General features: G+C 45.0%; 40 protein-coding genes (2 of these 40 cut by a window edge). 23 read left to right on the forward strand and 17 right to left on the reverse strand.

What is annotated here, in order from left to right; genetic code table 11:
- From ABIO93_RS15265 to ABIO93_RS15280, 4 genes are all read left to right on the forward strand, one after another.
- On the forward strand, positions 1-220 hold the end of the coding sequence (locus ABIO93_RS15265) for a DUF898 family protein (RefSeq protein WP_348069128.1). The gene continues 740 nt to the left of window position 1, outside the view; the window shows 220 of its 960 coding nt (coding positions 741-960); its start codon lies beyond the left edge, outside the window; its stop codon occupies positions 218-220.
- A gap of 18 nt (positions 221-238) precedes the next feature.
- The gene (locus ABIO93_RS15270) at positions 239-1,318 is read left to right on the forward strand and encodes a M48 family metallopeptidase (protein WP_348069130.1); all 1,080 of its coding nucleotides are present in this window, start codon (positions 239-241) and stop codon (positions 1,316-1,318) included.
- Positions 1,319-1,355: 37 nt separating this feature from the next.
- Positions 1,356-2,207 carry an SHOCT domain-containing protein gene (locus ABIO93_RS15275; protein WP_348069132.1) on the forward strand — a complete coding sequence of 284 codons (852 nt, stop codon included), beginning with the start codon at positions 1,356-1,358 and terminating at the stop codon, positions 2,205-2,207.
- A gap of 180 nt (positions 2,208-2,387) precedes the next feature.
- Positions 2,388-3,251 carry a mechanosensitive ion channel family protein gene (locus ABIO93_RS15280; RefSeq protein ID WP_348069134.1) on the forward strand — a complete coding sequence of 288 codons (864 nt, stop codon included), beginning with the start codon at positions 2,388-2,390 and terminating at the stop codon, positions 3,249-3,251.
- Positions 3,252-3,297: 46 nt separating this feature from the next.
- Here the strand turns inward: ABIO93_RS15280 and ABIO93_RS15285 are convergent, their stop codons facing one another.
- From ABIO93_RS15285 to ahcY, 4 genes are all read right to left on the reverse strand, one after another.
- Positions 3,298-7,344: a M4 family metallopeptidase gene (locus ABIO93_RS15285; RefSeq protein ID WP_348069136.1), complete on the reverse strand. Its 4,047-nt coding sequence runs from the start codon at positions 7,342-7,344 to the stop codon at positions 3,298-3,300.
- A 32-nt stretch (positions 7,345-7,376) separates the two neighbouring features.
- A complete protein-coding gene (locus ABIO93_RS15290; RefSeq protein ID WP_348069138.1) occupies positions 7,377-7,553 on the reverse strand; it encodes a hypothetical protein in 177 nt (58 codons plus the stop codon).
- 189 nt (positions 7,554-7,742) lie between these two features.
- Positions 7,743-11,984 carry a M4 family metallopeptidase gene (locus ABIO93_RS15295; RefSeq protein WP_348069140.1) on the reverse strand — a complete coding sequence of 1,414 codons (4,242 nt, stop codon included), beginning with the start codon at positions 11,982-11,984 and terminating at the stop codon, positions 7,743-7,745.
- A 201-nt stretch (positions 11,985-12,185) separates the two neighbouring features.
- Positions 12,186-13,502: an adenosylhomocysteinase gene (gene ahcY, locus ABIO93_RS15300; protein ID WP_348069142.1), complete on the reverse strand. Its 1,317-nt coding sequence runs from the start codon at positions 13,500-13,502 to the stop codon at positions 12,186-12,188.
- 299 nt (positions 13,503-13,801) lie between these two features.
- Between ahcY and ABIO93_RS15305 the strand changes: the two genes are divergently transcribed.
- From ABIO93_RS15305 to ABIO93_RS15335, 7 genes are all read left to right on the forward strand, one after another.
- Positions 13,802-14,902: a histidine kinase gene (locus tag ABIO93_RS15305; protein WP_348069144.1), complete on the forward strand. Its 1,101-nt coding sequence runs from the start codon at positions 13,802-13,804 to the stop codon at positions 14,900-14,902.
- 6 nt (positions 14,903-14,908) lie between these two features.
- Positions 14,909-15,631, forward strand: coding sequence for a response regulator transcription factor (locus ABIO93_RS15310; RefSeq protein ID WP_348069146.1), 723 nt, complete (start codon positions 14,909-14,911; stop codon positions 15,629-15,631).
- A 148-nt stretch (positions 15,632-15,779) separates the two neighbouring features.
- The gene (locus ABIO93_RS15315; RefSeq protein WP_348069148.1) at positions 15,780-17,249 is read left to right on the forward strand and encodes a right-handed parallel beta-helix repeat-containing protein; all 1,470 of its coding nucleotides are present in this window, start codon (positions 15,780-15,782) and stop codon (positions 17,247-17,249) included.
- A 35-nt stretch (positions 17,250-17,284) separates the two neighbouring features.
- A complete protein-coding gene (locus ABIO93_RS15320) occupies positions 17,285-17,605 on the forward strand; it encodes a hypothetical protein (RefSeq protein ID WP_348069150.1) in 321 nt (106 codons plus the stop codon).
- The gene (locus tag ABIO93_RS15325; protein WP_348069152.1) at positions 17,592-18,071 is read left to right on the forward strand and encodes a hypothetical protein; all 480 of its coding nucleotides are present in this window, start codon (positions 17,592-17,594) and stop codon (positions 18,069-18,071) included. The genes ABIO93_RS15320 and ABIO93_RS15325 overlap by 14 nt, the downstream gene beginning before the upstream one ends.
- A 44-nt stretch (positions 18,072-18,115) precedes the next feature.
- Positions 18,116-18,931: a hypothetical protein gene (locus tag ABIO93_RS15330; protein ID WP_348069154.1), complete on the forward strand. Its 816-nt coding sequence runs from the start codon at positions 18,116-18,118 to the stop codon at positions 18,929-18,931.
- A gap of 3 nt (positions 18,932-18,934) precedes the next feature.
- Positions 18,935-19,693, forward strand: a complete 759-nt coding sequence (locus ABIO93_RS15335) for a carboxypeptidase-like regulatory domain-containing protein (RefSeq protein WP_348069155.1) — start codon at positions 18,935-18,937, stop codon at positions 19,691-19,693.
- Between the two features lie 139 nt (positions 19,694-19,832).
- On the opposite strand, the gene ABIO93_RS15340 is transcribed toward ABIO93_RS15335, so the two are convergent.
- The 3 genes from ABIO93_RS15340 to murF form a co-directional block, all read right to left on the reverse strand.
- A complete protein-coding gene (locus tag ABIO93_RS15340) occupies positions 19,833-20,423 on the reverse strand; it encodes a carboxymuconolactone decarboxylase family protein (RefSeq protein WP_348069157.1) in 591 nt (196 codons plus the stop codon).
- 23 nt (positions 20,424-20,446) lie between these two features.
- Entirely contained in the window at positions 20,447-20,998 is a 552-nt protein-coding gene (locus ABIO93_RS15345) for a peroxiredoxin (RefSeq protein ID WP_138366086.1), read from the reverse strand.
- 219 nt (positions 20,999-21,217) lie between these two features.
- A complete protein-coding gene (gene murF / locus ABIO93_RS15350; RefSeq protein WP_348069159.1) occupies positions 21,218-22,522 on the reverse strand; it encodes a UDP-N-acetylmuramoyl-tripeptide--D-alanyl-D-alanine ligase in 1,305 nt (434 codons plus the stop codon).
- A gap of 105 nt (positions 22,523-22,627) precedes the next feature.
- Between murF and ABIO93_RS15355 the strand changes: the two genes are divergently transcribed.
- From ABIO93_RS15355 to ABIO93_RS15395, 9 genes are all read left to right on the forward strand, one after another.
- The gene (locus ABIO93_RS15355; protein WP_348069161.1) at positions 22,628-24,877 is read left to right on the forward strand and encodes a T9SS type A sorting domain-containing protein; all 2,250 of its coding nucleotides are present in this window, start codon (positions 22,628-22,630) and stop codon (positions 24,875-24,877) included.
- Positions 24,878-24,959: 82 nt separating this feature from the next.
- Positions 24,960-26,042: an L-rhamnose/proton symporter RhaT gene (rhaT, locus tag ABIO93_RS15360; protein WP_348069163.1), complete on the forward strand. Its 1,083-nt coding sequence runs from the start codon at positions 24,960-24,962 to the stop codon at positions 26,040-26,042.
- Positions 26,043-26,057: 15 nt separating this feature from the next.
- A complete protein-coding gene (locus tag ABIO93_RS15365; protein WP_348069164.1) occupies positions 26,058-27,299 on the forward strand; it encodes a DUF6786 family protein in 1,242 nt (413 codons plus the stop codon).
- A gap of 261 nt (positions 27,300-27,560) precedes the next feature.
- Positions 27,561-28,622 carry a hypothetical protein gene (locus ABIO93_RS15370; protein WP_348069166.1) on the forward strand — a complete coding sequence of 354 codons (1,062 nt, stop codon included), beginning with the start codon at positions 27,561-27,563 and terminating at the stop codon, positions 28,620-28,622.
- 68 nt (positions 28,623-28,690) lie between these two features.
- The gene (locus ABIO93_RS15375; RefSeq protein ID WP_348069168.1) at positions 28,691-32,260 is read left to right on the forward strand and encodes a PVC-type heme-binding CxxCH protein; all 3,570 of its coding nucleotides are present in this window, start codon (positions 28,691-28,693) and stop codon (positions 32,258-32,260) included.
- A 58-nt stretch (positions 32,261-32,318) separates the two neighbouring features.
- Complete coding sequence (locus tag ABIO93_RS15380) at positions 32,319-33,530, forward strand: VCBS repeat-containing protein (protein WP_348069169.1); 1,212 nt, start codon at positions 32,319-32,321, stop codon at positions 33,528-33,530.
- Between the two features lie 3 nt (positions 33,531-33,533).
- The gene (locus ABIO93_RS15385; RefSeq protein WP_348069171.1) at positions 33,534-34,379 is read left to right on the forward strand and encodes a sugar phosphate isomerase/epimerase; all 846 of its coding nucleotides are present in this window, start codon (positions 33,534-33,536) and stop codon (positions 34,377-34,379) included.
- Between the two features lie 50 nt (positions 34,380-34,429).
- Positions 34,430-35,023 carry a Uma2 family endonuclease gene (locus ABIO93_RS15390; RefSeq protein WP_348069173.1) on the forward strand — a complete coding sequence of 198 codons (594 nt, stop codon included), beginning with the start codon at positions 34,430-34,432 and terminating at the stop codon, positions 35,021-35,023.
- 112 nt (positions 35,024-35,135) lie between these two features.
- Entirely contained in the window at positions 35,136-37,250 is a 2,115-nt protein-coding gene (locus tag ABIO93_RS15395) for an acylase (RefSeq protein ID WP_348069174.1), read from the forward strand.
- A gap of 82 nt (positions 37,251-37,332) precedes the next feature.
- On the opposite strand, the gene ABIO93_RS15400 is transcribed toward ABIO93_RS15395, so the two are convergent.
- Both ABIO93_RS15400 and ABIO93_RS15405 read right to left on the reverse strand, forming a co-directional pair.
- A complete protein-coding gene (locus ABIO93_RS15400; RefSeq protein ID WP_348069224.1) occupies positions 37,333-38,877 on the reverse strand; it encodes a malate:quinone oxidoreductase in 1,545 nt (514 codons plus the stop codon).
- A gap of 230 nt (positions 38,878-39,107) precedes the next feature.
- Complete coding sequence (locus ABIO93_RS15405) at positions 39,108-39,704, reverse strand: hypothetical protein (protein WP_348069176.1); 597 nt, start codon at positions 39,702-39,704, stop codon at positions 39,108-39,110.
- A gap of 301 nt (positions 39,705-40,005) precedes the next feature.
- Between ABIO93_RS15405 and ABIO93_RS15410 the strand changes: the two genes are divergently transcribed.
- Positions 40,006-43,026, forward strand: coding sequence for a C25 family cysteine peptidase (locus tag ABIO93_RS15410; RefSeq protein ID WP_348069178.1), 3,021 nt, complete (start codon positions 40,006-40,008; stop codon positions 43,024-43,026).
- Between the two features lie 26 nt (positions 43,027-43,052).
- Positions 43,053-46,388, forward strand: coding sequence for a C25 family cysteine peptidase (locus ABIO93_RS15415; RefSeq protein WP_348069179.1), 3,336 nt, complete (start codon positions 43,053-43,055; stop codon positions 46,386-46,388).
- A 25-nt stretch (positions 46,389-46,413) separates the two neighbouring features.
- Here ABIO93_RS15415 and ABIO93_RS15420 read toward each other — a convergent pair whose 3' ends face one another.
- The 7 genes from ABIO93_RS15420 to gcvT form a co-directional block, all read right to left on the reverse strand.
- On the reverse strand, positions 46,414-48,354 hold the full coding sequence (locus ABIO93_RS15420; RefSeq protein ID WP_348069181.1) for an asparagine synthase-related protein: 1,941 nt from the start codon (positions 48,352-48,354) through the stop codon (positions 46,414-46,416).
- Positions 48,355-48,683: 329 nt separating this feature from the next.
- Positions 48,684-49,415: a hypothetical protein gene (locus tag ABIO93_RS15425; protein ID WP_348069183.1), complete on the reverse strand. Its 732-nt coding sequence runs from the start codon at positions 49,413-49,415 to the stop codon at positions 48,684-48,686.
- Positions 49,416-49,484: 69 nt separating this feature from the next.
- Positions 49,485-50,123, reverse strand: coding sequence for a uridine kinase (locus tag ABIO93_RS15430; protein ID WP_348069184.1), 639 nt, complete (start codon positions 50,121-50,123; stop codon positions 49,485-49,487).
- 55 nt (positions 50,124-50,178) lie between these two features.
- Positions 50,179-51,999 carry a two-component regulator propeller domain-containing protein gene (locus ABIO93_RS15435; RefSeq protein ID WP_348069186.1) on the reverse strand — a complete coding sequence of 607 codons (1,821 nt, stop codon included), beginning with the start codon at positions 51,997-51,999 and terminating at the stop codon, positions 50,179-50,181.
- A 39-nt stretch (positions 52,000-52,038) separates the two neighbouring features.
- Positions 52,039-54,051 (reverse strand): hypothetical protein, encoded by a 2,013-nt coding sequence (locus tag ABIO93_RS15440; protein ID WP_348069188.1) that lies wholly within the window; start codon positions 54,049-54,051, stop codon positions 52,039-52,041.
- Between the two features lie 22 nt (positions 54,052-54,073).
- Positions 54,074-54,784 carry a 2-phosphosulfolactate phosphatase gene (locus tag ABIO93_RS15445; RefSeq protein WP_348069189.1) on the reverse strand — a complete coding sequence of 237 codons (711 nt, stop codon included), beginning with the start codon at positions 54,782-54,784 and terminating at the stop codon, positions 54,074-54,076.
- Positions 54,785-54,820: 36 nt separating this feature from the next.
- Entirely contained in the window at positions 54,821-55,903 is a 1,083-nt protein-coding gene (gene gcvT, locus ABIO93_RS15450) for a glycine cleavage system aminomethyltransferase GcvT (RefSeq protein WP_348069191.1), read from the reverse strand.
- Positions 55,904-56,030: 127 nt separating this feature from the next.
- Here gcvT and ABIO93_RS15455 point away from each other — a divergent pair, with 127 nt between their 5' ends.
- Entirely contained in the window at positions 56,031-57,200 is a 1,170-nt protein-coding gene (locus ABIO93_RS15455; protein ID WP_348069193.1) for a VCBS repeat-containing protein, read from the forward strand.
- A gap of 67 nt (positions 57,201-57,267) precedes the next feature.
- On the opposite strand, the gene ABIO93_RS15460 is transcribed toward ABIO93_RS15455, so the two are convergent.
- Positions 57,268-57,671, reverse strand: partial view of a zinc metallopeptidase gene (locus ABIO93_RS15460; protein WP_348069194.1) — the 3' portion only. It continues 277 nt past the right edge of the window; 404 of the gene's 681 nt are visible here — the last part of the coding sequence; its start codon lies off the right edge, out of view — the gene reads right to left on this strand; its stop codon occupies positions 57,268-57,270.

Genomic DNA, 57,671 nt, shown 5'->3' on the forward strand with positions numbered 1-57,671 from the left:
GGGAGGTTATTTCAAACTGATTGTCGGAAATCTTCTGATCATTTTGTTTACATTGGGGTTAGGGACTCCCTGGGCGATAGTGCGGGCCCTACATTTTGTCTTCTCCAACATTGTCATCGAAGGCGCACTGGATGTCAACGCGATCAGGCAGACTGAAGAGAATTATCAGGATGCGACAGGCGAAGATCTGGCAGATATGATCGACATAGGTCTGGTTTAAAGGATTCAAACAATATTTATGCAACATTTCAGTATCAGCTATTACGACGGCAAGCTCTCTGTTTCTCACGACGCAACCCTGACGTTAATGTCTGATCACTGGCTGATTCATTATGTCGACGAATTGGAGGAATTGCAGTCGGTAAAATGGAAGCTGGAAAACATCACTACTGATCAGAATTTTACGACGCTGTTAATTTTCAGGTACGGTGATTTTCCACAACAAACCATTGAATGTAAGGATGAAGTTCTACTGCCTGCATTAAATGAAAAATACCCGGCGAAAGTATTTTTGGAGAAAAAGCTTACGCATATTTTCAGAAAAAATAATGCGATTCTGGTGAGTATGGTGCTTTTCTTGCTGGCACTACTGGCTGTGGCGTATTTGTATATAATGCCATTCGTTGCTGAAAAGATAGCGTCGAATATCCCGGAAAGTGTAGAGAAGCGTCTTGGAGATTCTATATACGACGGTATGATTGCCGGGTACACCGTGGATGATTCCCTGACCCGGGCAGTCAATGACTTTGCCAAATCCATTAATTTCAAAACAGCCTACCCGATCACAGTGACGGTTGTCAAAGAAAACGAAGTCAATGCATTTGCCCTTCCAGGCGGTCATATTGTGGTTTTTGACCAGATACTTTTGAAAATGAAATCGAAAGAAGAGCTGGCGGCACTGCTGGGGCATGAGGTAGCACATGTACATTACCGGCACTCATTAAAAAGCATGTTCAGAACGCTGGCGGGCTACTTATTCATTTCATTGCTTCTAAATGACATCAATGGCATCGCTGCTGTACTGGCGGATAATTCCAATATGCTGGTTAACCTTACTTATTCGCGGGAGTTAGAAGCAGACGCTGATAAAAAGGCAATGACGGTGATCCAAAGCAATGGTATCAGTCTCAAAGGTTTTGTCGATTTATTCCAGCTTTTAAAAAACAATGCAGATGCCGCAGGTCAGTATGAGATCCTGAGCAGCCATCCACTAACGGATGAAAGGATCACTTATGCCAAAGCGATGGCCAGGGAGCAGACCGGCATCAGGGACCAGTCGGAGTTGCAGCGTAAGTGGGTCAGCATTGGAATAAAGTAGCGGATTAAATGCTATGGCACTGTTTTTGTGACGTATAATGAAAAGAACTTATCAGAATATGAAAGCATTGACAAAGGAAGGTCAGCAAAATATTAATGACATTGCGGCCAAATATAACCTCAAAACAGAATCGGTCGAGTCGTTACTGAAAGCCGTCATCAGCGGTAACGGTAATATGGCTCAATTTAATATTCCTGAACTCGGAGGTGCCGGGCAATGGATGAAAGGCGGGATGACAATGGTGGGCGATATGTTCAACAATTCATTGAAAAGCACTGTGGATAAGCTTTGTATGGAGTTATCCGAGCTGGTTACTACCAAAGTGCTTTTCGAAGAAACATCAGATCTTTCCAATGGAAAAGATCCTGGAAATGGTCACTTTTCGGGTAATCAAAGCAATTCATGGCCATCGGTTTTTGGAAGTCCAACATCCAGTGGTTCGCAGAACAATTTGCGTTACGCCTACTTTGCTCCTGTCCGAAGGCTTGTGATTGAGGAAAATGGAAAAAAGACGATCTACGACACCAAGCATCACCACATTACCGGGATCTCGCAGCAACAAGGCTCGGGCAATTCTTACAAGTTCACGAGTCAAGATGGAAACGTCGATCTGAGTAGCTTATCAGTGATTTCGGAACCGTCGGAACCATCTCAACCCACTCCCGGGATTGCGTACGATGTGACCTCAACTGCGGATTTAAGAACCGACCATAAGGCGACTGACCGCAGCCCGGCTGACCGCAGTGCGACTGACCGCAGCCCGACTGACCGCAGCCCGGAAGACATTATCATTGCCACGATTGAAAAGGTCAATATGCTTTTTGAGAAAGGGCAGATTACCGAGGAGGAATTCAAAGCTAAGAAGCAAGAGTTGCTGGCGCGGTTGTAAATAAAACTTGCCAGGTTTTAGAGACGCGGTCGCCCAGACCTGGCAAGTTTAGGATAATAAGCAGAGCAACCTGGAATTTCCGGGCCGCTCTGCTTATTTTTGTTAAAAACATACAACATTTGCACGGGTGCCCAGTTTAATGCTGACCCGGCGACGCCCGGAAGGAGTTAAATGACAACAATGATATTTGCACAGATTTCCAAAATAATTGATCCGATCGCAATCAAGCTGGATAGGTGGACGCTTGAAGGATACCGGCTGCTGCCCAACGTGATCATGGCCGTACTGATCCTGGTTGTTTTCAGGACATTGTCCAGGTACGGGAGCAGGTTTATGGAAAGGATACTGGGGCGGGCTTCGCAGAATATCGCACTCGTAGGTTTGATCTCTGCTTTAACCCGGATTGCTATTTTTACTGCCGGACTGTTTTTTTCACTGGGCGTGTTAGGTCTGGACAAAACAGTTACTTCGCTACTGGCAGGTGCAGGTGTATTGGCTTTGGCGCTGGGTTTTGCATTTCAGGATCTGACGACCAACTTCATTTCCGGCGCGTTCATAGCGATCCAGCGTCCGATCAAGGTTGGTGATGTTATTGAGACCAATGGATTTACGGGAAAGGTACTTTCCATTGGACTGCGTTCGGTTAAGCTGGACAATTTTGCGGGACAGATCGTAGAACTGCCTAGCAAGGACATTTTCCAGAAACCGATCGTGAATTTCACAAATTCGGGCGAACGGAGAGTGCAGCTGGAATGCAGCATTGGCTATAAGGACGATCTGGGCATTGTAGAGAACCTGGCATTATCTGCCATGAAAGACCTCAATTTCCTGAACCGGCTGAAACCGATTGAGCTCAACTTTATGAAGTTCAGTGAAAAAAGCATTGATTTTGAAATCCTTTTCTGGATCGATCAAGACAAAATAGGGCCGGGTCCGGCGAAAAGCGCGGTTATGAAAGCAGTTAAAAGGGTTTTTGATGAAAATAATATTGCATTTCCCACGCCGGTGAGAGCGGTGGAGCAGGTACCTGGTAGGGTTGAATAAAAACGACTTGCCAGGTTTCCAAAACCTGGCAAGTCTGGCCTGATCATTATGGAATCTTCACCACTGAAAAGTTGTGAGTATTACTTTCGTCTAACACTACAACCTGATAAACACCCGCGTTCAGTTTGGAAAGATCCAACGACATTTTTCCTTTGTCGAACCTTACTTTTTCTTTGGTCAACACGCATTGTCCGGCCGAATTGAAGATTTTAACATTGCATTGTTGCATTGCATTGTCTGGTAATTCAATGTTTAGCAAAGACTGAACCGGGTTGGGGAAATATTTCAATTCTTTTGCTTCAAGAGATTCGATTGCGATCATTTTGCTGTACGCAAAGGAGCCATCATTATCCACCTGTTTCAATCGGTAATAATTAAGTCCCTTGTCATAGTTGACATCGGTAAAAGAATATGCATTGTGAACCACGGAGGTGCCAACTCCGGCTATCCTTACAATTTCATCGAACTTTCTTGCGTCGCGTGATCGCTCAATTACAAAATGATTATTGTTTACTTCTGCCGAGGTTTCCCAAGCCAGGACATTACCTTCTGCTGTATTTTTCCCTTCGAACCTAACCAATGTCACAGGTAATGCGCCACCAGCGGCAGCGTCAGATAATCCAAACCCGCTGAAACCGGTGGTGAAAGTAGCGGTATAAGCATGGTCGGCATTAAACGCAGCATGTGTCACAGCCGCGGTCGAGCTTGTAGCAGCCGTTGCGCTACTGATACCTCCTTCACTTTTGCCCATCGATTTGATATCCGTCCCATTGAAGTTGGGTAGCTCCGAGGCTTTGTAGTAAAGGGTTATTTCGTAGTTCCCGGCCGGATTGTTATTGGTGGGAGTTACCTGGAATGTCTTATTAGTGATCTTATTTGCACCAATCCAAGCCGTCTCATCCACACCGGCCCGGTCTACCTGCACAGAGGTACAGCCGTAATCATGAGCGGAGAGGTTTTTGATTTTAGCCAGAAGGTCGCCGGAGGTTGGGTCTTTGAAGTAGACTGTGGCGTTGGGGCCTAGGTATTGGCTGTCGGGGGATTGGGAGAGGGTGGTTTTTATGTTCGTAACGTATGTTGCTGAAACTTTGAAATCATCGATCGCCCACAAACCATTCCCATCGGCGATGTATCTCAACCGGATTTTCATTGCTGCATTACGATATGTTATTGGTATAATGATGTTCCTATTGGCGGGAGACTCCCAGTCTCCTGATTCGCCAGTCTGTTCATTTTGCGTTAGGACGTTATGCCAAATAGTACCATCCCACACATCGACCATTGCTTGTTCTGGAAAATCGTTTAACCCTGATATTGGTAAAAAGAATTCCAAAAAAGTGATATTCAATGATTTTGCATTGAGCGAGTTAAATGAGGGGGTCTCTATTGTCCTTTCTAATTGACCAGGGGCCTGGAAGTTCCATCCGCTGTTCGTATATAAGTACGGGGTGCCAGATGGATCCAGTTTTTGCAAACTCTTATAGTCCACGACACCCCAGGTTTCAGGGAAATCTCCTCCGCCAACAGTTTTCCAGCCAGTGGGAAGACCATCATTGAAATTAGCATCAATAAGATTTAACGAGTTAATTTCTGGTAGTAATTCATCGTCTATGAATGTCACCATATATTGCTGATTAAATAGTTCAGGGCTTGCGTCGCCTCCATTCGGAAGTGAGAGTGAATAGCTTAGTAGCGCAGTTTCATCACCTTCAAAATTTGCATCATTGTAAACTCGTAGCATGATGTCTTTTGATAAAGTCCCGACCTGCAACGTGAAGCTATTTGGAATTAGAGTATAATCGGCGTTACTAGCCTTTTGCGCGGTTCCGGTTGAAGGGTTTAACGTAACAAGTACTGGCTGAGAGGGAGCTTTATTTATTTTTATTGTAATTTTTTTTTCAATGTATGGTAAACATGGATTAGGGAATTCCCCAGGTGAATTTGCTTCTCCTTCATTAACATTTGTTGCTGTGGTTGTAAATTGAACTGTTGGTAACGAGCATGAGTATACTATGATATCATCAATATACCAACCATCCCAGCCGCCACAACCATCACTCCCCAGATCCCAGCGAAACTGAATAGTTTGGCCTGCACCCAGTCCAAGTGCACTAAGATTTATTCGGCTTTGTCCCCACTTAGAAGTAAGGGAGCCGCCGTCACCTCCAGAAAACACATCTTGACTAAGAAGGGGATTGTCACAGTCATTCATACAATTAAGTAGCGCCGAATTATATGCATTGTCAGTAAAAGCAGATTTAGGAATCAGCGTCCATGCACCGTTGCCGATCTTATATCTAATATTTCCACCATCCGATTCATTTTGTAAAGAAACAAAATGGTCAAAAGCTAAGTTGAAAGGACCTGTTGCATCCAAAGGAATAGTTACTAACGGACTTGTGACACTCATCAAGCCACTTTGCAAATTATTGACACAATCTCCGCCATTAAAATTGTTAGCAAATAGCACCCTCCCATTTCTACTTCCCGGAGGTGTATCATCTATTACCCAGTTACGTGGAGTCCACGATGGAAATAATCCTGTGTTGCTTGTGATCCAAGCACCGGAACCGTTTTCGAAATCTTCATAAAAGAACGCATTGCCAGGAAGAGCACCTTTGCACAAAGGTGTGAGTGTTTTAAATAGCGGTTTCGAGTTGGGAACGAGAAGGCAGCCATTCGCTCTCATTTCAACCGCGGTAATAACTTTTTTTAATTGAATTAGATCAGCAGCAGTGATCTTGATACCTGATAAACCAGCCTGCAGGGCGGACGTAGAAAGTTTTGGTAAATCAATACCTATTAATTCATTCAAGACCGCCTCTAAAATATCAGCTTGTGCTGCAAAGTCAGTGGTGGAAGTAATGTAAGTTGATTGCGCCCGCCAGAAAATGTGAGCTGCTTTTGTGAGGCCGATAGCCGAAATGTTCTGTCCATTATAATTTCCGCCATCGACTAACAGCGCAAACGCGTGGTTAATTACCCCAGAATTTGCATGCACGCCGCCATCGTCACCCGGAAAGCAGGAATATTGTGGATCGGAAACTTTTCCAGGGTGATTTTTGCAAGTCGGATCCCACATATCCCTAATCCCACCACCCAATGCGCTAGCCTGTTCGCCAATTCTCCACTTCGCCGAACTGGCGCAGCCATTCCTGAGTGCATTACTTTCTCCGGTATCGAAATATCCATTTAGCTGATCAACCGTTTCACCCCAAATATCTGAATAAGCTTCATTCAACGCCCCGGCCTGCCACGCGTATATTAATCCGCTGGTATATTCCGTATACGCATGTCCCCATTCATGTGCCACCACATCGTCAGAAGCTACTCCGGTACAATAACTAGCCGTCACTCCATTCCATTTTGCATTCGGGCACCCGACATTTGGATCATTATTAATGGTAACCATAGTCGCCCCGGCATTGTCGTACGAATTAAAGCCAAATGCATTCTTCATCAAATTATAAATATGCCCTGCAGACTCAATCTCAGACTTTTGCCACTGATCCAAAGCGGCGAACTTTGCACTGCCAATTCCGTCTGCTTCCTGCCATTTCAAATTGGGCGCTGAAATAGACGTTTCATAAAGTTTCCTATCAATGCCGTGCATCCCTGTAAATTGCTCTACCAATTCCTTGGTATGCGCATCGATATAAAGAAATTCCCTTACATCCGCATCATTGCGCACTTCCACCTCATATACCAAATGCAGCGCACCTCGGTATCCTTGCGCAAGGCCTTTTTGAAATACGAGCAATGTGTTTTTGTTAATTTTTAATGGTGCTGAGAATTTGCCCATTTTTCGCCCGGTCACCAGTTTGATAGCTTGCTGCCCGGCATCTTCGCTTGAAATGGATGGTGTTGCATTCAACTTGTCAGCGACAATGAAATTTCCATTCAAAGAGGTTAGCCCGCCTTGTTTATTAAAATGGAATTTGAAAACGCCGTCGAAAACGGGCACGCGGTCGTAGTATTGCTGTAAGGTGACGTGATCCATGCCGTAATTGTCCCTTTTACTTTCTTTGACTTGATAGGAATCTTTGTTCGTTTTCTTTTCGAAAATTCCCGGATAGCTAGCCAGAAAAGACATTGCTTTTTGTTCCGGCCGGGCGCCTTTCAGGTTTAATGCCTGCCCGATTGGAAACCGAGAAAATTGAGTGAATTGGTCGCTTTGTCCGTCGTTGCAACTGCTCCGGTTTGAGCAATGAATGCATCGATGTCCCGCTGGCGGGTATTCTGGGCAAATGCGACAAAACTGTAAAAAACAAAAGCAACTGAAAGAGGTAGGGTTTTTCTCATGGTAGGTCTGATGTAGGTTCACAGATTGATTTACCGGAGAAATATGGGGAATCTAACGTGCTTAAAAGAAAGCGATTACCAGACGGTGGAGGGGAATGACCAGGAGGTTTTATTTGGTTTTTTGTAGTCAAATTAAAAAGATTGGCAGGTCTAGGAGATCGAGTCTCCCAGACCTGCCAATCTTTTTCATCACGGAATCTTCACTACGGAAAAATTGTGAGAACTAATATCATCAGACACAACAATCTGATACACACCAGCCGGTAATTTCGCCATGTCCAAAGACATCTTACCCTTACTAGTCTTGATCCTGTCTTTATCCAGGACACATTGCCCGGCCGAATTGAAAACCTTGACATTACATTGTAGCATGTTATGATCCGGCAATTCAATGCTAAGCAAAGACTGGACCGGGTTAGGAAAATACTTGACTTCGTTCATTCCACCAGACTCGATCACTATCATTCTGCTGTACGCAAAGGAGCCATCCGTATCCACTTGTTTCAACCGGTAGTAGTTGATCCCTTTGTCATAGTGGGAATCAATAAAAGAATATGCATTACGAACCGCGGAAGTTCCAACTCCGGCTACTCTGGCAATCTCATCAAACTTTGCGGCGTCACGCGATCTCTCAACAATAAAATGGTCGTTATTGACTTCCGATGAAGTTTCCCAGCCCAATACATTGCCTTCCGAAGTATGCTTGCCCTCAAAGCTAACCAATGTAACAGGCAGGGCGCCACCAGCGGCAGCATCGGATAATCCAAACCCGCTGAAACCGGAATTGAAAGTGGCGGTATAGGCATAATCGTTATTGAACATAGCCATTTGCACCGGGGCGGTCAGACTATTTGCCGGAGTAGCCTGCTGGATGCCACCTTCACTCTTGCCCATGGATTTTATATCCGTTCCATTGAAGTTCGGCAGCTCGGACGCTTTGTAGTAAAGCGTGATTTCGTAGTTGCCATTGGGATTATCATTGGTAGGAGTGACTTTGAATGTCTTTTTAGTAATGTTTTTCGCCCCTACCCATGCGGTTTCATCTGTACCAGCGCGGTCAACTTGGACAGACGTACAGCCGTAGTCGTGTGCTGTGAGGTTTTTGATTTTGGCGATGAGATCGCCGGAAGTTGGGTCGTGGAAGTAGACGGTTGCGTTTGGGCCTAAGTATTGTGAGCTTGAGGTTGGTGAAGTGGTATTTTGGATATTAGTGCTATAATTTCCATAAATCTTTACATTGTCAATTAACCACCAGTAATCGTAGTCAGCAACATATCGGAATCGTACTTTCATTGCGGGGTTGATGTAAATCAATGGAATTACAATGTTCCTTTGAACCGGATTATCCCAAGCTCCCGACGAACCACTTGCTTCGTCTTGGGTTAGTAAATTATGCCATGACGATCCATCCCACACGTCCACGAATGCTTGTTCGAAGAAATCAGCGGGTACGCTATTATCGTAGTCATAAACTTGAAAATATTCTAAAAAGGAAAGGTTAAGTGAAGTCATCGCGGTGGAATTGAAAACGGGTGTCTCGATGACTTTGTCCATTAAACCAGGGCCTTTGTCAAAACTAGAAATGAACAAAAGAGGGCGGCCAGTTGGATCCAAGGCAGCTTCTTCAATTTCACGAATCGTCCATGTATCTGGATAGCCGCCACCATCTACCACATTCCAGCCAAAAGGCAAACCATTGTTGAAGTCAGCAGATACAAGGTCTACGGATCCGATGCCAGGTATTATGTCATTATCAACGATTGTGACTTTATGCTGTTGATTAAAAGACTCGGCAGTAGCATCGCCCCCTGCTGGCTGGGATAGTGTATATGTCAACGTCGCTGTTTCACTATCTTCCACATAAGCGTCATTGTATACCCGTAGTAGGATATCTTTTGACAAACTTCCAGCTTGTAGAATAAAGGAATTCGGGCTTATTGTATAGTCGAATGCTGAGCCTTGCGTAGCATTTCCAACAGGTACATTGAAGGTTACCGTCACTGGCTTGGAAGGTGCCTTGTTAATCTTGACAGTAATTAGCTTCTCAACATATGGTAAACATGTACTTGGTTGAAGATCTCCTATATTCGCTTCCCCTTCATTTAAGATTGAAGCGGTGGAAACAAACTGAACTGTTGGAATAGTGCAAGAATAAACTCTGACATCATCAATGTACCATCCATCCCAGCCGCCGCATTCGTCACTGCCTAGGTCCCACCGAAAACGAATACTCTGTCCTGCGGTAATTCCAAGACTGCTCAAATCTATTCTGCTCTGGCCCCACTTAGAGGTGAACGATCCAACATCGCTTCCTGAAAACACGCGTTGCCCATTTAAAGGGTTTCCAGGAGCGTCATTCAAAGTTATGTTATAGGGATTGTCAACAAATGCGGACTTCGGTATCAATACCCACCCACCGGTGCCAATTTTATAGCTGAGGTTACCCCCATCGTAATTGGGCTCCAGAGATACGTAATGATCAAAAGCCATCAGCAGTGTGCCTGTTGCGCTCGCCGGGATTGTTATCAGCGGACTGACGAAACTCATTAAGCCATTTTGCAAATTGGTCGAGCAGTCACCACCTATAAAATCTTCGGCATACGCTACCTTGCCTGGCCTCCCTGCTGGTGGCGATGTACTGATAATCCAATTACGTGGCGTCCAGGTTGGGGAACTTCCGGCATTTGTTGCCGTCCAGGACCCTATTCCGTTTTCAAAGCTGTCATAAAAAAAAGCATTGGCGGGCATTGCTCCCTGGCAAAGTGGCGAAACGGGTTTGAAAAACGAGTCAAAGCTGCATCCGCTTTCAAGTCGTAGTTCAACAGCCAAGAGTGCTTTTTTCAATTGATCTAAATCGGCAACTGTTATTTTGATGCCGGATAAACCGCCATTTACTGCGGCGGTCGAAATTTTTGGCAGGTCTACCCCAATGAGCTCGGTCAAGGATGCTTCTAGGATATCTGCCTGGGCTGCAAAATCTGTTGTATTGGTCATGTGCGAAGCTTGCGCATGCCAGAATAAGTGTGTGGCTTTCGTTAGTCCAAGCCCTGTTATTACCTCCCCGTTATAAGTTCCGCCATCAACGAGTAACGCAAATGCGTGGTTCAAAATGCCGGAGTTGGTATGTACACCACCAGCATCCGAAGTATTGCACCAGTATTGCGGATCAGAAACTTTGCCCGGATTGTTATTACAAGTCGGATCCCACATGTCTCTGATAGCCCCTCCAAAAGCACTTGCCTGCTCACCTATTCTCCATCGTGCGGAACTCGCACAGCCATTTCTCAGCGCGTTGCTTTCGCTGTTATCAAAGTAACCGTTCAACTGATCCACGGTTTCGCCCCAAATATCAGAATAGGCTTCATTCATAGCCCCTGCCTGCCAAGCATAGATTAAATTACTCGTGTGTTCGGTGTAAGCATGCCCCCACTCATGCGCAACCACATCATCAGAAGCTACTCCGGTACAATAGTTTGCAGATACGCCATTCCAATTGGCATTGGGACAACCAACATTCGGATCGTTATTAATAGTAACCATCGCAGCCCCCGCATTGTCATACGAGTTATGCCCAAATGCATTCTTCATCAAATTATAAATATGCCCGGCCGATTCAATCTCCGACTTTTGCCATTGGTCCAGTGCTGAGAACTTTGCACTGGGTATGCCATCTGCTTCCTGCCATTTAAGGTTCGGCGCCGAAATAGAAGTCTCGTACAGCTTCCGATCAATGCCGTGCATGCCCGTAAATTGCTCTACCAGCTCTTTGCTATGCGCATCGATATACAAGAATTCCCTCACATCGGCATCATTACGCACCTCTACCTCGTACACCAAATGCAGAGCGCCTCGATAGCCTTGTGCGAGGCCTTTTTGGAAAACCAGCAATGTATTTTTATTGATTTTCAATGGTGCTGAAAACTTGCCCATCTTCTGCCCGGTCACCAGTTTGATGGCCAGTTGGCTGGCATCTTCCCTTGAAATGGAAGGTGTAGCATTCAATTTTTCGGCGATGATGAAGTTTCCATTCAGGGATGTTAGCCCGCCATTTGCATTGAAATGGAATTTTAAAACCCCGTCAAAAATCGGTACTCGCTCGTAGTATTGTTGCATTGTGACGTGATCCAGACCGTAGTTGTCTCTTTTATTTTCCTTGACCAGATACGAATCTTTACCCGTTCTTTTTTCAAACAAGTTTGAATAGATGCTGATAAAAGAAAGCGCTTTCTCCTGGGGCGAAGAGCCAGGCAGCTGTAATGGGCTTTCAATAGGGAAACGGAGAAAATTGAGGGAGTTAGTCGCTTTGTCCGTCGTGGCGACTGCGCCTGTTTGAGCGATGAAAGCATCAATGTCGCGCTGTCGGGTATTCTGGGCAAATGCGACAAAACTGTAAAAAATAAAAACAACTGAAAGAGGTAGGGTTTTTCTCATGGTAGGTCTGATGTAGGTTCACAGATTGATTTACCGGAGAAATATGGGGAATCTAACGTGCTTAAAAGAAAGCGATTACCAGACGGTGGAGAGGAATGACCAGGCGGTTTATTTGGTTTTTTGGAGACATGTAACCAAATAAAAAGACTCGCCATGTTTTAAAAACCTGGCGAGTCTGGCAATTTTGAACCTTAACTTATATCAATATCTGTAAGTCTCTGCTTTGAAGGGTCCGGAAGTTGAAACGCCGATGTAGGCAGCTTGCTCTTCTGAAAGTGTTTCCAGTTTCGCGCCTACGTGTGATAGGTGTAGCGCTGCTACTTTTTCGTCCAATGCTTTTGGAAGTACATATACTTTCTTCTCGTAAGCCGCTGTGTTTGTCCAAAGTTCTAGCTGTGCCAGAGTCTGGTTTGAGAATGAGCATGACATGACGAATGATGGGTGACCCATTGCACATCCAAGGTTTACCAAACGGCCTTCTGCAAGAACGATGACATCTTTGCCTTCAACTGAATAGATATCAACCTGTGGTTTGATCTGCACTTTAGAACCGCCGAATGTTGTGTTCAACCAAGCCATGTCGATTTCGTTATCGAAGTGACCGATGTTACAAACTACAGCTTTGTCACGCATTGCAAGGAAGTGACGGTCAGTGATAATTTTGTAGTTACCAGTTGCTGTTACGAAAATGTTTGCACGTGTAGCGGCTTCGTCCATTGTTACTACTTCAAAACCGTCCATTGCAGCTTGTAATGCACAAATCGGGTCGATTTCAGTAACCAATACACGGCAACCTGCACCACGAAGCGACTCAGCTGAACCTTTACCTACATCACCATAACCTGCTACTGCTGCTACTTTACCAGCAAGCATTAAGTCAGTTGCGCGACGAATTGAATCTACAAGCGATTCGCGGCAGCCGTATTTGTTATCAAACTTAGATTTTGTAACTGAATCGTTTACATTGATCGCTGGCAAATGCAATGTGCCGTTTTTCAAACGATCATACAAGCGAAGTACACCAGTCGTAGTTTCTTCTGAAAGCCCTTTGATACCTTCGATCAACTCCGGATATTCGTCGAAAACCATGTTGGTAAGGTCACCACCGTCATCCAGGATCATATTCAATGGCTTGCGATCTTCACCAAAGAACAGTGTTTGCTCAATACACCAGTTGAATTCTTCTTCATTCATTCCTTTCCATGCATACACAGGGATACCTGCTGCTGCGATCGCCGCTGCTGCGTGATCTTGTGTCGAGAAAATGTTGCAAGATGACCAGGTAACTTCTGCACCCAAAGCTGTCAATGTTTCGATCAAAACAGCAGTTTGGATTGTCATGTGCAGACAGCCAGCTACACGTGCACCTGCAAGGGGCTGCGATGGACCGTATTCAGCGCGAATTGCCATTAAACCCGGCATTTCAGCTTCTGCTAGTGTAATTTCTTTACGGCCCCATTCGGCCAGCGTAATGTCTTTTACCTTGTAAGGAATGTACGTGTCTGTTGACGTTGCCATTATTTTACAGTTTAGTTAATGTCTATATTCTTTTGCAAAACTAAGTAGAAAAACCACGGAGGGGAAGAAAAATAGATACAAATTGTGATTTTGAAACATAATTCAGATATTTTATCTAACACGGCCTTATTATAGAGCCTATCTGAGTGACAGGCTTGTTTATAAGAGTTTCTGGCAGATATTTTGTCTTGCCTCATACCATTAAGCCGCTTCTATGTAGTTTGTCGACTATTTCAATGTATATGTCGACAGTACCTGAACGGTCATTTTTTCGGTCATGAATTAATTATATTTGCTTCATGCGCCCTAATACGTCGATTGTTTTTAATCAGGCCCCTAGAAGAATCTTACTCCATGCATTGTTCTGGCTAGCCGTCCTCATTGTACTGACGGTTATTTACGGAGCTGGTATGCCCGACTACCGGCTGGCGATCGGCGTTGTCGCGATGTTCCTGCCGATCCATATCTTTTACTTTTATTCCATTGCATATATCCTGATCCCCAGGTTTTTCAATAGAAAAAGATATGCTGAATCGCTGCTTTTTTTGCTGTTATGCGTGGTACTCTCGACGTTGGCGTTCCGGTTACTCGAAATCCTGGTTGCAGACCCGGTCATTTATAACTCGGTCAAGAAATCGGATCCGACCTTCGTCTGGAGAAAACTGCAAGGAAGCTTTCAGGAGCAGCTTGCTAAGCCGGTGTACCTGATCAGCGCATTTGAGCAAACCAACATTTTTGTATGGATCGCATTGTCGGTAAAATTTTTCAAAATGTGGTTTGAAAGAAGGCAAGCGGCCATTGAAGCTGAACTGAATTTTCTGAAAGGGCAGCTGCACCCTCATTTTTTGTTCAATACCCTTAATAATTTATATGCATTGACATTGAACCAGTCGCCCCGGTCACCTGCTGTGGTGATGGGCCTGGCGGAGATTCTCAGGTATATGCTGTATGAGGCCAATACGGAAGTGGTGGATCTTGAAAAGGACATCAGGATCGTGGAAAGTTACATTGCTCTGGAAAAGATCCGGTATGAGGAGCGACTTGACATTAATTTCAGTATCAATGGGTTATTGCCGGAGTACAAAATCGCCCCGCTGCTCATTCTTCCGCTGGTTGAAAATGCATTCAAACATGGCGCCAGTGAGCAGGTAGGGCAGGCTTGGATCAATATTGACCTTCGGCTTAAAAACAATTTACTTAAATTTAAAATATCGAACAGCAAGCCGGAAAACGGGACTGAGGATGATAACAAAAGACATCATGTAAGTATTGGATTGACAAATGTCCATAAAAGACTGGACATTCTGTATCCTTCCGCGCATCAACTACGGATACTGGAAGAGGACGATATGTTTGCAGTGATTCTGGAAATTGAGTTGGACAAAAGGGTTGAAATTTAGCAGATTATGAAATTAAGGGCAATTTTGGTCGACGACGAACCCCACGCCATTGAAGTGCTGGATAATTATCTCGGTAATTTCAGTGAGGTGGAAATTGTGGCCCGCTGCCAGGATGCGATCCAGGCGTTTCAGATACTGCAGCAGGAAAAGATCGATGTGATGTTTCTGGATGTGAAAATGTCCGGACTGAAAGGTACCGATCTGCTCAGAAGCCTCAAAAATCCTCCCAAAGTTATTTTTACTACCGCCTACCAGGATTATGCCGTGGAAGGTTTTGATCTGAATGCTGTTGATTATTTGCTGAAACCTATTCCTTTCGAACGCTTTTTACGGGCAATGGACAAAGTTTTCACCGGGCTCAACATCAGTAACCCGCCGGTATCCATCGCACAAAAGAACACTGTTAGCAACAAAGATATTTTCCTTTACCTGAAAGTAGACCGCAAAATGGTGAAAGTTAATGTAGATGAAATTCTCTGGATTGAGAGCCTCAGGGATTACATTAAGGTGGTTTTGAAGGATAAATCATTGATTTCAAAACAAAAGATCAGCCTGCTGGAAGAACTGCTGCCAGAAGACGGTTTCATCCGCGTTCACCGCTCATTTATCGTCTCCGTCGATAAGGTGGAAAGCTACCATTCCCACAAGATCGAGATCGCCGGAAAGGAGCTTCCCATTGGCCGGAATTTCCGCAATGACTGCCAGCGGAGGTTTAAACTCACGTTTTAGCATCGCTACGGATGCCGTTTGTCGATAAAAAAAGCTGTTAATCGACAGTAGGCACCTCCAAGATTTTATCATCATCATTTCGACTTAAAATTGCACCGCCATCAGAAAATGGTAGTGAATTAGTATTTAAGCAAATGATTAATTAGCCATGTTAAAAAGTAAAAAAATCCTACTGACCGCACTTTCCCTTACATTATTCTTGGGAAGTTGTAAAGAAGATGAGGAGGTAAAACCTACCAACACCCTCACAGCGCGCGCAGGCGCCGACCAGAATGTACATACAGGTGACGTGGTGTCCCTGGACGGAAGCGGATCCACGGACAGCGAAAGCAAGCCGTTCGATTATCGCTGGGCATTTGCCAAAAAACCCGCAGGTAGTACCGCTGCACTTAATTCAACGACAAATACCAAGCCCAAATTTACAGCAGACCTTCCCGGTGAATACGAGCTGGAACTAACGACGAGCAATGCGAATGGAGAAAGCAAGGACAAGGTACTCATAACCGCAACCGTCATAGAGCCGATCGTTCTCGAAGCTAATATTAAAGCAAAAACGACATTGGAAGATCGTATAGCCAACCCCGCCATCCCGGACTACATCGTGAATGCGAGTGTGACGGTGAATGCAGAGTTGACGCTGAAACCGGGTGTTGTGATCGCATTTGCAAGGGATACCAGGCTGGAAGTGAATGACAATGGCGGTATTCTGCTTGCCAAAGGTGATTCGCTGAACCCGATCCGTTTGATCGGAAAAGAAACCACCAAAGGATTCTGGGCGGGAGTAGTGTTCCGGTCGTCGAGCAGTGCGAACACATTGGAATATGTACAGGTGCTGCACGCAGGAAGCAAGGCGCTTTATAGCGGGAAAAAAGCAGGTATGGCCATCGCAGGTGCATCAAAAGCTCAGATTACGATCAAGAATTGCCTTTTTGAGAAAAACGACGGATATGGTTTGTGGCTTGAAAGAGGAATTATCCTGACATCTTTTTCTTCCAACGTTTTCAAGGATAATAGCGAGGCGGGTATTTTGCTGGATGCTGATAATGTGGCTAATCTGGACGCAAATTCTGTTTTTACCAATGGAAATGGTCGGAATGTGGTTGAGATACCGGCATCGCAGCTTTCTAAAAATATTACCGCAGAAGTGGTCTGGAAAGCTTTCAAGGATAAAACGCCCTACCGCGTGCTGGAAAGCCTTACTGTGGATGCAAACTGGAAAATTATGCCAGGCGTGGTCATCGAAATGTCAGCAGGCGCGAGAATGTCGATCGACGAGGGTTATATCAATGCGATCGGAACAGAAGCTTCCAAAATCGTGATCAGAGGAGCGGAGAATACACCCGCATTTTGGCGCGGATTGATCTGCTACACGACAAGCCAAAAGAATGTGTTTGAATATGTCGACATATCAGGCGGTGGCAGCATTCCGCAGGTTTCGGGCAAAAAAACGAACATTGCCGTCTACGGAAGCCAGGCCAGGTTTCAGATCAAAAAATCGAAAATATCCGGCAGTGGAGGTTATGGGATTTATGTCAACTACCAGGCAAGTGTGAATGAAGACATTGAAACCGTAAACACATTTGAGGATAATGTTCAGGGCAAAATCCTGAAAGAGTAGAAGACACGCACGATTCCAATCCATTTAAATTAGCCATGCAACATATAAAAGTTTTTACCCTTGCAGCCTTGATTTTGGCTGCAAGCCTACAACATACTGCCCTGAAACCGCACAAATCGGCCAGGCATCCATATCCGCAAACAGGATTCTGGACCACAGAATCCAATCCCGGGGAGCAGTCAACCACCGTGAGATACTATGCAAACAGTAACTACCTGGTTTCTGAAACTGTGGAACCTTCAAGGCTGGATATTTCCAGGCTTTCCGTGCGAAAGTACCTGAACGGCAGGCTCAAAGCTGAATTGGAAAAAGATACAACCCTGAAATCAGCGACGAAGCTCTATGAAATCAATTGATCTTGTTTCGCTGGTGAGTATCGTCGGTATACTGCTCTATTTTATAATCGCGGCACAGGGGGCGTTCTATCATTTCGGATTTGGAAAGGCACTCTACAACATTTCGTCAGAAAATTTCATCGAGCTGCGCAAAGCCGTTGATCCAATCGTGAGAGGCAAATTCAAAGTGGTTTACCTTTCTGCCCTGGCGGTGATGTTCCTGTGGTTCGTGCTCATCGACAAATCCGGCGGTTTCTGGTCTTATGCCCCCATAGTGATCGCTTTACTGCTGCTGATCACTGATCTGTTTCTGATCGTGAAGTTCAGCGAGCCGATCAATGAGCTGGTCAACAGTAATCTCCTTAATACTAAAGAAAGCTTCGTGGAGGCACGGGACCAGTGGCTGAAATTCATTTTGATCAGAGGCTATCTCTCCATTTCGGGGTTTGTCCTGCTGCTGTTGCACCTGGTGCTGAAAGTGCGCTGACCCATTTTTTAAACTATCTAAATCAAAAAGCCATGTTGAATAGAATGTCAAGTTCATTACTGCCGGCAAGGCGGTTCAAATCCCTGTTGTTTTTCGCAGCAGTTGCCGTGTTCTCTTTTACTTCCTGCAAAGACGATGACGAAAAAGTAGTCCCCGACGATGTAGTGAAGGTAAAAAAGGCCATTATCCCGGAAAACGGAAAACAGTATTCATACAAAATCGTCGATTCGGACGGTACCGTTGAAACATCAGTTACCCAGGTGAAAAGTGTTAAAGACTCTGCGGGATTATCCATTTTTAACGTTCAGAACGTGGTAAAAGTAGCAGATGGCCAGTATGCTGTCGATTACAAGGCTTACAGTAAGGATGGAGCAACTACTTATGAATTGAAATTGCCGTCTGTGTTTGCAGCATTGGTCAAAGAACTGCGGCCGATCGCGTACATTGAAGATTTCGATCTGACCGGTTTTCCGCAGTACCAGATTTTCGATAACAAGGGGACCGTGGATAGTCCGGTGACTTTCAAGGGAGATCCGATCAGCATGAGGATCAAAATGCAGATTATCGTTGAAGGCGGCGACAACATTGATGCGGAGATCAGTTCCAAAATTACCTACAAATCAGGCAAAGTGGTGAAGGAAGAGGCGATTACGACGCCAGCCGGGACATTCAATTGCAGCAAATGGCAATACAGCTACGTGACCGTAACCAAATTCCAGGCGGATGGCGAGCCGGCAGAGGAAGCTACTGAAACAGTTAATGTTTCACTTTGGACAGCACCTGAAATTGGTATTGTGAAGTCCGTGGAGGAAGCATCAGAAGGTGAAACATCAACGACCGAATTACAAAAAATCCAGTAAACCATGAGACGTATTTCGAGCTTATTTCAATGGGCCTGCATCCTGTTGATGGCGGTGGCATGTACCGAGACGGACGGGCCTTCGCCAGATGAACCAGGCGGGGAGAAGGGATACACGACCGGGAAAGTGACCGGTACCGACGGAAGTCCGATGTCAGGAGTAAAAGTGGTAGTGGACAACACCATGTTCTACGCATCTTACTCGATCGGGAGTTCCGACGAAAAGGGAAATTACAAGATCCAGCTTCCCAAGGTCGGGACATTCATGGCTTCTGCGCACATTCTTAAACGGTATAATGGCAAGGAGTATGAATTTGACCTGCATCCGGATGTGTATGAGGAGTTCAGCATTGACGGCGCGGTACGGAATTTCCAATGGAAGCTGACGGGCAAAAGACCGACGGACGCGCAGGGTTACTACGGTGTGACCATCGAAGTGAATAAGGCGTTAACGAGTGGGATTTATGATTCCGAAAACATAGAATTCACATTGGTTCCGGTAGGTAATCTCATTGACGGATCAAAGGGGAAAACGCTCAAAATGAAGCATGGAAAGCCTTATACCGACGACTATGGAAAACTGGTAGACATTCCGCTGGGCCGGTACAGAATGACTGCTTACTATAACGGTGAAGCGGGAAAAATGCCATTAAAGCTCCGGAAGCACTTTTCAGACGACGAATACGACAGCGAACTGACCATTGATTTTGAGCCGGAAACCATGTGGGGCAATAACATAGCCTTCATCAGCTACACCGAGTAGGGAGAAATTAGCAGCGCATCAGCTGCGAAGTTAAGACAAGCAACGAGAGGAGTGAGTTTTCTTGGCTAGAACCGAGAAGTAGGATGAGTAGTGCAGACTTGGCAAGCCTTTAAGGCTTACCAAGTCTTTTTTATTTGGATTACACCAGAACAGTAAGGCTCTTGAAAATAGCACCAACTCTAACCGCATCGAATATACGTGCCTGAGTTCCGCCATGGTTCAACACCGATTGCTCGTGAGAAGTAACACACATTTCACAACCATTCAGCGCCGAAACGACCAGGCTCAGCAGCTCAAAGAACTCTTTACCCAATACAGGATTCACCATAATGCTCATTTTGATACCAGCAGGAGCATTGTCATAAAACTCCTTGTGCATAAAATGCCTGAAACGATAGAATACATTGTTCGCATTCATCAAAGAAACGCAAGCAGTTACTTCTGCAATTTCCTTATCCTCAGCACCTTCCTGGATCGCCAATTCTTCGATAGCGGAAATAACAGCTGCATTCTTCTCGTTCACTGCCACCGCCAGTGCAATTAAAAGCGCCTCTTTGCGGTTCAATGTCTGTGATTTCAAAACGTTACCAATGTTGATTTTGAGATCTTTCAGGTAACGATGATCAAGCGCAGCCAGCTTGTTGATCAGCACGCTTTCAAATTCAGCGGGCAGATTCAATTCTTTATACAGGGAATCCTTCGTACTTCCCGTGGTTGCAAATGGATACATTTCTTTAATTTATTTGATGAAGATTAAGCCAATGTAGCTTCTCCTTTTACCCAGTTGCAAGGGCAAAGTTCGTCAGTTTGCAATGCGTCCAACACGCGGATCACCTCGTTTACATTACGTCCAACCGAAAGGTCATTTACACTTACCCAGCGAATAATTCCTTGTGGATCAACGATGTAAGTTACACGGTAAGCGATTTTTTCGTTTGCTTCCAGGATACCCAATTCTTCTGCAAGCGATTTTGAAGTATCGGCAAGCATTGGGAAACGCAGGTCACGAAGATCGTCGTGATTTTTGCGCCATGCAAGGTGAACAAATTCGCTGTCCGTAGAAGCACCGATCAGGATGGTATCACGGTCTGCGAAGTCGTCAACATGCTTTCCGAACTCAGCAATTTCGGTAGGACAAACGAATGTGAAATCCTTTGGCCACCAGAACATGACCATCCATTTCTCAGCGTTTTTATGATCTTCTGAGGTAATATCGTAGAATTCGTTTCCTTTTTCAAGAGACACAACTGATGTTTTTTTGAATTCAGGGAAAGTTGATCCCACGGATAACAGTCTATTTGCCATGATTGCTCGTTGTTTGATAAATTGTATTTTTAAGTGTTACAAAACTACAAACGACGGGTACGTCAGGCAACTTTTCACCTGGTACTATGCCAGGAAAGACTTGTTTTAATCAAATGGATTTAGTTTTATTGATCGAAACTGAGATGTTATAAATTCTATCGATAATGTCATCAATTTGGACAATATCATTATGCAAATAATAACTGTAATTATAAAAACTCAATCTGGCAGCATTCCCAGTACCGTTTCCAGCGCCATTCCCCGCGAGCCTTTAATGAGAACGTATGTATTTTCTTGCGGGTTGTCCATGACCCAATTATGCAGCGAAAACTTGTCGGGAAAGTAGTAGGCTTTGGGAAGTGCAGGTAATGCGTGCTGCATCAGCTTACCCGATAAAATCACAATGTCGAATTTTTCCGCAGCGATCAGTTTGCCTAATGCCAGATGTTCGTCCTCAGCTGCATCCCCCAGCTCGAACATATCGCCCAGGATCAGCATTTTTTTTGGAACGTCCAGTTTTGCAAAGTTCGCGACCGCCGCCGCCATAGAGGAAGGATTCGCATTATATGCATCCATGATAACTGTGTTGCTGCCTTTTTTTACAATCTGCGAGCGGTTGTTGTCAGGCAGGTAAGTGCTTACTGCCTCGTTCGCATCCTCGTCGGCGACTTCAAAATGCTTTCCTACTGCAAGCGCAGCGCAAATGTTGTCGAAGTTATAGCTACCTGGCAGGTGCGTGGAGACTTTTTTGCCATAATTTTCAAAAATCACAAAAGGGCTTTCCTGCAACAGAATGGGATTAACAGGGCTGCTTTCGGAACAATAAAAAACGATTTCTCCAAACGAGCGACGCTTGCTCACCATGTCCATAATGGTATCGTGGGTGGTATTTGCGAAAACCGTTCCCTTCTTTTTGGAGAGAAAATCAAATAATTCCCCTTTGCCTTTTTTAATGCCTTCCACCCCGCCGAATCCTTCCAAATGTGCTTTGCCAATATTCGTGATCAGGCCGTGAGTGGGCTGAGCAATGGTACTCAGCAATGCGATTTCTGCCTGGTGATTAGCGCCCATTTCAATGACGGCCATTTCATGTTTGGCCGGATCGACGGATAGAATCGTTAGCGGTACGCCTATATGATTGTTGAGATTTCCTTTCGTAGCGTAAGTATTGTATTTCATCGATAACACTTTCGCGATCAGTTCTTTGGTTGTGGTCTTACCATTGGAGCCAGTCAATGCGATCACGGGAAAAGTGAATGTTTTACGATGGTGACGGGCCAAGTCCTGCAATGCTGCCAGTACATCCTCGACCAATAGGAAACGATTATCGGCCACCACTGCCGCATCATCCACCACAGCATAGGCAGCGCCTTTTTGCAGAGCTTCTGCCGCATATTGGTTACCGTCGAACTTATCTCCTTTTAATGCGAAAAAAATACAGCCGTCGCTCACCTGGCGGGTGTCAGTGGATATTTTTGCGCCTTTCAGGAACAGGTTATAAAGTGTTTCGGTGGAAGTGTACATGGAATTATTAGGTCATTATAAAGTTATGAGCGCTTATTTCGTTACGTTTAAGAAGTAAAATAAGTCGGCCGTGAACCTGCAAAACTAATAGATTATTCCTCAACGATGCGTACGAAATATACCTCCTGTATCTTCTTTATTTTTTATATACTAACGCTTTCAAAAGGCTGGTCGCAGCAGATCTGGTTCAAAACAGATACCATTACCAGCGTTTCTGCCAAAGGTGCAAAGCTCACCAATCCCTGGGCCGGTGGGCTCAATGCTTCGCAGTTTCTGAAAATGCATTTGAATAACGATACCGAAGAGGACCTCGTCGTGTACGACCGGACCAACAGTAAAGTCACCACATTCCTGGCCAGTACCGACCCATTGAACCCTGCCAAAAAAACGTACATCCACGCACCTTACTACGAATCACTTTTTCCACAAACCGACAACTGGATGATCCTCGCCGACTACAATGGAGATGGTCAAAAGGATCTTTTTGCGAGTACTTCGCTGGGGATCAGCGTGTATCAGCAGGTGAAAACGGGCGCTGCCTGGACGTGGAAACTCATGGAGGACGTGATCTACACCAAAGGTTTTTCAGGAAATATCAATTTGCAGGTCTCCGGGACAGATATTCCTGGTATTACGGACATTGACGACGACGGTGACCTGGACCTGCTCTTGTTTGATTTTTCGGGAACCTATGTGGAGTTGCATCAAAACCTGAGTATGGAAAAGTTTGGCGTGCCGGACAGTTTGGGTAACTCCAAAAATCCGGTTTTCCAACGCAATGGCGACTGCTGGGGCAATTTCCGCAAAGGCGACGCCGAGGATTTTGTGTTCGGTGTCGAATGTGGCGTAGTAGACAATTCCGGCGGGCGGATTTTGCATGCTGGTAATTCCATTATGCTGCATGATCTCAATGGTGATGGTAAAAAAGACCTGCTGGTAGGGCATGTGAGCAATGAACACATTTCGTTCCTGACCAATTCATCAGACGGGCTGATTGGAAATTACACTGCTTTTACAAACACTTATCCAGCAACCAATCCTGCATTACTGCACATTTTTCCAGCCGCATTCATGGAGGATGTGGATTTTGACGGTGTGAAGGATCTGCTAATCGCTCCAACTGTGCCGTCTAATGATGCAAATCTGACCGATTTTAAGTCATCAGGCTGGTACTATCACAATGCAGGCACAAGCGACAAGCCTGATTTCAAACTGGTACAAAAGAACTTCCTGCAAGATCAGATGCTCGATGTCGGGGAGAATGCGGTACCATCGTTTTTTGACATTGACGGCGATGGTGACCTGGATATGCTCATTGGTACAGGCGGAATGCCGGGCGCGACCGGGTTCAAAGGCGGGTTCTGGATGTTGAAAAATGATGGCAGCGCAGCAGCCCCTGCATTTACAGTACAATCTGAAAATTATCTCGACATATCATCCGGGCTGGCAGTGTACAACATTAAACCCCAATGGGCGGATTTCAATGGTGACGGCGTCGCGGATCTTGGGTTTGCAGCCACATCAGCCACTACGCTGAAAATGGAGTACCGCTACATTCCCAATAAAGCAAACGGCAACGGGGCGGCACAGCTGAATTTGGCAGAAGCCGTATCCATAGCCATGCCTGCGGAGTCTCAAACCGGTGACTCTCCCTATTTTTACGATGCGGACAATGATGGGGATCTGGATTTGCTGGTAGGGAAGCAACAGGGTAATATCTACTACTATACCAATTCCGGCACCAGCAAACAGTTTTCTTTTAAACTGGAAACAGATGCATTCGCAGGTATCGGGATCAATTTTGCAGGGCGGTCACCTCAGTTAGCAGTGGCCGATTTTGATCTCGACGGAAAGCCGGATCTGGCGACGGTGGACCACACGGGCAATGTTCGTATTTTTCACGGGGCCGACTGGGGCAAATGGACAGAAAGAGAAAGCACATTGGTAGCCGTGAATGGAAAAGCGGGAGCGCCGGTTTATGGAAATTACCTGGCATTGGCTATCGGGGACTATAACGGGGACAAAAAACCAGACCTCGCGATAGGTAGCAATGCAGGAGGTATCAGGTTGCTGACCAATGTGTTGCCCGTTACGATTACTGGCACGGAGCCTCCTGTGGAGCCGACTATTAAAGTTTATCCGAATCCTGCAGCCGATTACCTGAAGGTGTTGTCTTCCAAAAATGGAACGGTTGATATTCTGACGGTCGGCGGTAAGAAGATCTTGCAAAACCAGACGATCCGGGCCAATACTGAGAAGCAGATTTCGACATTGAACTGGCCTGCCGGACTGTATATTTTGGAATTAAAGGCAGGTGATATTCGTGTTACGAGGAAGGTAGTTTTAGGCCCCTAGACTTGGTAAGTCTCGAAGACTTGCCAAGTCTCAACAAGTAGATACCATTCCCCCATCTCTTACATGATAAAATTCTGAATTCATGCAAGCTCTTCTTGGTGTAATCTTTCACTTTATTGGAGGTTTTGCCTCCGGCAGTTTTTACATTCCTTATAAACAAGTCAAAGGCTGGGCCTGGGAATCTTACTGGATCGTGGGGGGGCTCTTTTCTTGGCTCATTGTTCCGCCGCTGGCTGCGTACCTGACCATTCCCGGTTTCACTGAAATTATTGCCCATACCGACGGCGGGATACTCATCCTGACCTATGTTTTTGGCGCTTTATGGGGAATAGGTGGCCTTACTTATGGTTTGGGGGTCAGATATTTAGGCGTTGCGCTTGGGAGTTCCATTATTCTTGGCTTGTGTTCCGTTTTTGGGGCATTGATTCCCTCCATTTATTATCAGTTTTCACCAAGGCCAGGAAAAGACACCATATCCGATCTGTTCACCAATAGCTGGGGGCAATGTGTATTATTTGGGTTGCTGGTTTGTGTGATCGGTATCATTATTTGTGGCAAAGCAGGATCAATGAAAGATAGTGACCTGAAAAGAAATGGTCTCGCAAAGGATGATAAAACCGAATTTAAAATAGGCCTTGGCCTAACCGTTTCAATAATTTCCGGCGTTCTGAGCGCATGCTTTGCATTCGGTATTGACGCAGGCAAGATCATGGCAGAGGAAGCCAATGCGGTTTGGAAAGCCGTTAATCCTGATCAGGGGGAGTTTTTATTCCAAAACAATGTGACCTACGTGGTGATACTTTTGGGAGGACTTACTACCAATTTTATCTGGTGTATGATTCTGAATGCGCGCAACAAAACATTTGGTAACTACACCGATTCTTCGGCGCCACTGCTTTCCAACTATGTTTTTTCAGCGCTAGCCGGAACGACGTGGTTCCTTCAGTTCTTTTTTTATGGAATGGGAGAAAGCAAACTGGGTAACGGGCCGAGCTCGTGGATCCTGCACATGGCATTTATCATCCTTGTCGCCAATTCGTGGGGATTGGTCCTGAAAGAATGGAAAGGGGTGAGCAAAAAGACCATTACCACGATTCTGACGGGAATATTGGTGATAGTTTTGTCGGTGTTGATCGTAGGTTATGGTAACTATCTGAGAGCGTAGGCAATTTCGGTTTTTATGAAAAAGCACCTTTCAATCTTGGTACTTTTCGCTGCTATTGCAGTAATCACTGCATGTCAGAAAAAGAATCAAAGCGATCAAAATAGCGTGGAACAGACATTAACCGAAGGAACATTTGGCTACGACCTGGCCTTTTTAAATAAACACAAAAAAACGATTGTGCTCCAAGCGCCGGACAACTCCTGCGCTCAGGCCATACTCATCGCCGACTATCAGGGCCGGGTAATGACCAGTACCGCAGATGGGGGAAAGGGCAACAGTTATGGCTGGATTAACTACGGCCTGATCGAAAGTGGCCAGCATCAGCCACACATGAATGCATTTGGCGGGGAAGAGCGTTTCTGGCTTTCACCCGAGGGAGGCCAATTTTCTATTTATTTCAAAAAAGGCAAATCCTTTGATTTTGAAAACTGGCAAACGCCTGCGATCATTGACACCGTATCATTTGCGGTTGCCGAATCGGATAGTTGTTCAGCGACGTTCGAGGCAAGGGCGATGATTGAAAATTATTCCGGTACCCAGTTTGTTATTGAAATCAAACGCAAAATCACGATGCTGGATCAGCCGTCCATTCTCAGCGGGCTGGACATTGCTACTTTGGGGAAATGCAAATCTGTGGCTTACGAGTCTATTAATGCAGTTAAAAACATAGATGCAGAATGGAAACCGGAGACCGGAATGCTTGGTATCTGGCTATTGGGAATGTTCCGGCCAACAGAAAAAACGGTCATCATCGCGCCGTTTTCAAAGCAACTTTCAGCCAAACCATTGATTACAGACGACTATTTCGGCAAGATCCCATCCGACAGGATCAAGATGGCGGATTCGACGGTTTTTCTCAAAGCAGATGGTAAATTCAGGAGCAAGATCGGGATAGCACCACGTTCCGCATGCAATGTAGCAGGTAGCTACGACTCAGAAAAAGGAATTCTGACGATCATTCAATACAGTCTTTTGCCGGAAGAAAAATACCTGAAATCATCCTGGGAAATGCACAAAGATCCTTACGACGGCGATGCATTGAATGCCTATAATGATGGAAAACTGGCAGACGGGACGCAAATGGGGCCATTTTACGAACTGGAGTCCAACTCGTCAACCCACGCATTGAAAGAAGGAGAATCACTCGTTCATCGCCAACGTACCTATCATTTTGAAGGAGATCATGCCAGCCTTAATCAAATTGCCCAAAAAGTGCTGGGAGTAAATATTGAGCAAATCGGAGAAATATTTAAATAAAAGCATGATAGCGCAGGATAGTTGGAGATAAGAGATCATTGATATTTACACTCCGATTGCAAGATTCGGATGTATTGGAAGGTAGGAGGGTGTCTGCGTATATTCATAATGGTTACCGATATAGATATTGGAAAAGTGCTGGAAAAAATCGAAGCGTAGACCTAAAGTACGATTCTGTATGCAGCACGACGGAGATATATTGGATTTCTGGACCACTGGAGATGCGGCGGCTGATGGTAGGTTCAACTATTGTGACCTGCCATGAAAACCATTTTCAACTTAGGATTGATCACGATAGCAATGCATTTACCTGCATTGCTTTTTGCGCAAAAACATGGGTATATCGATGGCAGGCCTGCCGCGACACTGCGAATGGATTGCAAAGACACCGGCATCGTGCTCCGGTATGGCGACGGCCCTGACAGCTGTGATACTTTTGGTGCGAGGGAGGCTCTGGTGAACAAAGAGGGCGATACCTATTATCTTTTTTACGACGGGGCCGGTAAAAAGGGCTGGATCGCATGCCTCGCCGAAAGTAAGGATTTGACCAACTGGACAAAAAAAGGACTGCTTTTGACGCTCGGCGATTCTACAAAAAATGACTCAAAAAGCGCTTCCTCACCCTGGGTGATCAAGGAAAAAGATACCTGGCATATGTTCTATGTGGGCACGCCCAATACCACGCCACCGCCTTACCGCATTCCGGCCTTTCCGTACCTGACCATGAAGGCACGATCAAAGTCACTGGCAGGGCATTGGGAAAAGCAATATGATGTAGTACCGCTTCCTCCGAAGCCAAACAGCTACTATACAGTGACTTCTAGTCCGGGTTTCGTGGTGAAGCATCAGGATCAATACCTGCAATTTTTCAGCGGGGCCACGCAGGAAGGTAAAATGGTTCACAGAACGCTGGGCATTGCCCGTACCAAAGACCTGAACAGTTCCTGGCAGATAGATGAAAAACCCATTTTTCCACTCACAGAGCAAATAGAAAACTCTTCCGTCTTTTTTGATAGCAAGACGAAAACCTGGTTTTTGTTTACCAATCACATTGGTATCAATGATAAAAAAGAAGAGTACACCGACGCTATCTGGGTGTATTGGACCAAGGATATTAACCGGTGGAATGCAGCGGATAAAGCCATTGTCCTGGACGCGAAAAATTCAACCTGGGCGCACGGGGCCATCGGAATGCCGACAGTAATACAGGTTGGGAACAAGCTGGCGATGCTTTATGACGCTGCCGAAGGTGAAAGTACGTGGCATATGCGGCGGAGCATCGGGCTGGCATGGATGGAGTTGCCGCTACGCGTACCCAAGTGATTGATTTTAGATAAAATTTTACTTTGCCATATTCCTAAACACATCCTGCCATATCCTTTCATTCATTTATGATTACGTCCAATGAGTTAAAAAATGTTGGTGCAGCGGTTTTAATGACCTCATTATTGCTTTACGCACCAAGTTGTAGTACTCCCAAAAATAAGGCTGGTAAGAACGTCACGGTCGCCAAAACTGAAAGTAAAGCTGCTGCTGACATTTACGCAGAGCATATCAGGACTACTAACTACCGGACGCCGGAAGAGGAGCGTCAGGCATTTGTATTGCCACCCGGATTTGAAATAACACTTTTTGCTTCCGAACCGGACATTACCAAACCAATGAACATGGAATTTGACGACCGGGGAAGGCTATGGGTCACGCAGTCATCAGAATATCCGATGGCCGCCGGGATGAGCGACGGGAAGGACAGGATCACGATTCTGGAAGACAAGAATGGTGACGGCAAGGCAGAAACTTTCACGCATTTCGAAGATAATCTCAACATTCCGATCGGTATCATGCCGGTTTCTGACGGTGCCATCGCGTATAGCATTCCCAATTTGTATTATTTCAAAGACACGGATCATGATGGCAAATCGGACAGTAAAAAAGTGCTGCTTGGCGAGTTTGGGCATAAGGATACACATGGTATGGTCAACAATCTCATGCGGGGTTATGACGGCTGGTTGCAGGTATGCCATGGTTTTTCCAATACTTCCAATGTGGCCGGAACCGACGGGGACACCATTAAAATGACTTCGGGTAACACATTCTGGGTAAAGCTTGACGGCAGCCGCGTGGAGCAAACCACTTTCGGGCGGGTCAATCCGTTTGGATATGCTTATGATGAACGGGGTTACTTGTATTCAGTGGATTGCCACACCAAACCAATTACACAACTGATCTTTGGCGGAGATTATCCGCATTTTGGTAAAAAAGCACCCGCAGGTCTGGGTTTTGCACCCGAAATGATGACCTATGAATTGGGGTCCACGGCGCTCGCCGGGCTGGTTTATTACACAGGTACCCATTTCCCGGAGCAGTACCGAAAGAGCTTTTTTACCGGAGACGTTGTTACCTGCCGGATCGATCGCAATACTGTTACTTACAAAGGATCGACGCCGGTTACGCAAAAGGAAGAGCGATTTATGATCAGCAAAGATCCGTGGTTTCGCCCGGTGGATGTGAAGGTAGGGCCGGATGGGGCATTGTATATCGCCGACTTTTATAACCGCATCATTGGTCACTATGAAGTTGCATTGAACCACCCCGGACGTGACCGGCTGAGTGGCAGGATTTGGAAAATCACCTATAAAGGCGACCAGGCGCATCAGGATATGAAGGTGACGGACTGGTCGAAAGCGACATTGGACCAGCTTATTGCGGGATTAAAACATCCGCAACTGAATACGAGGCTGAAAGTAGCTGACAGGATCGTGGATACCTGGAAAGAGAAAGCTGTCTTGCCCGTGAAGGCCTCGCTGGTGGGTAATGTGGATGCGAGTGCTTATGTGCATGCATTGTGGGTTTTGCAAAGATTGCATGCATTGGATAACTCCGTGCTGAGCAGCGCGCTGCACCATCAGGACCCGGTGGTCCGTGTCCATGCATTCAGGATTCTTCTGGATGGGGAGGAGCTGGCGGGCGACCAGTACGGGGCGACCGTTCAAGCTTTAAATGATAAGGACCCGTTTGTTCAGCGCACGGCTGCGGAGGTATTGGGACACTTTCCGAAGTCGGATAACCTTGCATTGTTGATGGATCTTTATACCAAAACAAATGCTGAGGATACGCATTTGAAATATACGGCAATGCTTAGCGTCAGGAACACTATTCGCGACAAGAGCGTAATGTGGCGGATTCCTGGTATGAAATGGACAGATGATCAGGCTGCATTAATGACCAGGGCGATGCTTGACATTCCGTCGGGTGCGGCGGCATCATTTGTACTGGATTACACATTGACCCATGATCTGTCTTCTCAGGAGCTCGTCAAAAATCTGGAATACATTGGTCGGCATGTTTCGCCTTACCAGCTGGAAAAGGCTATTGATCTGATCAATGAAAAATTTGCCAGTGATCCTGAAACGCAGCTTTCGTTATACAAAACCATTCAGGCGGGTGTAAAACAAAGCGGTACTGCGCCGGGGCAAAAGCTGATTGCCTGGGGGAGCAGCCTGTCTGCAAAATTTCTGGGGAATATTTCTGAAAATACAGATCTGTGGAAAAACAGGCCTGTTGTAAAAACCAGCGAACCGATTAATCCCTGGATGGTTTCCGAAAGTTTTCTGACCAATGTAATGCCTGCTTTCAGGATTATTTTGAGTGAAAAAAACGGTTACGCACCTAAGGCAGTTTTATATTCGGTACCATTTAAGTTGCCGACAACGCTTAAAGTGAATGTTTTTGATAATGATATTCACAATACAGCCTCAAAAAAAGGCATTTCCAATAATGCAGTCAGGATCAGGCTTGCGAATGGTACGCTGGCAGGAGAGTACCGGCTTAATCAGGTTGAAACAAGCCAGTTTAAAGATCTCATCAAAAACGCTACCTTTCATCTGAATGCGTTTGAGGGGCAAATGGGGTATATTGAAGTGGTTGACAGTTCCTACATTGGCTCAGCGGGCATTGGCAAACTGGAACCTGCCGTGCTTGAAATACCAGCCAAAGCGCCGTCAGTATTGACAGACCAGCGCGTGGCGGCGGCGGACATTGCTGGCGAGTACAAGATCAAATCCCTGGAACCCGACTTGCAGCGACTGGTAAAAGCCCCGTGGATGGATTATCGGGTGAGAAGTGCCGCTGCGGGAGCTTTGATGAATATGGATCCCAATGCTAATGCGCCGGTTCTGGCTGGGGTGTTCGACAATCCTGCCGAGTTACCTGCATTGAGAGAAAAACTGGCGGGGTACCTGGGCCAGGCATCTTCGCCTTCTATATATGAATTATTAAAAAAGCAACTCGCAGGAGGCGCGAGAAATTTGCAGGTGGCGATCGCGACAGTGCTGGCCAATACTTCGGAAGGAATTGGGTATTTATTAAATGCGTTGAAAAACGAGGAGGCTAATGCGGACATTGCCAATGAAATTCCGGTGAAAGAGCGGTTTTCGATCAATGCAAATTCTGCTCAGCAAATAGAAATGGACAAGTTTCTCAGTGCCGGGGCAGACGAGCGGGCGGAAAGACAAAAACTGATCGACGGCAGAATAGCGGCTTTCAAACCGTCGGAAGGTGTTGCTGATGCAGGAAAAGCAGTTTTTGTGCAGAATTGCAGCTCTTGTCACCAGATACAGGGCTCAGGAGGAATGATCGGTCCGCAACTCGACGGCATTGGAAACTGGGGGCATAAGGCATTGACGCAAAAAATACTCGACCCGAACAGGAATATAACTGAGGCTTTCAGGACTTATAACATTACATTGAAAAATGACAAGACGATGACAGGGCTGTATCGCAGGACTGAGGGGGAAGCGATGGTTTTTGCAGACCTGACTGGGCAGGAGTTTTCGGTGGCCAAAAATGACATGAAAGAGTACCGGGCATCCAAATACACCTTAATGCCTGATCAGTTCAGAAACATGATTCCTGAAAAGGATTTTTATGCCTTGCTGGATTATCTGCTGAGTGTTAGGTAGTTTTTGTTAATGAATGAATGAATGAATGAATGTTAAAATCCTAAATCCAGCTTAACTGATGAAAATTGTTTTAAGAAAAATGAAGTGGCTGAGTCTCACGCTGATCGCACTATTGGCATTACCGGTCGCGCAGGCGCAGACCAAAGCAAAAAAAGGACATGCTGTTGCATTCAAAAAACAGGAACTGACCAAGAAATTCATTGCCGAGGGAGCCGCGATGGGTGATGTTAATAAAGATGGTAAAAAAGACGTGCTTGCGGGTGCTTACTGGTTTGAAGCTCCGAGTTGGAAAGCCCATGAACTGGCCAAGCCGGACTCGTTTATTGTGAATGGGAGTTACAGTGACTCTTTTCTGGATTTTGCGATGGACGTAGACCAGGATGGATGGATTGATTTGATTAGGATAGACTGGCCGGGAAAGGCGGCTGTTTGGCATGAAAATCCGAAGGGAAAACCGGGCTACTGGCCTACGCATGTTATTCACTCGTCGGTAGGAAATGAATCGCCGCAGTTGGTGGATATCGACGGTGACGGACGACTGGACTTACTTTGCAATGATCCAACTGCCAAAAAAGTAATATGGCTGAAATGCCCGTCGAAAAAAGGGGACGGTACCTGGGAGAAATATACAATTAGTAATGATGAGAAAAATTCCACGCATATGTACACGCATGGGATTGGGTATGGTGACATTAATGGCGATGGGCGCAAGGATGTGGTGGTAAGAAGCGGCTGGTGGGAAGGACCGGAAGGTGGTCCGGCAAAACAGGCGAAAGACGCAGACTGGAAATTCCATGCCGCTGACCTGGGGCAGGATTGTTCTCAAATGTACGTGCTGGACCTGAACGGCGACGGTTTGAATGATGTGATCAGTGCTTCTGCACATAATTATGGAATTTGGTGGCATGAGCAGGGAAAAGACGAACAGGGTAATGCGATCTGGAAGCATCATGATATTGACAAGTCATTTTCTCAGACTCATGGAGTAGCCTTACAAGATCTTAATGGTGACGGAAACCTTGATTTAATCACTGGTAAGCGTTATTTCGCGCACAATGGTAACGATCCGGGCGAGTTTGAACCGGCGGTTGTAAACTGGTACGAGTACAAACCCGGCAAAACGCCGACATGGATCAAGCATGAAATCGATAATGACTCGGGAGTGGGACTGCATGTGACGGTGGAGGACATTAACAATGACGGGCTGCTGGACATTGTGACCGGCAATAAAAAAGGTGTACGCGTTTTTACCCAGCAAAAAGGGAAATAGCATATGAAGTTCGGGATCAATACCTATCTGTTTTCCTCGCCGTTCACGAACGAGAGTGTTTCATGGTTTCCCAAGTTCAAGGAATGGGGCTTCGATTTCGTAGAAATTGCAGTGGAAGATCCGGCCAACATTGATCCCGAATTTGTAAGAAAAGCATTGGACGACTGTGATCTGGAATGTCGCTCCGTGTGCGCCGCAACCGGGCCGGGACGTGACCTTCGGGGCAACAGAAAAGAGCAGATCACTTCGCTTGACTATGTTCAGGCATTGATTGATATAGCACCAATATTGGGAAGCAGTTTGGTTGCAGGGCCCATTTATTCGGCAGTAGGGAGGGCCAGTCTCGTACCCGAAGATAAGAAACATGCGCAATGGAGTAATGTTGTCAAAAACCTCAAAATACTGACTAAATATGCTGAGGAGCACCATGTGAAGCTCGCTATCGAGCCACTTAATCGCTATGAAACTGATTTTATCAATACCTGTGATCAGGCGCTGCAAATGATCCATGATGTGGGTAGTGATTCTTTGATGGTTCATCTGGATTCTTTTCACATGAATGTGGAGGAAAAAGACCCGGCCCTTGCGATACGGAAAGCAGGGGATAAGCTGGCATTGTTGCATGCTTCCGGCAGCGACCGAGGCACGCCGGGCGGTGACCAGATCAACTGGGACCGAATATTCGCGGCGCTGGACCATATTAATTACCAGGGAGATATCGTCATCGAATCCTTCACACCCGATGTCCTGGTTATTGCCAAGGCAGCATCCATCTGGCGCCAGGTCGAACCGTCCCGCGAAGCAATCGCTGTCGACGGGCTGAAATTTTTGAGGTCACTGGCCTTTTGAATTTGGTTTTCGGTATTATTGTAGTATTGTATTTCAATAACAACAATGCTATGATTACCACACTAGAACAACTGGATTTTAACAATCAGTACACCTATGCCGATTATCTAAATTGGCATTTCAAGGAACGTCTGGAATTGATACGAGGGTACATTTATAAAATGTCTCCCGCTCCGTCACGTAGACATCAGGCAATTGTCTGGAACTTGAACGGCGTTATATGGAGTCATTTAAAAGGTCAAAGTTGCCGGGCATATACCGCACCGTTTGACGTCAGACTTCCTATAAGAGACAAAAAAAGCAATCAGGAAATTACAACAGTTCTTCAACCAGATATCTGCGTAATTTGTGATCACTCCAAGCTGGATGACCAGGGGTGTCTGGGAGCTCCTGATTTGGTAATTGAGGTTCTTTCTCCCGGGAACTCCAATAAGGAAATGAAGCAGAAGTTCGACGTTTATGAAGAGAGCGGTGTAAAGGAATATTGGGTGGTGTATCCCGAGTACGAACATGTGCTGATCTTCACGCTGGATGAATCCGGGAAATTTATCGGACAGCATCCGAAGGTTAACGGAGAGATCTTAAAATCCGTAGTGTTTCCGGAACTTGCAATTGATTTGACTGATATCTTCACTGATAAATGATCAATGTGCTTCTTTTTGTATTTTCTGTAAAATAGTAATTGGTCATTTCGGTATTTATCAGGATTATTAATGGTAAATATCTAATTTGTGCGAATACTCTACTTTCGCTCCTATGACCAGATATGTAATTTTTCTCGCCTTTTTACTCTTCCCGGGTACAAAGGAGAAAGCCTTCGCTCAGCAAAAACCTTCTTATAAACAGGCCGAAATTCTTTGGGATACCTGGGGAGTGCCGCACATTTATGCCAAAAACGATGAAAGTCTTTTCTATGCATATGGCTGGGCGCAGGCTCAGAACCATGGGGACCTTGTGCTGCAATTGTATGGGCAGGCGAGAGGACGCGGGGCCGAATATTGGGGTGAAAAATATGCGGAAGCTGACAAATGGGTAATCACCAACAGTATTTACGAGCGCGCAGGAGAATGGAACAAGGTTCAGAAACCGGCCATGCGGAAATGCCTGGATGCATTTGCCCGCGGTATCAATGATTATGCAGCTAAAAACGCCGACAAGATCAGCAATGCTGCCAAACTGGTTTTGCCAGTTAACGCTACGGATGTGATCGCTAATGCACATCGCGTGACGCATTACGTGTTTCTGGCACCTTCTGCCAAAGTTGCGGCCGCGCTGGCTGCGCAAGGTGAAAAGAATGGATCGAATGCGTGGGCGATTGGTCCCAAAAAATCGGCGAGCGGCAATACGTTGTTACTTACCAATCCACATTTGCCCTGGAACGATCTCTACACGTATTTTGAGGCTCAGTTGGTAGCGCCCGGTATTAATTCCTACGGCATTTCCAGAATGGGTTTTCCGGTTCTGACCATGGCATTCAATGAAACAGGCGGCTATTCGCAAACTGTCAATACCAATGACGGACAGGATTTTTACGAACTGAAAACCGTGGATGGCGGCTACCTGTACGACGGGAAAATAAAGTCATTTGAACAAAAAGAAAAAATATTTAAAATCAGACAGACTGACGGCAGTTTTGTGGAAGAGAAACTGACTATCAAACATTCAGTTCACGGGCCTGTCGTCAGCGACAAGGGCGGACGCACGATTGCGATGCGCGTGGCGGGACTTAACCAGTCGGGGATATTTGAGCAGTATTGGGAAATGTCGAAGGCCGGGGATTTTAAAGCATTCGAGGCCGCAGTTAGCAAATTGCAGATTCCGATGTACACACTGATGTTCGCTGATAATAAAGGGAATATTTTCAATCTTTTCAACAGCGAGGTCCCGGTACGGCCTACCGGAGACTGGAAGTACTGGTCAGGTATCGTCAGAGGGGATACTTCGGCTACATTGTGGACGAAAACACATCCTTACAAAGATCTGCCGAAAGTCCTGAACCCGGATACGGGTTGGTTGCAAAACACCAACGAGCCACCTTGGACTACGACCTGGCCTATCGTCAATAAACCTGCTGACTTTCCTGGCTACATGGCGCCGCCGTTGACGATGTCGTTCCGTACCATTGGATCGGTGAGAATGTTGATGGATCCCAAAAAAATCACCCTGGACGAATTCATTGCATTGAAACTAAATACAAAAATGGAGCTCGCTTCCCACATTCTGCCCGATCTGATTGCAGCGGCTGAAGCGAACGGAAGTGCAGAAGCCAAAGAAGCGGCGACGGTACTCGCCAAATGGGACCAATTGACTGAAACCACTAGTAAAGGCGCATTTCTGTTTGATCAGTTTGTGAGGAAATGGGTAGGCGGCAGCAGTAAGCTCGGCACATTGAGTACCGAATCGACCTTATTTGCGAAGGCCTGGGATGCTAAGGATCCTGTGAATACACCCAGGGGAATTGCCGACAAGGAAGCTGCTGTAAAAGCCTTGCTGGCGGTAGCGAAAGAGGTCAAGGAAAAGCACGGCTCCATTGACGTTGCCTGGGGCGATGTTTTCCGGTTCAGGATCGGGGATGTAGATGTGCCGGGCAATGGTGGTTCGGGCTTTATGGGTGTTTTTCGGACAATGACATTGGCTGCGACCCAGGACGGAAAGTATGCGCCATCTCATGGCGAAACCTATGTAGCTGCCATTGAATTTTCTAAGCCATTGAAAGCAAATGTGTTGACCAGCTACGGTAATGCGTCGCAGCCAGGTTCCAAACATCATTCGGATCAGTTGCAGCTACTGTCGGACAAGAAGCTGCGGCCTGTTTGGTTTACTAAAAAAGAAGCTGAGGATAACCTTTCGGAACGCACGGTATTTGAATAAAATGCTATTTATCAATCAATAAAAAAGTCCCAGGAGTGGTGAAACTGCCTGAGACTTTTTTATTACGACAATGTTGTATCGACTACGCTGTCAATTCTTCTTCCAGGTGTGAGGCGCTCAGTTGTAGCACCTCGGTTGTTCTTGCCCTGGTTTTGGCGGCGAAATCAGCATCATCAGCAAGCGACTTACCGAATGACGGGATAATTGTTTTGAACTGAGCCTGCCATTCCGGAGATTTTGCGTCTTTAAAACACTTATGAATGAGGTCGAGCATGATCGAAACGGAAGTAGAAGCTCCCGGAGAAGCGCCCAGCAATGCAGCCAGGGAACCATCAGCGGCGGTAACCATCTCTGTTCCAAATTCAAGAACCCCACCTTCTTTTTTATCTTTTTTAATGACCTGTACCCGCTGACCAGCTGTTTCAAGGTCCCAGTCTTCCAGGCGCGCCTCTGGCAGGTAATCCTTCAATGCTTCTAAACGGTCCTGCGGCGACTGCCTCACCTGATCGATCAGGTATTTGGTGAGGGGAATGTTATGTATCCCTGCCGCCAGCATTGGTTTGATATTATTCAGCTTAATGGAAAGAGGCAGATCGAGGTAAGAGCCATTTTTTAGGAACTTCGTAGAAAACCCTGCGTATGGTCCAAAAAGTAGCGCTTTTTTATCATCTATTACCCGGGTGTCCAAATGAGGGACTGACATAGGCGGTGAACCTACCGAAGCCTTTCCGTACACCTTTGCCTGGTGTTTTTCAATGATTTCAGGCTTGTTGCACACTAGCCATTGACCACTTACCGGAAATCCACCGAAACCTTTGCCTTCGGGAATACCCGATTTTTCAAGAAGCGGTAAAGAACCTCCCCCTGCACCTATGAAGACAAACCAAGTTTGAACCTTGCGACTTTCACGGGTTTCACGGTCTTTTACCTCAATATTCCAAGCCCCTTCACGGTTTCGCTTTAGGTCTTCGACTTCATGGTTGAGATACAAGTTTACGCCTTCCTGTTTTTCAAGATAGTCGAACATAGACCTGGTCAGCGTGCCGAAATTAACGTCAGTACCGAGCGCCATTCTGGTAGCGGCCACGTTTTCATCAGGATTCCGGCCATCCATCACCAACGGAATCCAGTTACTGATCTCATTTTTGTCCTCGGTATATTCCATACCCTGGAAAAGATGATGGCCGGTGAGGGCGGTGAAGCGTTTGTGGAGATAATCAACATTTTCACTTCCCCACACGAAACTCATGTGTGGAATATTGTGGATAAATGTATCAGGTGATGCTACGATCCCATTTTCGACGAGGTATGCCCAGAACTCCTTGGAGACTTCAAAGGACTCGGCAATTTTAATCGCTTTTTTGATTTCGACGGAGCCATCTTCCAATTGCGGCGTGTAGTTTAGTTCACAAAAGGCAGAATGTCCTGTTCCAGCATTATTCCATGCGTCGGAACTTTCGGCAGTCACACGGTCGAGGCGCTCGAAAATAGAAATTGAAATGGAAGGACTTAATTTTTTGAGCAGTACCCCCAGGGTAGCGCTCATGATACCGGCCCCAATCAAAACTACATCAGGGGAGCTCGTTTTTGAAGACTTTTTGGTGTTCATCACGAAAAAAGTAAATATGTTAGAATGGGCCTTGGCCCGGAAAAATACAAAATGCAATAGGATAACAACGATCCTAACACTATTTGTTTCGAAAATAGTATAATTTAAAAAATAAAAGTTATGACAGGTTACAAGTTCTTGACAGGGGGCAATTAAAACTTGAATAGTTTTAATAATGCCAATGGTGGGGGCATAAAAAAAGGATACCAGAATGGTATCCTTTTTTTATGGAAGATTTAATTCTCGGGTCAATCAGCATGAATAACGTCAGCTTCAGTAAGACCCAATGATTTCATTGTTTCCTCGTAATTGGAATAATCTAAATTCAGTCTTGCCTTATACTTTGTAACCGGGATAATTACAGCACGAATGTCTTGAAAATCACGTTCCGGAGGTGTAGCCTGGTCTTCTGACCATCTTTCAGGGATCAATGCAACATACAGTCGGGTATTCAGGTACCGGCTGTAAAAACTAAAGTCCGTAAACGTTGACAGCCCATTCCAGTAAGCCTTTCCAGGCATTCCCCAAACTCTGTTGTTTGCGGTAACATAAACTTGTATCACACTATTAGCAAGGACCACGGAATCTGCCGGGGTCAAAAGCAATTTCCCAAAAACAAATCCTCCTGATTCGCTTTTCACGGGGCCGGTTGATATTACCATCGCACCTATCCCATCTAGTCCCTTAGTACCCGTATCACCTTTGGGCCCTTGTGCGCCTGGGGTACCATTTACTCCCGCCGGACCTGCGGCTCCTGCTGGGCCTACATCACCTTGATCTCCTTTACAACCTGCAAAAAAAATAGCAAGACTAAAAAATGCTACGATAGTTAAATTCTTCAGCATAGTTTCAATGAGTTTGATTAGTCAATAAACGTATATGAGCAAATTAAGTACAAAAATTCACAAATACCTATGATCGGGGGAACTCAGATTTTCAACAAGTCACTTTCTCTTTACAGAAGTGTGTTTTAAGTCTAATGTTTTACTGAAAAAATTGTACCAACTACTTTTCAAAATTTGCTTTCCCACTTTTAGAGTGGCCATTTAAAGAGTTGGAAATTTGTAGAATTTTGCTAATTATATCAATAATGTCACGAACCATTGCTATTTTTAATAAATTTTTGCACTATTATATTATAAACATATGAGCAAACGCACATTTACGAAACTTTTTTTACCCGCCTTTATTTTATGCACACTGACGATTGGGAGTCTATTTGCACAAGTGGGGTGGAACGGGTCGTTTGGAAACGACTGGCTTGCAAACAAGTATTCTCAGAAATGGCTGAAAATCGGAATTTCTACAAAAGGAATACAACGGGTTACCCTGCCGGGTGGCTTTATGAATGGCGCGGCTGCAAATACACTTCATTTGTACCATCGCGGAGTGGAAGTAGCATTAATCAGTGCGTCAGTAACGCAAATTGAATTCTATGGCGTACCTAATGACGGGAGTTCTGACTCTTTGCTTTACAGACCGTACAAGGCCAGATTGAATCCCTATTACAGCCACTACTCAGACGAGAGCTCCTATTTTCTGACAATCGGATCACCCGATGGAAAAAGGGCGGTGGTCGAGAATATCAGTGATCCAAGTGGGAGCCAGCTTCTTGAATATCATATTCAAACCCAGATCAATGCTTTTTCGGACGATTATGCACACGCAACCCAAACTTCTATCAGGCCAATTACCATCAACAGTTTCATGGAAGACGGTCAGACAAGGACAAGTTTTCGATACATCGACTCCGATGGTCACCCTATCCAGTTTGGCTTTGTCAAAGATCTGGCTACTAATGTGGTTCAGAGAGCCGATGATTTTGTTCCTCTTGAAGTTAAAAATCAGTTCGGTAACGAAAGCCCTGCTTTAAAAGTACTGGTTTTTGGTCGCTCGGCTTACGCTCCAAATGGTGTTAACACAAGAAATGTCCATCTGTTTATGGGACAAACCAAAGCTAGCATGAATGATGTTGGTCAGGTATCTATCAACGGATTTAGTCCGGCCTTCATCAATGTCAATACCAATTTAAGCCATTTTTTAAACGGTAAATCTTTTATCGGGTTCAATCTGGATTCGCCAAAAACCGAGCTTTATTATGATAGATTTGCAATAGGCTATTATGAATTGGCTTACAAGCAGTTGATTGATATGCAAGGTCTGTCATCTTTCAATTTCAACTTTCCGGGCGCAGCTCAGGGATCGAAAAGTAAAATCGTAGTTACAACACCTCCAGGAGCGGGCACACTGAAATTTTACGATATTTCAGATCACAAAAACCCAAGAATCATTACCGGGACTGCTGCAAGCCTACTGTTTTCAAGACCAAATAATAAGCCACTTAACTTGTTAGCTACTACGGTAACAACAGATGTTGACCCCGGCAAAGTAAACACTGTACAGTTCCCTCAAATAAATAAAGCAGACTACGATTATTTGATCGTTTCCAACACTACACTTGAAAACGCAGCGGGAGAGTTTGCTTCTTATCGGAAGAATGCAAGCCCGGGACGAAAATATAAAACAGGCGTTTTTAAAATTGCAGACTTGTATAACCTGTTTAACTACGGAGAGCCAAGCCCTCTGGCGATCAGGAGATTCGTAGATTATATGGTTTCAGACGGCAATAAAGACAGGTATCTTTTGCTCATGGGCAAATCGGCGTCTGTAAACTACAGAATCACCAAGGAACTTCCTAACGAGGTCCCTACCTGGGCTTTCCCAGGCTCTGATGTTTTGACGATCGAGGGTTTGCAAGGGGCTCAAGGTGATGTGCAGGTAATTCCTGTGGGTCGCATACCAACCGAGAGCAATACGGAGGCTATTGCTTATCTGAACAAAGTAAAAAATTATGAGGCGGCTACTACTGGACTAGGTTGGAGAAAAAATGTAGCCCATATAAGCGGTGGTAAGACATCGGGTGAAATAAGTGACCATGCCCTTAATCTTTCAACGGCTGCTCAGAAGGTAAAACTGCCGGCATTTAATGGGAAAGTATATACAGCTGTAAAACCTGTCGTTACGGACGCTAACATTCAAAATGATACACTTCACTACCACGTCAATTCAACTCCAGTTACGCCAAATGGTGCCGGTGGAATTGGACTAATAACTTATTTTGGACATAGTGCGCCGCACGTGACAGATTATAATTTCGGATACATTTCTGATCCTGTTAAGAAGTTTGATAATCCTGGTAGATACCCTATCATATTTTACAATGGCTGTGACGTGCTTGACGTGTTTCAAAATAAATTTGCATTGACCGTTAACACATCGACCTCACGGCCTCAATCCTTAGACTGGCTTTTGAGCGACGGAAAAGGCGCGATTGCGGTGTTTGGTAACTCTTGGTCAGGCTTTGCAACAAGCTGCAACGACTATATGCAACGTGTTTATGCAGAAATGTTCGGCAAGAGTGACCTCGAACGTCAGCCGATTGGAAAGATTTTGCAGACCGCATCTCAGCTGACTAAACAGGCAGGAGGTTTTAGGGTTGGTGCAGAGAATGCCAGAACAGAGGTTGTTTACATTCAAAATCAAGCCCAAGTTCATCAGACAGTTCTTCTGGGTGATCCTGCACTTAGGATATTGCTTACTACCGAGGGCGGGCTTCCCGTTGACCTAATCACTTTTTCCGCGATAGCTGTTGGCGCTAATAAGGTTGACGTAACTTGGAAAACAGCTTCCGAGATCGATAACAGCCATTTCATTGTTGAGAGAAGCTACAACGCGAAAAACTTTGAAGAAATAGGCCGCGTCGAAGGAAAAGGAGATAAGAGTACAGAAAGTGTGTATACTTTTATTGATAGTAAACCGCTTTCAGGAACCAGCTATTATCGTCTAAAACAGGTTGATGAATCATTCAAGAATTCAGACGGATTATTGGTGGATGGTAATACGACCTTATCGAAAATAGTATCAGTTGACAGGCAGGGAACGAGTCTTGTGAATATTTATCCAAACCCTACAGCAGACTTTGTCGAAATATCCTTGGATGCACCCGTAAAAATTAAGTCCTGGACTATCCTGGATGTTAACGGAGTTACCAGAAAAACTGGAAAAGGTGTTAAAGCGGAGCTGACGGGTCTTTCTACTGGCAGTTATGTGCTGAAAATTACAACGGAGAATAACGATGTTTACTATCAAAAAGTGGTTAAGAAATAGCAGGTTATAGTTCAAACTACACACTAATGTACTTTAAAATAAGACGATTACTTGGTTTGGTGGCGCTACTCGTGGTAATAGCAGGAGCAGAGGAGGCGTGCGCGCAGTTCTCAGCACCTTATGCAGATAGCTGGATAACCTATAATAAGCCTTATGTAAAAATTGGAGTTGGAAAAAAGGGGCTTCATCGAATTCCCTTTTCTTCGTTACCGAAAACTTTTGCAGTAAGCGCTCCCGAAAAGCTACAATTATGGAGAAGGGGTAAACAGGTTTCCATCATAAGCGTTGCAAACAATGAAATTTTATTTTATGCGGTATTAAATGACGGCAGCAGCGACTCGTTGCTGTACCGCCCGATGAGCTCCCGTCTGAATCCGTACTGTAGTATGTATTCAGACGAGGGATCATACTTTTTAACGAATGGAGAATCGGTTGGTTTGCGTGCAAAAGTGATTAACCAACCCATTGATACCAAGGTTGAACCACTGGCTTACCACAATGAGCTTACTACAAAAGTGTTTACCGAAGAGTATTCTTTGAGTACGAAATCCGCTATTCAAAAAGATTATCTCAATAGTTATTTTGAGTTGGCAGCCAGCAAAACCGGCGTCACAACAAAAGTTGGGACGTTGCTCAGCCATAGTTTCGAGTTGACAAACGTTGCCGACAAACTGGCTAAGGCATACATTAAATTGCTTGTGCATGGCAGAAGCAATAATGACCATAAAATTGAGGTTCTAATTGGGAAAGACGCTGAATCCTTACGGTTAGTCAATTCCATTAATAATAGCGGCTACGCTGGCACAGAATACTCGTTCGAATTGAAGGCAGGCGATATTGGGCCGGATAATAAAGGGGTGCTCGCTCTAAGAGCTGTTGGTACCGCCCAGTTTGAACGATTTTCACTCGCCTATTATTCGATTGGATACGCTCAGAGTCTTAACATGGATGGGCAATTAAGCAAGGAGTTCAGGTTAAATCCAGGCACGGTTACATGGAATAGAGCTCAAATCAACGGTACGCCTGTCAATTCAGTGGTAATGGATGTGACTGACAGCGATAATCCTGTGATGATTCAGGGTTCCTATCAAAATCTAATGATTCCCAGAACCCCGGGAAAGCTTTCAACCCTGTTAACCACCAAAGAAGTAACCAGCGTCCTGCCGGAGAAAATGAAGGAAGTTACTTTTAAGAAGATCGCCGCGAAAGAGCCTAATTACATTATTATTACAACGGATCCGCTCATAGACGGAGCGACCCAATACGCCAACTATCGGGCCTCTGTGGAAGGAGGCGGGTTCAAGCCTCTGGTTGTTAAAATCAAGGATATTTACAACCAGTTCAATTATGGTGAGCCTAGTCCACTTGCGATCAAGCGGTTTATGGCTTATATGATCGGAGAAGGGGGGAAGGACAAGTATCTCTTCCTGATAGGAAAATCCATTACCAATAATGAAAGGATGATTAGAGAGCTTCCTGATGAGGTTCCCTCGATGGGCTTTCCGGCTTCTGACATCTTATTGGTTAGCGGCTTATTGGGGGCCGATCAGGACATTCCTGCTGTACCGGTTGGAAGACTTTCCGGGATATCCACTCAAAATGTGCTGGACTATTTACAGAAGGTAAAGGACTACGAACAAAATGTAGTAGGCGATTATGGTTGGCGCAAAAATGTTCTTCATCTGAATGGTGGCAAAAACGTTGGCGAGATAACCCAGTTGAAAGGATTGCTAAATGACCTGGAACCAACTATTGTCAATGGAGTTGTCGGTGGCAGGGTCACCCCTTATGTGAAACAACAGCCAATTGCCGAAGTGGAGTCCGTAAATATTACGTCGGATGTTAATAACGGGGTGGGGCTAATCACCTATTTTGGGCATGGTTCTCCTGTGATAACGGATCTGGATATGGGCTACATCACAGACATATCCCGTGGGTATAATAATTCGAAAAAGTATCCAATGATGTATTTTAATGGTTGTGGGGTTGGTGATATTTTTATGAATCGTTTTAATCCCAATCCGAGTGCGGGAGACCGGATTACACTTTCGCTGGACTGGATATTGGCTCCTAACAAAGGGGCAATCGCGATAATTGCCAATTCTTTTGAGAGTTTTGTCAGTCCCTCGGCTAGATATCTGCAGCAACTATATACTAATATGTTTATAGAACCGACGACCGTTAATTTATCAATTGGTAAAATTCAACAAGCCGTCGCAAACACAATTGTTACAAAGAATAGAGATGTGTACAGTATTTCCAATGTGCACCAAACAGTGCTACAAGGCGATCCTGCACTGAAGTTGATAACAGTCGATAAACCAGACTACTCTTTAAATCCTGAGGAAAGTATCACCCTATATTCTAAATCAGGTTCAGAATCCTTTGAGAAATCGGACTCTATCAGACTGGCTGTTTTTGTTTCTAACGAAGGGCGTTATTTGCAAGGACAGCAAATACCTCTGCTGGTCACATATTTTGGAAGTAAAGGAAATAAAATTGGCAGCAAAATGCTAAAGTCTTTCCCATTTAAGGATACCTTGTCGATTTCTTTCCTTAATTCAAAAGACATTCAAAAAATACAGGTAATTATTGATCCAAATCATTTACTCAGTGAACTGAGTATCAAAAATAACGTATCCGAGTTGGAGGTCGATTGGGATATGATTAAAGACAAATATCTATTCACCTCTGCCAATAACAAAGATGTGATCCCGCCTATTCTCAGCGTCGAGTTTAACGGTACGATTTTAAAGGAAAAGCAGGTTATTGATTCAAATCCTTCGATCACGTTCAAAGTGCAGGACGATAGGTTTATATTTCCAGACACAGCACTGGTAGACATTTTCGTCAAGCGTTGCGCGGATAATTCATGTGATTTTAAAAAGGTGATTTATTCAAAGATAGACATGGCCATAGATTCCATCGATAATCACGCATTCCAAATAACTTATTCAACGAATGATTTCGCAATTGGCCAGTATGAGCTTCTGGTGAATGTAAAAGATCGGGCGGGAAATTCCAGCATTCAGCCATATAGAATTAGCTTCACCATTGCCGAGATGCCTCTCAATACTGCCACGTTAGTAGCGAGTCCAAATCCTGCGTCCTCTTATGTCAAATTTAGTATTACAGTAGAAAAGGGTCTTATCTACAAGACGGCCAAATTCATGATATATAACCAGGCGGGTATTTTGATTGAAGAAAGGCAGGTGTCCTTTCCAAAGGCTACTTCACAGGCAGAGTGGTATTGGTCTCCATCCTTCGCATCATCCGGATTGTACGCATATAAGATTATTATGCTGAATGATAGTAATCAGTCTGTAAAAATCTTTAATGGGAAACTCGTATTGGTAAGGTAAGTGCTGATGTAAGGCAGGGCAAATATCATTTGTTGCCCTTATACCATTCCAGCCAGATAGCAAGTGAAATGGTGCGTGAAATCAGGATAAGTGTGTTATTTTTTTGCGGATACGGAATTCTGTCATTTTTTAAAATCGACAGCTGATGTTCGAATTTTGTACGGTTAACGTAGTTCCAGACTTCGGAAGTTTGCATTAGCAAGTCGCGAGCCTGTTGATAAGTGCGGAGAACAATTTGCTGTCCTAATGACCGAACAACGGTTTTGGTGCTTCTCCGGCGTACGTGTTCCGGTAACAGGCCCTTCATTGCTTCGCGGAAATGAGCCCTTCCAATACCATCCCCAAACTTGATAACATCAGGGACGGCCAGGCAAAGTTCAAACAGATCCGTATCATAGAAAGGGGAGCTGTTTGTGATGTTGTAGTGCTTGCTTATAGCGAATACATCTTCGTTTGAAAAAATAGTATGTGTGTGAAAAATATCTGCAAATGCAGAATGCTGTTCTTGTGAATGGCCGTTTTCCAAAAGTTCTGTAATATTTGTCAAGTCATCGTGCCTGGACAGTGCTAAGAGATCATCGTTTAAAATTGAATATACAGGTGTAAAATGACCTTTTTTTACCTTATCCAGAAGTCCTTTGCCACCCGCCTTGAGAAGATAGGAGTAGGAGATATCAAAATTGGAAGATATTTCGGTGAAGATCTTATTCAACTCTCTCCAATTTCTGCGAAATGCTAGTTGCGATAACTTCCTGAAGAACAAATTGTTCAGAACTATTTCGTATTTTCTGTCTTCCGAATAATTCTCCCAGTCGCGAAATTTATGTGAATTTGAGTAGAATGAAGCTCTTTTCCTGGCGAGAGTCTTCACCAAACTCCAATTTCGCTTGTCAAAAGCTAGACCTATTGCTTCTAATCCGCTGCCAACGATAGAGTCACCACCAGTTCCATTGAAAATTGTATTGCAGCCAAGATCTTTTGCGAACTGCATAAGGCTAGCGGTGCCTGATGGCGAAATCAGCATGGATGAAGGTTGACCAGCCAGTGCGGTGAAAGTCGAAAGTAATCTAAAATCCTCTTCGGACTGCAGTATCTCGTGATGAACAGATCCTATTTTCTCCGCTACACTCATTGCATAGAGATTTTCGTCGGTATCAAGTGTGTTTGATTTATTATAAAGCGTATGTAGAGGTTGCTCCGGATGTAAGAACTTAATGATTGTGCTGACTGAAGACGAATCCATACCGCCACTCAGATGAGATGCTGAGAGTTGAAAGCCGGGCCGCAAATTTCGTTTTATAGAGTTTATGAAAATATGACGAAACTCCTCAGCAAATTCTTCGACCCTTGATAAATTTGACCATTTTGACGGGCTGAGTTTGGTATAGGTTCTAGTTGAAGCAGCTTGAAAATCGAGAGTTACGAGGCATCCCGGAGGAACCGCCCGAACTCTCTCATAGAAAGTTTCATCCGTGTAAGGAATGGTAGCTTCTGCCAATACGGTTCCGTATAAGGCCAGCCGTTGCAAATTAACGCTAAGGTGGACTTTGACAAAGGGATTTGCTACTAGCGAAGGTAAATCGGTTGAAAAAGCAATGATTTCGTCCGAAAGTTGGAAGTAGTAAAATGGAATAAGACCAAAAACATCTCTTGACAAATACAGTTTTTTGACCTGCGTATCGTACCAAGCGCACACGCCAATGGCACTATTCCGCTGTTGAACAAGAACGCCTTCCAAAGAAAAAGAGACAAAATGTTGAGTTTTTGAATCACTCAACCATCTTGTCTCTTCATGCTCGGAGTTTGAAATAACCCCCAAAAAGTTGGAAGGAAAAATCCTTATGTCTTCATTGAACTTTACTCCTAGATATCCATTCTCTAATAGTATAAATTTATCGTATTTCCGATTAAGGAGGTCGATTGAAATGGACTTTTTCTTCTTAAAGAAAAAACCTTCAAGCAACATAACGACAATTCAACATTTTTAATAGCAATTCCGGATTAAACTTCACCTATTCAGTAAAGTTAAGTTCGTTTGTCAACTCGTCAAGACTTCCTCCTGTTTTTCCCTTTGTCAATTTTGCTACATTACCGAATCTGTTCAGAACCGGTTTACGGTAAGACTTTTTTGTCTGTGTAGAGTGCGATGTCACTGTTCTCATTTTGAATTTGTTATATGATTAATACCAGTATCCAGCGTAAATTTAGTCAGATAAATTTAATTTCCAAACTTTAGAAACATTGAATAGGAAAAAATCAAGTCCATATATATTTGTAACCGGTGCGCATCCGATTCTATTTGCCTCCGAATTCGAGTATTTTCCTCGATTTGTGAGTTCCTGACTCTATTTTACCCGAACCAATGCAGTCTTCATTCTGACAAAGTTCATAAAAAGTTTGGTCATCCGAAATCAGGCCGACACCCAGTCCATATTGTTTTATCCCGATGTATCGGTTGATAATGGATGTATCCTTACGCTCTATCACGGTAAGTGACTTGTCGAAAGATTGCGTGCCGATCACAACCGGCTGGTTCACATTTTCATAATGATAGTCCTGAACTTCCAGATTGTTGTAAGTATTTCCATTCCATTTCAACCTCGAATCCACTGGAAATGCCATGGAGAAAAAAGTCTGGTTGTCAATGTTGGTCAGAAGCTTGTCAGGGTATTTCTGAACTGTGAACTCCTTTATTTTCTGCCAATAGTCGGTCGATGAATTCCTGGTTGAACGGGAAAAGGTGTAGGTTGGAATTCCCTCTGCATTGGATACCACTTTCTCGATCTCATCCTTCTCCTGCCAGGTTTTTTTTACCGGTGCAGCTTGTCCCGTCGAATAAATTTCCTCTTTCACTTCATAAACCGTATAGCTGCCGACCGTCAGTGGATAGTACTCGTAAATGTCAACAGGATCGTTGTCCTTGTTCTCGCAAGAGAAGTTGACAACAGTCATAATGGTAACCAGTGAAAGCATTGGAATCAGCGCCTTATGTTGACTGAACCATTTAATGTGTGTAGTTATTTTCATGTATGCAACGTGTGGAATATGAATGGTTTGCCAAATTTGTAATAACGAATGTAAAAATAGTAAAACGGCTTAATTTTTCTCTGCAAGTTTACCTTTCAAAAAGCCAGTCAGTACCTGCAGGCCGGTATCGAAACGCGAGTTGTTATTGATGATGATATCAGCTTCCGATCGTAACGGAAGTATAAATTTGTCGTAAGTAGGGGCAACATGGTGCTCCCAGCGGTATAGCACGTCGTCCAGATCGTAACCACGTTCATTATTATCACGAATTATTCGTCTTTTTATTTTAACATGCTCTTTGGCATCGACAAATATTTTCAAATCGATGAGCCTGGCTATCTCCGGGAAGTAAAAAACGAATATGCCTTCCACGATAATGATCGGCCTCGGTTCAAAAATCAGAATTTCAGGCTTGATCAGCGGGTTGTTAAATGTGTATTCTTTTTGATGTACTTCCCTGCCAGCGCGCAAAACGGCAATATGCTCGGCAAACAGATGATGGTCGATTGTCTCCGGTAAGTCGAAGTTCTCAACGCCATTTTCGTCCCTGGGAATCTCATGGATGGGGCGGTAGTAATTGTCCTGAGAGATCCGGGTGATATCGTCTTTGTCAAAAGCATCGAGCAGACTCTTCATAAAGAATGTTTTGCCTGATGCACTGCCTCCTGTGATTCCTACGATGTATGGTGTTTGTTCCGGGGTTGTCATATCTGAAAATGAGACTCTTAGTTGATGAGATCTCACAAAAATTTAAATTATAACTTTAATCAATAACTGCCAATTTTCCTGCCAGTTTCTCCGTGCCGTCTCCGGAAACAATGAAGACCATATAAATGCCGCCTCTCGCACGCCGGCCCGTATAATCGTTCAGATTCCAGGAAGCCGTTCCTCCTTGTGACCTGGTTTCATAGATCAAACGGCCGGAAAGTTCGGTAATTTTAACAACAGACTCATTCATCAAACCCTTTATTCCTACATCTCCTCCATAACCCGGACGAACGGGATTAGGGAAGATAGTTACCGCCGAGAAATTTTCTGACGCTTGGGTGGAGTTGCTGCGGTAGGACACCATTCCGGCGGGCGTGTCAATGTACAGCGTGCCGGTAGAGGGATCAAAGTCGAGCGCATTGATTTGGTTTGAAGGGAGTGGGCTCTCTTCGGAAGTGAATTTTTGAACCAGTTCCGTTCCATCCGAATTGAATAGGTATAGACCATTGCGGGTGGCGATCCATTTTCGATTGCCTGGCTCTACCACGATGGCCGTACATTTTTCATTAGAAAAAAGCCTGCGCTCACCGTAAATAGGCAGGATAGCGTCCACTCGGGCCGCGCTCAGTACATCCTGCGGAATAATGTAACCGACGCCTTTGTCACTCGCAAACCATATATATCCGTCCTGATCAATGGCAATGCTATTGATGACATTAGAAGGTAGCGTACCGTTGCCAATCGAAGTTGAAAGTACCTTTTGATGATTCTGGGTATTTTTTACCAATATCCCTCCACCCAGATATTCGGGCAATCTTGTCCAGGTTAATCCTTCCAAGTCAATTATAATTGAATCCTTTCGAGGAGAGATAGTTGTGTCGGATTGTGTCGGAGCAACGGTTCTGAAACCTTGCGAAGGGGCGGTTAGCAGGCCATTCTTTTGATCTGCGGTCCATAGAGTGCCGGTGCTTGTTACAATGGTCTCCGAAAGTGTTTTGAATAATGGGTCATTTACTATTGTGGCCTTATTGTCCTGATCCAGCACGACAATCCGGTTGTCTAATGTAACAATAACCTTGTCACCGCTATTTGTGATGGAGTAACGTTTGCTATCCGACGAATAAATCAGTTTCCAACCATTATTCTCTCTTTGGAATACACCTTTACCTGAAAACCCTGCATACATAACATTGTTTCGGGACGCGAGCGAAATAGTGGTGGCGGGTGTGGCAGCCATTTTCCAATTGGCAAAATACTGGCGGTTCACCATTTCCTTCATGGAGGTTACCAGCAACCCCTGTGAAGTAATGGCATAAATCGAGTCCGCAGAAATGGCCATTCCACTGACTGAAACCTGCGCACCATTGGTACCTATATAACGGTATGTTTCCTCTACCTGCCTGAGTTTGGGGTTCAGAACGACAATTCCAAAGCTGGTACAGAGGTAAGCCAGGTCATTTCTGAAAATAACTTGTTTGATTTCTTTATTAGAAGGAAGTCCGGGCGTTTCATTGAGGATCGGCCAGGATTCAATGGATTCAGGTTCAGACTGTTTATCTAAAAACACAACATCCAAATTACCACTTCGGTAGGCGAGCAGCAACAGATTATCTTCGGCATTAAAAGCCATACTGCTAATGCCCGTATCCGTCAGCCCCTCAGATTTTGACCAGGTTTTAATAGACTGACCCGCTGGGTTTACACTAAAAAGTCCATTGTAAGTTGAACAAAAGATATGATCATTCACTGGAATGACATGCTGAGCAGAAAGGTAATTGAAATGATTTTCCCAATGACCCAATGGAACATTCTGGCTCCGACTTACCGGAACAATCAGGATCCAAAGAAAAATCAGTAAAACTACACGTACCATCATCAATCCGCTTTTCTTTGAACCGGTTTTATCCCTGATCTGCTAGTTATCAACCGTTACGATGGCCGATCCTTTACCTGAGCCTGTCCCGCAACCGCTTTTTAAGGAGCTGATCTTGTACTCGGTAGTGGTTGCGGGCGATACCGAAATCAGGTATGGATTCAGGAATGTACCGTTGATAGCCGTTCCGTCAGACAATGTAAATGACCAGGGCGGAAGGCCATTTTTGAATTTCAATTGAATTCTGGTAAACCTTCCCGCTGTAATAGTTCCTCTGCCGGAAACTTCGCCAACTGCTTTATCAGGAGCAATCACATCGATTTCCTCAATCGCACTGGATACTGCCGGAGACGAAGATATGATCCTGATTTTCTGAGTGCGAATGGTATCACCGACTGCTACTCCCCCAATTTTTGCTTTCATGGAGGTAGGTGTGACGGTAGTAGGCAGGCTCACAAACCGTCCCGACTTATCGGTGACCTGCACCACGAATTTGTTGCCTGGATTATAGCGTCCTTCCGTTTTATAAGGTATTTCAATGGTTGAACCCGAACAAACCATATTCTGCGGCAATTTTTCGAGGGTAATGCTGGCCGGAGGGCTTTTGACAGTAACCTTGGCAGTACCCGAGAATTTCCCAACCCCGCAAAGCCCGCCCGCAGAGGTGATCTGGTAATTAGTATCGTAAAAAGGCTTCACCTTGATCTTGTATGGCGATTCCTGAATGTTGTTCTCGTAAGTACCATCCGACAGCAATGCAAACCATGGGCCGCCGCCTGTAAATTTCAATGTCAGTTCACCCGTTTCGTTTTCACCCAGCCGGATCGAATCTTTCTGCAAAACCGTGACGGTAGGAGATACAATGGTCACATTAGTCGTTTGACTGACAAGATATGGTGCCGAAGACGTAACGCGGAGTTTGTACTCGCCCGGCTTGTAAGTGGCAGGTATCTCAGTCATGATGTAGCCTGATGTGTCGGGCGCGGATATTGTTTTGAATGCGCCTGTCCTGTCGGCGATCTGGACTACGAATTTGTTGCCTTCCTTGTATTTTCCGGTCGCATTAAATGGCACCTGGAATGGTATCCCACTGCAAAGTTTGGCGATTTTATCAACCTCTTTCAGTTCCAGTTTCGGTTCCGGGTTGTTGTTGACATTCACAATGGCTTCTCCGGACATGGTACCGCTTCCGCATGCATTGGAAATACCCAGTATCTTATAAGCCTTTACGTCTCTCGGCTTTACTATCAGATAATGTGGGTTAGACATCGTCTGGTGAACCGTGGTACTATCCGAAAGTCGGAATGACCAGGGAGCAGTTCCCGTCAGGCTTACCCGTAAATGCGCTTCCTGTCCTGGCATGATCCGCACCGACTGGGTACCGTCTATTACTTCGATCCTGGCCGCCGGAGTTTGCAATAACCGCAATGGTACCTCCTGGCTTCTCACTACCGGAATTGAACTGATAATTTGTATCCTGTAAACTTCGCCCCCAATCTTATAGGAGGGTATTACAGCTTTAATCGGGCTTTTTTTGACAGGAAGTGAAATGGGGACACTTTTGCCTGTCACGTCAATGAGGTGTGCTATGAAGGTATTGTCTTCATCGAATGGCCCATCCGTTTTGAATGGAATGGTAATGGTCGTACCGGGGCAAACGGATAAATAGGTGATATCTTCAACAATAATCTTGTACGAGCGAACACTGTCTGCGACCGTTTTTACAGCTGTTTTTTCAAGCTGCTCTTCTGCTTCTTTTTCGGTTAATGTATCTTTTGATATAGGTAGATCATTGTCAATGATCGCCGTAGAATCAATTTTGCTGGTCGTATCTACCGCTCGGGTTGTGTCCGCCGCTGGAGTTGTTACTTGCACAGGTTTCGGCTGACTAACCGTATCCACTGGAATCACCGTGGGTTGCTGCTTTACAGGAGCGGGAGCTTTCTTTTTAGGCGCTAAAATCTTTCTTTTGGGTGTACTGCTTCTCCGCTGGGCATCAGCCTGATTGGAAAGAAACATTAATCCACAAAAAATGAGCAAAACGAATCTGAACATGTAATAATGATTAGTTGTGTATTTAATTCATAGCCACCAAAGTGGTCCCGCGCAATACGGGTACAACATCGTAAAGGTCTGTCTGCAGGCAATAGGAAATGTCTTTCTGGATTCCCAAACGTTGCAAACGGCGCACGTGCGACGAGTTGGAAACACTGGCCAGCATGTTATCCTTGCTTTGCAAGTAAAGTCGTTGGGCCATTAAAGTGCCATCTTCCGGTAACATAAACTGATCTTTTAATGCGTCGGCCAATGCGCCTGCAAAGAGCGTATCTTCCAGGTTAGGCCTTCCTTTCCATCCAGCACAAAGTACCAGTATGTCGTACTGTTCGGATTTGAGTTGATTAGCCAATGCGCCCAGATTGAGAAACGCTCCGATCATTACCTTCACCGCAGAAGCTTTGGCTTTGGCAATAGATAACGTTCCATTGGTAGTCGTCATTGCGATTTCAGAACCAATGAGCCGCTCATTCATGTAGCTGAATGGTGAGTTGTCGAGGTCAAAACCCTCTACTTTTCTTGCATCACGCTCGGCTGCGGCAATAAAGCCTTTGTCTTGTAAAAACTTACATTCCTCGATACTGGCGACGGGCGTAATGCTTTTTACACCATAGGCCAGCCCGGTTACCATACAGGAAGTAGCCCTGAATATATCGGCAACTACAACAATTGAATTATTAAGCTTATGTAAATGAAGCAGATCCGGAGTGAGGCAAACATCAAGTTGTTTCATAAAAATGTAATCGAAACGGGTATGGGTTTAAATGATTTAGTTTTTTACAAAAGGCAGTTTTACTGTTCTTGCTTTTAGCAGTTTGTCTCTGACCTTTACAAAAATCTCAGTGTCCGGTTTGCTGAATGCAGCCGGTACATAACCCATTCCAATCCCTTTTTGCAGCGTAGGCGATTGGGTTCCCGAAGTAACTTCACCCAATTTGATGCCTTCCGCGTCACACAATTCATAATGTCCGCGCGGAATTCCTCTGTCGATCATTTCAAAACCTACCAGTTTTTTCGTCAAACCAGCTTCTTTCTGTTTTTTTAATTCCTCCGAATTGATAAAATCCTTGGAAAACTTGGTAACCCAGCCGAGGCCGGCTTCCAGTGGAGATGTGTTGTCATCAATGTCATTTCCGTAAAGACAAAATCCTTTTTCCAATCTTAATGTATCCCTGGCGCCTAAGCCCACAGGTTTTATTCCGAATTCAGCGCCAGCTTCGAATATGGCATGCCACATTTTCTCAGCGTCTTCGTTTTTAACATATATTTCAAATCCGCCAGCGCCGGTATAACCCGTGGCTGAGATCACTACATCATCAATACCCGCCATTTCTCCGATTTGGAAGGTATAATATTCCATGGATGGTAAATTGACCGAAGTTAGTTTTTGCAAAGTAGCAGCAGCGTTTGGCCCCTGCACTGCAAGAAGGCATAGCGCATCGGAGAGGTTTTCCATAGCGGCACCTTCCGTATTCTGGCTTTGGATCCAGTTCCAGTCCTTTTCAATGTTGGAAGCATTCACTACCAGCAGGTAATCTTCTTCCTTAATCCGGTAAACCAATAAATCATCTACGACACCGCCGGTCGCATTGGGAAGGTAGCTGTACTGAACTTTTCCGTCAAACAATGCAGAAGCGTCATTCGATGACACTTTTTGTATCAGATCTAATGCTTTCGGTCCTTTCACACTAAACTCTCCCATATGTGACACGTCAAAAACGCCGACGTTATTTCTTACAGTGTGGTGTTCGTCCAGATCCGAAGAATAGCGTACTGGCATTTCAAAACCCGCAAACGGGACCATTTTAGCGCCTAACCGGATATGAACTTGGTGTAAAGGGACAGTTTTCATGTATGGTAAATTGGTTCACATTAATTTACAAAAGTATGCAAAGCAGGTCAAAGCCACACAAAAAACTCTTTTTTCAAAGTTCAGGCACTTCTTTTTGAAGTATATTGTGAAAAAATAGGTAAGAATTATGAAGATACAATTATTAGCATTCATGGCTTTTCTGTCGGCAGAAACGAGTTTTGCACAAACGGCCACATTCAATGGGGAAGTGATCGACGATAAAATTAGTATTGGCTATGGCGTGGCGCAGGGAGATGTGGATGGAGATGGAAAGCCGGACATTCTTTTGGCTGATAAAAAAGAGATTGTTTGGTATAAAAACCCTGGCAAGAAAGACCAGTCGTGGACCAAATATGTGATTGCCAAAGACCTTACCGAGCAGGATAACGTATGCATCGCTGCCCGCGACATCGATGGTGACGGAAAAGTGGAGGTTGCGGTAGGCGCACAATGGAATCCTTCTGAGACCAAAAATCTGAAACAGTCCGGAGCTGTATTTTATCTCTCCGCTCCCGACGACCGGACGCAGGCCTGGGAGCCGGTACGCCTGCATCACGAGGTCACCATTCATCGGATGCAGTGGGTCAAAAAATCAGACGGTGGTTTTCAGCTGGCGGTACTTCCCTTGCATGGTGAAGGCAATGCAGCCGGAGTAGGCGCAGGCGTGAAACTCATTATTTTCGATGTACCTGAAAACCGTAAAACGATCTGGGGTTATGAATTGGTCGAAACGAATATGCACATGACCCACAATATGCAGCCAATGGAGGTGCCAGGAAGGATCCTGGGACTTTCGATAGCCGGTAAAGAAGGAGTGCAGGTATTTTTGGATGGAGCAGATGGGTGGGCGCCGTCGGGAAACTGGATGGTAGCAGGCAATGGAGTAGGAGAGATCAGGACAGGGAGCCTTGGAAAAAATCAGCTGTTTACAGCCGCCATTGAACCCATGCATGGCAATTCACTGGTTGTTTATTCCAAAGACAATCGCACGGTACTAACAGAAAAGATCAAGGAAGGCCACGCACTGGCCTGTGCCGATTTCTTCGGACAAGGCAGGGACCAGGTCGTAATGGGCTGGCGTAATCCGAATGTGATCGGGGAGACGGGGTTAAGGATTTTCGTAGGTTCTGACCCCGAAGGTAAAAAGTGGCAGGAATACCTACTGGATGAAAAGATCAAGATCGCCTGCGAAGACCTGCTACCGGCCGATCTGGACGGCGATGGTGATCTGGATATTATCGCCTCTGGCCGCTCCACACACAATGTAGTGGTTTACTGGAATCAGCGTAAGAAATAGAAACGATATAAAAAGCAAAAGGGAAGCGATCGCTTCCCTTTTGCTTTTTATATCGTTTGTCTGATCATTAATCCCGACGGCCCATTAAAAGGCTTACATAGTAAAGTAACGTAGCCAGTGAACCGATGGCAGCAACGAGGTAAGTCCTTGCGGCCCATTTAAGAGCGTCAGCCGACATAATGTATTCTTTCTCGTTCACGATCCTGTTTTTCTGAATCCACGCCAATGCTCTGTTACTTGCATCATACTCCACGGGAAGCGTGATAAAACTGAACAAGGTAGTGGCTGCAAATAATGCAACACCAATGGTCAGCGGAATGGGGGTGGTGTTCAGCAATACGATACCTCCCAGGATTACCCATTGCATATAGCGTGACGCTACACTCAGAAACGGAACCATTTGTGACCTGAACTGCAACCATTTATAAGCTGTCGCATGCTGTACTGCGTGCCCGCATTCGTGGGAAGCTA

Origin of the sequence: Dyadobacter sp. (assembly GCF_039919315.1) — a bacterium.
In the GTDB taxonomy this organism is placed as follows: domain Bacteria; phylum Bacteroidota; class Bacteroidia; order Cytophagales; family Spirosomataceae; genus Dyadobacter.

Coding starts and splice junctions, on each gene's coding strand:
- ABIO93_RS15270 (WP_348069130.1), top strand. CDS start 239: ATGCAACATTTCAGTATCAGCTATTACGACGGCAAGCTCTCTGTTTCT.
- ABIO93_RS15275 (WP_348069132.1), top strand. CDS start 1,356: ATGAAAAGAACTTATCAGAATATGAAAGCATTGACAAAGGAAGGTCAG.
- ABIO93_RS15280 (WP_348069134.1), top strand. CDS start 2,388: ATGATATTTGCACAGATTTCCAAAATAATTGATCCGATCGCAATCAAG.
- ABIO93_RS15285 (WP_348069136.1), bottom strand. CDS start 7,344: ATGTCTTTTCTGGCTAGCTATCCGGGAATTTTCGAAAAGAAAACGAAC.
- ABIO93_RS15290 (WP_348069138.1), bottom strand. CDS start 7,553: ATGAGAAAAACCCTACCTCTTTCAGTTGCTTTTGTTTTTTACAGTTTT.
- ABIO93_RS15295 (WP_348069140.1), bottom strand. CDS start 11,984: ATGAGAAAAACCCTACCTCTTTCAGTTGTTTTTATTTTTTACAGTTTT.
- ahcY (WP_348069142.1), bottom strand. CDS start 13,502: ATGGCAACGTCAACAGACACGTACATTCCTTACAAGGTAAAAGACATT.
- ABIO93_RS15305 (WP_348069144.1), top strand. CDS start 13,802: ATGCGCCCTAATACGTCGATTGTTTTTAATCAGGCCCCTAGAAGAATC.
- ABIO93_RS15310 (WP_348069146.1), top strand. CDS start 14,909: ATGAAATTAAGGGCAATTTTGGTCGACGACGAACCCCACGCCATTGAA.
- ABIO93_RS15315 (WP_348069148.1), top strand. CDS start 15,780: ATGTTAAAAAGTAAAAAAATCCTACTGACCGCACTTTCCCTTACATTA.
- ABIO93_RS15320 (WP_348069150.1), top strand. CDS start 17,285: ATGCAACATATAAAAGTTTTTACCCTTGCAGCCTTGATTTTGGCTGCA.
- ABIO93_RS15325 (WP_348069152.1), top strand. CDS start 17,592: ATGAAATCAATTGATCTTGTTTCGCTGGTGAGTATCGTCGGTATACTG.
- ABIO93_RS15330 (WP_348069154.1), top strand. CDS start 18,116: ATGTCAAGTTCATTACTGCCGGCAAGGCGGTTCAAATCCCTGTTGTTT.
- ABIO93_RS15335 (WP_348069155.1), top strand. CDS start 18,935: ATGAGACGTATTTCGAGCTTATTTCAATGGGCCTGCATCCTGTTGATG.
- ABIO93_RS15340 (WP_348069157.1), bottom strand. CDS start 20,423: ATGTATCCATTTGCAACCACGGGAAGTACGAAGGATTCCCTGTATAAA.
- ABIO93_RS15345 (WP_138366086.1), bottom strand. CDS start 20,998: ATGGCAAATAGACTGTTATCCGTGGGATCAACTTTCCCTGAATTCAAA.
- murF (WP_348069159.1), bottom strand. CDS start 22,522: ATGTACACTTCCACCGAAACACTTTATAACCTGTTCCTGAAAGGCGCA.
- ABIO93_RS15355 (WP_348069161.1), top strand. CDS start 22,628: ATGCGTACGAAATATACCTCCTGTATCTTCTTTATTTTTTATATACTA.
- rhaT (WP_348069163.1), top strand. CDS start 24,960: ATGCAAGCTCTTCTTGGTGTAATCTTTCACTTTATTGGAGGTTTTGCC.
- ABIO93_RS15365 (WP_348069164.1), top strand. CDS start 26,058: ATGAAAAAGCACCTTTCAATCTTGGTACTTTTCGCTGCTATTGCAGTA.
- ABIO93_RS15370 (WP_348069166.1), top strand. CDS start 27,561: ATGAAAACCATTTTCAACTTAGGATTGATCACGATAGCAATGCATTTA.
- ABIO93_RS15375 (WP_348069168.1), top strand. CDS start 28,691: ATGATTACGTCCAATGAGTTAAAAAATGTTGGTGCAGCGGTTTTAATG.
- ABIO93_RS15380 (WP_348069169.1), top strand. CDS start 32,319: ATGAAAATTGTTTTAAGAAAAATGAAGTGGCTGAGTCTCACGCTGATC.
- ABIO93_RS15385 (WP_348069171.1), top strand. CDS start 33,534: ATGAAGTTCGGGATCAATACCTATCTGTTTTCCTCGCCGTTCACGAAC.
- ABIO93_RS15390 (WP_348069173.1), top strand. CDS start 34,430: ATGATTACCACACTAGAACAACTGGATTTTAACAATCAGTACACCTAT.
- ABIO93_RS15395 (WP_348069174.1), top strand. CDS start 35,136: ATGACCAGATATGTAATTTTTCTCGCCTTTTTACTCTTCCCGGGTACA.
- ABIO93_RS15405 (WP_348069176.1), bottom strand. CDS start 39,704: ATGCTGAAGAATTTAACTATCGTAGCATTTTTTAGTCTTGCTATTTTT.
- ABIO93_RS15410 (WP_348069178.1), top strand. CDS start 40,006: ATGAGCAAACGCACATTTACGAAACTTTTTTTACCCGCCTTTATTTTA.
- ABIO93_RS15415 (WP_348069179.1), top strand. CDS start 43,053: ATGTACTTTAAAATAAGACGATTACTTGGTTTGGTGGCGCTACTCGTG.
- ABIO93_RS15420 (WP_348069181.1), bottom strand. CDS start 48,354: ATGTTGCTTGAAGGTTTTTTCTTTAAGAAGAAAAAGTCCATTTCAATC.
- ABIO93_RS15425 (WP_348069183.1), bottom strand. CDS start 49,415: ATGAAAATAACTACACACATTAAATGGTTCAGTCAACATAAGGCGCTG.
- ABIO93_RS15430 (WP_348069184.1), bottom strand. CDS start 50,123: ATGACAACCCCGGAACAAACACCATACATCGTAGGAATCACAGGAGGC.
- ABIO93_RS15435 (WP_348069186.1), bottom strand. CDS start 51,999: ATGATGGTACGTGTAGTTTTACTGATTTTTCTTTGGATCCTGATTGTT.
- ABIO93_RS15440 (WP_348069188.1), bottom strand. CDS start 54,051: ATGTTCAGATTCGTTTTGCTCATTTTTTGTGGATTAATGTTTCTTTCC.
- ABIO93_RS15445 (WP_348069189.1), bottom strand. CDS start 54,784: ATGAAACAACTTGATGTTTGCCTCACTCCGGATCTGCTTCATTTACAT.
- gcvT (WP_348069191.1), bottom strand. CDS start 55,903: ATGAAAACTGTCCCTTTACACCAAGTTCATATCCGGTTAGGCGCTAAA.
- ABIO93_RS15455 (WP_348069193.1), top strand. CDS start 56,031: ATGAAGATACAATTATTAGCATTCATGGCTTTTCTGTCGGCAGAAACG.